General features: G+C 69.4%; 45 protein-coding genes and 5 pseudogenes (1 of these 50 running past the window's edge). 28 read left to right on the top strand and 22 right to left on the bottom strand.

Annotated features, from left to right (window positions below):
* Positions 1 to 310 carry the 3' end of an ABC transporter ATP-binding protein gene (locus ACIA8E_RS24920; protein ID WP_399301531.1) on the top strand. 455 nt of this gene lie to the left of the window's left edge, so the window shows 310 of its 765 coding nt (coding positions 456–765); its start codon lies beyond the left edge, outside the window; the stop codon is at positions 308 to 310.
* Between the two features lie 77 nt (positions 311 to 387).
* Here the strand turns inward: ACIA8E_RS24920 and ACIA8E_RS24915 are convergent, their stop codons facing one another.
* On the bottom strand, positions 388 to 1,086 hold the full coding sequence (locus tag ACIA8E_RS24915) for a response regulator (RefSeq protein ID WP_399301530.1): 699 nt from the start codon (positions 1,084 to 1,086) through the stop codon (positions 388 to 390).
* Positions 1,083 to 2,681, bottom strand: coding sequence for an ATP-binding protein (locus ACIA8E_RS24910; protein ID WP_399301529.1), 1,599 nt, complete (start codon positions 2,679 to 2,681; stop codon positions 1,083 to 1,085). Before ACIA8E_RS24910 ends, ACIA8E_RS24915 begins: the two co-directional genes overlap by 4 nt.
* A 215-nt stretch (positions 2,682 to 2,896) precedes the next feature.
* Here ACIA8E_RS24910 and ACIA8E_RS24905 point away from each other — a divergent pair, with 215 nt between their 5' ends.
* The 5 genes from ACIA8E_RS24905 to ACIA8E_RS24885 all read left to right on the top strand — a co-directional run bounded on the left by ACIA8E_RS24905 (position 2,897) and on the right by ACIA8E_RS24885 (position 6,979).
* A complete protein-coding gene (locus tag ACIA8E_RS24905; protein WP_030973163.1) occupies positions 2,897 to 3,712 on the top strand; it encodes an ABC transporter ATP-binding protein in 816 nt (271 codons plus the stop codon).
* Entirely contained in the window at positions 3,702 to 4,565 is an 864-nt protein-coding gene (locus tag ACIA8E_RS24900; RefSeq protein ID WP_399301528.1) for an ABC transporter permease, read from the top strand. The genes ACIA8E_RS24905 and ACIA8E_RS24900 overlap by 11 nt, the downstream gene beginning before the upstream one ends.
* Positions 4,566 to 4,655: 90 nt before the next feature.
* A complete protein-coding gene (locus ACIA8E_RS24895; RefSeq protein ID WP_399301527.1) occupies positions 4,656 to 5,699 on the top strand; it encodes an ABC transporter substrate-binding protein in 1,044 nt (347 codons plus the stop codon).
* Positions 5,700 to 5,883: 184 nt separating this feature from the next.
* The gene (locus ACIA8E_RS24890) at positions 5,884 to 6,348 is read left to right on the top strand and encodes a hypothetical protein (RefSeq protein ID WP_399301526.1); all 465 of its coding nucleotides are present in this window, start codon (positions 5,884 to 5,886) and stop codon (positions 6,346 to 6,348) included.
* A 121-nt stretch (positions 6,349 to 6,469) separates the two neighbouring features.
* The gene (locus ACIA8E_RS24885) at positions 6,470 to 6,979 is read left to right on the top strand and encodes a DUF664 domain-containing protein (RefSeq protein ID WP_399301525.1); all 510 of its coding nucleotides are present in this window, start codon (positions 6,470 to 6,472) and stop codon (positions 6,977 to 6,979) included.
* Between the two features lie 70 nt (positions 6,980 to 7,049).
* Here the strand turns inward: ACIA8E_RS24885 and ACIA8E_RS24880 are convergent, their stop codons facing one another.
* Complete coding sequence (locus tag ACIA8E_RS24880; protein WP_399301640.1) at positions 7,050 to 8,015, bottom strand: aldo/keto reductase; 966 nt, start codon at positions 8,013 to 8,015, stop codon at positions 7,050 to 7,052.
* Between the two features lie 172 nt (positions 8,016 to 8,187).
* The gene (locus ACIA8E_RS24875; protein WP_399301524.1) at positions 8,188 to 9,585 is read right to left on the bottom strand and encodes an amidase; all 1,398 of its coding nucleotides are present in this window, start codon (positions 9,583 to 9,585) and stop codon (positions 8,188 to 8,190) included.
* A gap of 172 nt (positions 9,586 to 9,757) precedes the next feature.
* Here ACIA8E_RS24875 and ACIA8E_RS24870 point away from each other — a divergent pair, with 172 nt between their 5' ends.
* The 9 genes and pseudogenes from ACIA8E_RS24870 to ACIA8E_RS24830 all read left to right on the top strand — a co-directional run bounded on the left by ACIA8E_RS24870 (position 9,758) and on the right by ACIA8E_RS24830 (position 21,272).
* A complete protein-coding gene (locus ACIA8E_RS24870) occupies positions 9,758 to 12,202 on the top strand; it encodes a SpoIIE family protein phosphatase (protein WP_399301523.1) in 2,445 nt (814 codons plus the stop codon).
* A 466-nt stretch (positions 12,203 to 12,668) separates the two neighbouring features.
* On the top strand, positions 12,669 to 15,413 hold the full coding sequence (locus tag ACIA8E_RS24865; protein ID WP_399301522.1) for a right-handed parallel beta-helix repeat-containing protein: 2,745 nt from the start codon (positions 12,669 to 12,671) through the stop codon (positions 15,411 to 15,413).
* Positions 15,414 to 15,712: 299 nt separating this feature from the next.
* The gene (locus ACIA8E_RS24860; RefSeq protein WP_399301521.1) at positions 15,713 to 16,024 is read left to right on the top strand and encodes a hypothetical protein; all 312 of its coding nucleotides are present in this window, start codon (positions 15,713 to 15,715) and stop codon (positions 16,022 to 16,024) included.
* A 42-nt stretch (positions 16,025 to 16,066) separates the two neighbouring features.
* Positions 16,067 to 16,216 (top strand): annotated as a pseudogene (locus tag ACIA8E_RS24855) (arginine-ornithine antiporter); the annotation flags it as partial.
* Between the two features lie 56 nt (positions 16,217 to 16,272).
* The gene (locus ACIA8E_RS24850; protein ID WP_399301520.1) at positions 16,273 to 17,532 is read left to right on the top strand and encodes an arginine deiminase; all 1,260 of its coding nucleotides are present in this window, start codon (positions 16,273 to 16,275) and stop codon (positions 17,530 to 17,532) included.
* Between the two features lie 118 nt (positions 17,533 to 17,650).
* The gene (locus ACIA8E_RS24845; protein WP_399301519.1) at positions 17,651 to 18,877 is read left to right on the top strand and encodes a PP2C family protein-serine/threonine phosphatase; all 1,227 of its coding nucleotides are present in this window, start codon (positions 17,651 to 17,653) and stop codon (positions 18,875 to 18,877) included.
* Between the two features lie 105 nt (positions 18,878 to 18,982).
* Positions 18,983 to 20,161, top strand: a complete 1,179-nt coding sequence (locus ACIA8E_RS24840) for a low temperature requirement protein A (RefSeq protein WP_399301518.1) — start codon at positions 18,983 to 18,985, stop codon at positions 20,159 to 20,161.
* Positions 20,162 to 20,223: 62 nt separating this feature from the next.
* Positions 20,224 to 20,934 (top strand): TetR/AcrR family transcriptional regulator, encoded by a 711-nt coding sequence (locus tag ACIA8E_RS24835; RefSeq protein WP_399301517.1) that lies wholly within the window; start codon positions 20,224 to 20,226, stop codon positions 20,932 to 20,934.
* 107 nt (positions 20,935 to 21,041) lie between these two features.
* Positions 21,042 to 21,272, top strand: a complete 231-nt coding sequence (locus ACIA8E_RS24830) for a DUF6296 family protein (protein ID WP_399301516.1) — start codon at positions 21,042 to 21,044, stop codon at positions 21,270 to 21,272.
* Positions 21,273 to 21,417: 145 nt separating this feature from the next.
* Here ACIA8E_RS24830 and ACIA8E_RS24825 read toward each other — a convergent pair whose 3' ends face one another.
* On the bottom strand, positions 21,418 to 21,606 hold the full coding sequence (locus tag ACIA8E_RS24825; protein WP_030973195.1) for a DUF6381 family protein: 189 nt from the start codon (positions 21,604 to 21,606) through the stop codon (positions 21,418 to 21,420).
* A gap of 142 nt (positions 21,607 to 21,748) precedes the next feature.
* On the opposite strand from ACIA8E_RS24825, the gene ACIA8E_RS24820 reads away from it, so the two are divergent.
* Positions 21,749 to 22,441, top strand: coding sequence for a ribonuclease H (locus ACIA8E_RS24820; protein WP_399301515.1), 693 nt, complete (start codon positions 21,749 to 21,751; stop codon positions 22,439 to 22,441).
* A gap of 131 nt (positions 22,442 to 22,572) precedes the next feature.
* The gene (locus ACIA8E_RS24815) at positions 22,573 to 23,304 is read left to right on the top strand and encodes a CDP-alcohol phosphatidyltransferase family protein (RefSeq protein ID WP_399301514.1); all 732 of its coding nucleotides are present in this window, start codon (positions 22,573 to 22,575) and stop codon (positions 23,302 to 23,304) included.
* Here ACIA8E_RS24815 and ACIA8E_RS24810 read toward each other — a convergent pair.
* Positions 23,270 to 23,719, bottom strand: a complete 450-nt coding sequence (locus tag ACIA8E_RS24810; protein WP_399301513.1) for an adenylyltransferase/cytidyltransferase family protein — start codon at positions 23,717 to 23,719, stop codon at positions 23,270 to 23,272. The genes ACIA8E_RS24815 and ACIA8E_RS24810 overlap by 35 nt on opposite strands.
* Before the next feature lie 269 nt (positions 23,720 to 23,988).
* Between ACIA8E_RS24810 and ACIA8E_RS24805 the strand changes: the two genes are divergently transcribed.
* Positions 23,989 to 24,972: a GDP-L-fucose synthase family protein gene (locus ACIA8E_RS24805; RefSeq protein WP_399301512.1), complete on the top strand. Its 984-nt coding sequence runs from the start codon at positions 23,989 to 23,991 to the stop codon at positions 24,970 to 24,972.
* Between the two features lie 116 nt (positions 24,973 to 25,088).
* On the opposite strand, the gene ACIA8E_RS24800 is transcribed toward ACIA8E_RS24805, so the two are convergent.
* Entirely contained in the window at positions 25,089 to 26,639 is a 1,551-nt protein-coding gene (locus ACIA8E_RS24800; RefSeq protein WP_399301639.1) for a sugar transferase, read from the bottom strand.
* A gap of 325 nt (positions 26,640 to 26,964) precedes the next feature.
* On the opposite strand from ACIA8E_RS24800, the gene ACIA8E_RS24795 reads away from it, so the two are divergent.
* Entirely contained in the window at positions 26,965 to 28,230 is a 1,266-nt protein-coding gene (locus ACIA8E_RS24795; protein WP_399301511.1) for an FAD-binding protein, read from the top strand.
* Between the two features lie 51 nt (positions 28,231 to 28,281).
* Here the strand turns inward: ACIA8E_RS24795 and ACIA8E_RS24790 are convergent, their stop codons facing one another.
* Positions 28,282 to 29,277, bottom strand: coding sequence for an MASE1 domain-containing protein (locus tag ACIA8E_RS24790; RefSeq protein ID WP_399301510.1), 996 nt, complete (start codon positions 29,275 to 29,277; stop codon positions 28,282 to 28,284).
* 66 nt (positions 29,278 to 29,343) lie between these two features.
* Positions 29,344 to 30,177 (bottom strand): PP2C family protein-serine/threonine phosphatase, encoded by an 834-nt coding sequence (locus tag ACIA8E_RS24785; protein ID WP_399301509.1) that lies wholly within the window; start codon positions 30,175 to 30,177, stop codon positions 29,344 to 29,346.
* Positions 30,178 to 30,495: 318 nt separating this feature from the next.
* Here ACIA8E_RS24785 and ACIA8E_RS24780 point away from each other — a divergent pair, with 318 nt between their 5' ends.
* Together ACIA8E_RS24780 and ACIA8E_RS24775 are read left to right on the top strand one after the other, a co-directional pair.
* Entirely contained in the window at positions 30,496 to 30,795 is a 300-nt protein-coding gene (locus tag ACIA8E_RS24780) for a DUF1876 domain-containing protein (protein WP_399301508.1), read from the top strand.
* Between the two features lie 132 nt (positions 30,796 to 30,927).
* Complete coding sequence (locus tag ACIA8E_RS24775; protein ID WP_399301507.1) at positions 30,928 to 32,040, top strand: XdhC family protein; 1,113 nt, start codon at positions 30,928 to 30,930, stop codon at positions 32,038 to 32,040.
* Between the two features lie 121 nt (positions 32,041 to 32,161).
* Here the strand turns inward: ACIA8E_RS24775 and ACIA8E_RS24770 are convergent, their stop codons facing one another.
* Positions 32,162 to 33,478, bottom strand: coding sequence for a pectate lyase (locus ACIA8E_RS24770; protein ID WP_399301506.1), 1,317 nt, complete (start codon positions 33,476 to 33,478; stop codon positions 32,162 to 32,164).
* 491 nt (positions 33,479 to 33,969) lie between these two features.
* Here ACIA8E_RS24770 and ACIA8E_RS24765 point away from each other — a divergent pair, with 491 nt between their 5' ends.
* Complete coding sequence (locus ACIA8E_RS24765; RefSeq protein ID WP_399301505.1) at positions 33,970 to 34,608, top strand: DUF6629 family protein; 639 nt, start codon at positions 33,970 to 33,972, stop codon at positions 34,606 to 34,608.
* Between the two features lie 50 nt (positions 34,609 to 34,658).
* Here ACIA8E_RS24765 and ACIA8E_RS24760 read toward each other — a convergent pair whose 3' ends face one another.
* The 4 genes from ACIA8E_RS24760 to ACIA8E_RS24745 form a co-directional block, all read right to left on the bottom strand.
* Positions 34,659 to 35,033, bottom strand: coding sequence for a DUF6343 family protein (locus tag ACIA8E_RS24760; protein ID WP_399301504.1), 375 nt, complete (start codon positions 35,031 to 35,033; stop codon positions 34,659 to 34,661).
* Between the two features lie 191 nt (positions 35,034 to 35,224).
* Positions 35,225 to 35,416 (bottom strand): hypothetical protein, encoded by a 192-nt coding sequence (locus tag ACIA8E_RS24755; RefSeq protein ID WP_399301503.1) that lies wholly within the window; start codon positions 35,414 to 35,416, stop codon positions 35,225 to 35,227.
* A gap of 383 nt (positions 35,417 to 35,799) precedes the next feature.
* Positions 35,800 to 37,500 (bottom strand): acyl-CoA dehydrogenase family protein, encoded by a 1,701-nt coding sequence (locus ACIA8E_RS24750; RefSeq protein WP_399301502.1) that lies wholly within the window; start codon positions 37,498 to 37,500, stop codon positions 35,800 to 35,802.
* A 75-nt stretch (positions 37,501 to 37,575) separates the two neighbouring features.
* Entirely contained in the window at positions 37,576 to 38,187 is a 612-nt protein-coding gene (locus tag ACIA8E_RS24745; protein ID WP_399301501.1) for a TetR/AcrR family transcriptional regulator, read from the bottom strand.
* A 468-nt stretch (positions 38,188 to 38,655) separates the two neighbouring features.
* Here ACIA8E_RS24745 and ACIA8E_RS24740 point away from each other — a divergent pair, with 468 nt between their 5' ends.
* Positions 38,656 to 39,351 (top strand): lamin tail domain-containing protein, encoded by a 696-nt coding sequence (locus ACIA8E_RS24740; RefSeq protein WP_399301500.1) that lies wholly within the window; start codon positions 38,656 to 38,658, stop codon positions 39,349 to 39,351.
* Between the two features lie 171 nt (positions 39,352 to 39,522).
* Here ACIA8E_RS24740 and ACIA8E_RS24735 read toward each other — a convergent pair whose 3' ends face one another.
* Positions 39,523 to 41,625, bottom strand: coding sequence for a SpoIIE family protein phosphatase (locus ACIA8E_RS24735; protein WP_399301499.1), 2,103 nt, complete (start codon positions 41,623 to 41,625; stop codon positions 39,523 to 39,525).
* A 238-nt stretch (positions 41,626 to 41,863) separates the two neighbouring features.
* On the opposite strand from ACIA8E_RS24735, the pseudogene ACIA8E_RS24730 reads away from it, so the two are divergent.
* A pseudogene (locus tag ACIA8E_RS24730) lies at positions 41,864 to 42,523 on the top strand (rhamnogalacturonan lyase); the annotation flags it as partial.
* Here ACIA8E_RS24730 and ACIA8E_RS24725 read toward each other — a convergent pair.
* Together ACIA8E_RS24725 and ACIA8E_RS24720 are read right to left on the bottom strand one after the other, a co-directional pair.
* Positions 42,506 to 42,856: pseudogene (locus ACIA8E_RS24725) on the bottom strand (transposase); the annotation flags it as partial. The pseudogenes ACIA8E_RS24730 and ACIA8E_RS24725 sit on opposite strands and share 18 nt — an antisense overlap.
* A gap of 137 nt (positions 42,857 to 42,993) precedes the next feature.
* On the bottom strand, positions 42,994 to 43,515 hold the full coding sequence (locus ACIA8E_RS24720; RefSeq protein ID WP_399301498.1) for an ATP-binding protein: 522 nt from the start codon (positions 43,513 to 43,515) through the stop codon (positions 42,994 to 42,996).
* A 693-nt stretch (positions 43,516 to 44,208) separates the two neighbouring features.
* On the opposite strand from ACIA8E_RS24720, the gene ACIA8E_RS24715 reads away from it, so the two are divergent.
* A complete protein-coding gene (locus tag ACIA8E_RS24715; RefSeq protein WP_399301497.1) occupies positions 44,209 to 47,553 on the top strand; it encodes a S8 family peptidase in 3,345 nt (1,114 codons plus the stop codon).
* A gap of 526 nt (positions 47,554 to 48,079) precedes the next feature.
* On the top strand, positions 48,080 to 49,357 hold the full coding sequence (locus ACIA8E_RS24710; protein ID WP_399301496.1) for a streptophobe family protein: 1,278 nt from the start codon (positions 48,080 to 48,082) through the stop codon (positions 49,355 to 49,357).
* A 35-nt stretch (positions 49,358 to 49,392) separates the two neighbouring features.
* Here the strand turns inward: ACIA8E_RS24710 and ACIA8E_RS24705 are convergent.
* The 5 genes and pseudogenes from ACIA8E_RS24705 to ACIA8E_RS24685 form a co-directional block, all read right to left on the bottom strand.
* Positions 49,393 to 50,418 (bottom strand): annotated as a pseudogene (locus ACIA8E_RS24705) (serine/threonine-protein kinase); the annotation flags it as partial.
* Positions 50,418 to 51,107, bottom strand: coding sequence for a hypothetical protein (locus tag ACIA8E_RS24700; RefSeq protein WP_399301495.1), 690 nt, complete (start codon positions 51,105 to 51,107; stop codon positions 50,418 to 50,420). The pseudogene ACIA8E_RS24705 and the gene ACIA8E_RS24700, both read right to left, overlap by 1 nt.
* 16 nt (positions 51,108 to 51,123) lie before the next feature.
* Complete coding sequence (locus ACIA8E_RS24695) at positions 51,124 to 53,478, bottom strand: FHA domain-containing protein (RefSeq protein WP_399301494.1); 2,355 nt, start codon at positions 53,476 to 53,478, stop codon at positions 51,124 to 51,126.
* A gap of 149 nt (positions 53,479 to 53,627) precedes the next feature.
* Complete coding sequence (gene pgm / locus ACIA8E_RS24690) at positions 53,628 to 55,268, bottom strand: phosphoglucomutase (alpha-D-glucose-1,6-bisphosphate-dependent) (protein WP_399301493.1); 1,641 nt, start codon at positions 55,266 to 55,268, stop codon at positions 53,628 to 53,630.
* Positions 55,269 to 55,315: 47 nt separating this feature from the next.
* Complete coding sequence (locus tag ACIA8E_RS24685) at positions 55,316 to 56,062, bottom strand: 4'-phosphopantetheinyl transferase family protein (RefSeq protein ID WP_399301492.1); 747 nt, start codon at positions 56,060 to 56,062, stop codon at positions 55,316 to 55,318.
* A 157-nt stretch (positions 56,063 to 56,219) separates the two neighbouring features.
* Here ACIA8E_RS24685 and ACIA8E_RS24680 point away from each other — a divergent pair.
* Positions 56,220 to 56,378: pseudogene (locus tag ACIA8E_RS24680) on the top strand (RNA-guided endonuclease TnpB family protein); the annotation flags it as partial.
* A 106-nt stretch (positions 56,379 to 56,484) separates the two neighbouring features.
* The gene (locus ACIA8E_RS24675; protein ID WP_399301491.1) at positions 56,485 to 57,300 is read left to right on the top strand and encodes an alpha/beta fold hydrolase; all 816 of its coding nucleotides are present in this window, start codon (positions 56,485 to 56,487) and stop codon (positions 57,298 to 57,300) included.
* Positions 57,301 to 57,671 lie beyond the last annotated feature (371 nt).

Raw genomic sequence — 57,671 nt, 5'->3', positions numbered from 1 at the left:
GCGCATCGCGATTGCCCGTGCGACCGTGTGCGACCCGCGGGTGCTGCTCGCCGACGAACCCGTCAGCGCACTCGACGTCACGACCCGGGTCAAAGTCGTCGACCTGCTCAACGAGTTGAAGCAGAAGCAGGGTCTGACTCTCGTCATGGTCTCCCACGACCTGTCGGTAGTGGCCTCGCTGTGCGAACGCACCGCCGTCCTGGAGCGCGGCCACATCGTCGAACAGGGCGAGACCGGACAGGTGCTGGGCGCTCCCGCGCACCGGTACACACGTCGCCTCGTCGAAAGTGTGCCGCGGCTGCCCGCGTGACCGGTGGGCCGATCACGCGGCCTCTCTGTCCCGACCTGGTCCGTGCCGTGCCGGATGCCTCCGGCGCCGCACAGGACTCAGCTCGCCCTGGCCCACGCGTAGCGGTGCTCGGGCCGGCCGGTGTCGCCGTATTTGAGACTGAGGCTGATACGGCCCGCGCTCTCCAGATACTTGAGGTAACGCTGGGCGGTGGAGCGGCTCAACCCGGCCCGGACAGCGACCTCGTGTGCGGACAGCGGTTCGCCCGCCGCCGACAGGACGTGGCGGATGACCTCGGCGGTCGGCGCGGAGTGCCCCTTGGGCAGACCGGCTGCGGGAACGGCCTCCGGGGTGCGGAGCGCCCCGAAGATCTGGTCGACCTGCTCCTGGCCGGCCTCGCCCCGGCCGCTGCCCACGCCTTCGAGAGTGCGGCGCAAAGCCGCGTAGCTCTCCAGCTTGGACCGCAGACCGCCGAAACTGAACGGCTTCACGAGATACTGCAGGGCGCCGTAGCGCATGGCGGTCTGCACGGTCGTGACATCGCGAGCGGCCGTCACCATGATCACGTCAGCCGTGTGGCCGAGCTGCCGCAGCCGCCGTACCAGCGTCAGTCCCGTCTCGTCCGGAAGATAGTGATCGAGAAGTACGAGGTCGACATGCTCGCGTTCCAGGACGGACAGTGCCTGTGCGGCGGTGTGTGCGCGAGCGACCACGCGGAAGCCGGACACCTTGGCCACGTACGCCGCGTTGATCTCCGCCACCCGGAAGTCGTCGTCCACCACGAGGACGTCGATCATTGCACCCCTCCCACTTCGGTCAGCTGCCGGACGGCGAGCGTCTCCGGCAGTACGACGGTGAAGACCGCGCCACCACCGGCCCTCGCACCGACGCGGGCCACCCCGCCGTAACGCTCCGCGAGACGGCGTACCAGCGCCAGGCCGAGCCCACGGCCCCGATGCGCGGGGGACTCCTTGGTGGACCAGCCCTCGGTGAAAATCTGTTCGCGCAGATCGGGAGCCACGCCCGGACCGTTGTCGCTGACCCGCAGGACCGTCGCGGTGCCCTCCGCGCGGAGCTCGACTTCGATGAGAGAAGCGACGTCCAGTGCGTTGTCGATGAGGTTGCCCAGGACGGTCACCAGATCGCGCGGGTCCACCACGACGTCGGGGAGCATGGTGTGCGGGGAGATGTGCAAGGACGCGCCCCGCTCCGCCGCGATGGCCGATTTGCCCACCAACAGCGCGGACAGCAGAGGGTCATTGACGCGTTCCGCGACCTGCTCCGCCGAGGCCCGGCGACCGTTGGCGACCTCTGCCACGAACTCCACCGCCGCTTCATGCCTCCCGAGTTCCAAGAGTCCCAGCAGGGTGTGGAGCCGGTTGGCGTGCTCGTGGTCCTGGGCGCGGAGCGCGTCGAGAAGGCCGTGCGTGGAGTCCAGTTCGCGGCCGAGCAGCTCCAGTTCGGTGCGATCGCGCAGGGTGACCACAGCTCCGCCGTCACCGGTCGGCATGCGGTTGGCGATCAGCACACGTCCCCTGCAGACGGTGAGCAGGTCCACGCCGTCGACCTGCCCTGTCAGCACCTCTGCCGCACGGCCCGGCGGCAGCACCTCGCTCAGAGCACGGCCGACGGCGTCCGGCGTCAGCTCCAGCAGACGCTGCGCCTCGTCGTTCAGCAGCCGGATCCGCCCCCGGGCGTCGAGGGCGAGAACTGCTTCGCGGATGCTGTGCAGCATGGCCTCGCGCTCGTCCAGCAGCGCGGAGATGTCGGCGAAGGCAAGGCCATGGGTGCTGCGCTGCAGACGTCGCGAGACGGCCAGGGCGGCGAGGACACCCGCGGCGAGCGCAGCCCCCGCGTAGAGCAGAAGTCCCGGAATGGTACCGAGCAGCCGCTCGCGGACGCTGTCGTAGGCGATGCCAACCGAGACGGCGCCGACGATCGTCCCGTGCGCGTCGCGGAGAGGGACCTTTGCGCGTGCCGAGCGGCCCAGGGTGCCGTTGTCGATCTGCATGATCTCCCGGCCGGCCAGGGCCGTGCTGGGATCGGTGGAGACGTGTTTGCCGATCTGAGGGGTGTCGGTGTGCGACCAGCGGACCCCGCGGGTGTCCATGACCACGATGTAGAGCGCACCGGTCGCCCGCCGGATCCGCTCGGCCTCGGCCTGGACCGGGCCGCCGGGGCTGGGCTCGGTGTTTGTCAGGTTGTGCACCAGACCGGGTTCGGCGGCGGTCGTCTGGGCGATGGACAGAGCCTGACGCATCGCCTGGTCGTCGAGCTGGTGGCTGAGCGGGGCGAGGAAGAGCCCGGTGACGAGCATGACCACCCCGGTCGTGATGGCCACCTGTGTGAGCAGGACCTGGGCGAAGACACGGCGGGGCCAGTGAATCCGCATGTGCTCGTCCTCTGCCTTCCGCCCACCTGGGGATCTGCTGATCCGTTTGCTGTGTAAACGCAACGTAAACGTCGCTGCCGTCGCTGACCAGCCCTCGTAGCACTTTCGTTCCTCCGGCGTGAGCAGAACGAGCAGAACCGCAGGTTATGGGCAGAAGCAGGAGTTGTGAGCGCAAGGGTGCCGTCGTGCCCGAGCCGCACTTAGCGTCCCGCCCCATGAACAGCGAAACGAGCCCCGCCATCGAGCTGCGGGGGGCGAGCAAAGCGTTCCGGACTCCGTCGGGGGCGCTCCACACCGCCGTACGAGATCTGGACCTCACGATCGGGCGCGGTGAGTTCGTTGCCGTGGTGGGACCTACCGGATGCGGCAAATCGACAACGCTGACGCTGGTCAGCGGCCTGGAGGAGCCCACCGAAGGGGAGGTGCTGGTCGCCGGTGAGCCGGTGCGCGGCATCGGCGACAAGGTCGGCTTCGTCTTCCAGCAGGATGCGGTCTTCCCCTGGCGCACCGTCCTGTCCAACGTGATGGCGGGCCCCCGCTTCCGGGGCGTGCCGAAGCCCGAGGCGAAGGAACGCGCCCGGGAGTGGCTCGCCCGGGTCGGCCTGTCCTCCTTCGAGGACCGCTATCCCCACCAGTTGTCCGGCGGCCAGCGCAAGCGTGTCGCACTCGCGGCCACGTTCGTCAACGATCCCGAGATCCTGCTCATGGACGAACCCTTCTCCGCACTGGATGTGCAGACCCGGGCCCTGATGTCCGACGAACTCCTGGAGTTGTGGGCCGGGACCGGCGCCTCCGTCGTCTTCGTCACCCATGACCTGGAGGAGTCCATCGCGCTGGCCGACAAGGTCGTGGTCATGACCGCGGGACCGGCCACGGTCAAGGAGGTCTTCGAGATCGATCTGCCCCGCCCGCGCAAGGTCGAACAGGTGCGTCTGGAGCCCAGGTTCCTGGAGATCTACCGGGAGATCTGGTCCTCGCTCGGCGAAGAGGTCCGCATCACCCGCGAGAGGGGTGCACTCGATGTCGCCTGATTCCATCACCGCGAGCGCCGCCGTCACCAAGACCGAGCGGACGCAGGCCAGAGCGCGAGCCACCCGCAACCGCAGGTTCCTGGTGCTCGCAAGCCGGATCGCGCTGCTCTTCGCCGTCATCGGGCTGTGGGAGTGGCTGGCCCGGACCGCGGTCATCGATCCGTTCAACTTCTCCATGCCCTCGAAGATCTGGGACCAGATCCGCACCTGGGTCGTCGACGGCACCGCGCAGGGCTCCCTGTGGGAGCAGATCTGGTACACACTCTACGAAGCACTGCTCGGCTGGGTCATCGGTGTGATCGCCGGTGTGCTGCTCGGTATCGCGCTGGGCCGGATCCGCTTCGCCGCCGATGTCCTCGGCCCGTACATCAAGGTGCTCAACGCCCTGCCGCGCATCGTGCTCGCCCCGATCTTCCTGATCTGGTTCGGCCTCGGCCCCGCCTCGAAGGTGGCCTCAGCGGTCGTCCTCGTGTTCTTCCCCGTCTTCTTCAACGCGTTCCAGGGCGCCAGGGAGGTGGACCGCAATCTCGTCGCCAATTCCCGCATCCTGGGTGCCAGTAACCGTCAGGTCACCTTCCAGGTGGTCATCCCCTCGGCCACGTCATGGATCTTCACCAGCCTGCACGTGAGCTTCGGCTTCGCGCTCATCGGCGCCATCGTCGGTGAGTACATCGGTGCCACCAAGGGGCTCGGACTGCTGGTAGCTGCTTCCCAGGGCACCTTCAACGCCGCCGGCGTCTACGCCGCGATGGTGATCCTCGCGGTCGTCGCACTGCTGGCCGAAGGCCTGTTGACCTTCCTCGAGAAACGGCTCTTCCGCTGGAAGCCGGCTGACGCCGACTCCGCGCGCTGAACATCTGCTCCGTACGGCGGCGCCCACTCCGCACGCGGCGTCGCCCGCCATTCGAACATCCGATTGTTTCTTCACGAGGACGTGAACCAGATGCGTACACTCACCCGGGTCTCGGCCGTCGCCGTCGCCGGCGCACTCGCCCTGACCACCCTGACCGCCTGTGGCTCCAACTCCCGGTCCAGCGGTGCCTCCGACGGCAAGAACGTCAAGGTCAAGATCATGGTGGGGGGCCTCGACAAGGTCATCTACCTGCCCGCCATGCTCACCGAGCGGCTGGGCTACTTCAAGGACGAAGGGGTGTCGGTCCAGCTCCTGACCGAGCCGGCGGGCGTCCAGGCCGAGACGGCCCTGGTCTCCGGTGATGTGCAGGGAACGGTCGGCTTCTACGACCACACCCTCGACCTCCAGGTGAAGGGCAAGCAGGTCGAGTCGGTCGTCCAGTTCTCACAGGCTCCGGGTGAGGTCGAGATCGTCTCCAATCAGGCGGCCGGCGACATCAAGTCACCGAAGGACTTCAAGGGCAAGAAGCTCGGTGTGACGGGCCTCGGCTCCTCGACCGACTTCCTGACGAAGTACCTGGCCGTCAACAGCGATGTGCAGACCAGCCAGTTCACACCCGTCGCGGTGGGAGCGGGTCAGACCTTCATCTCCGCCCTCCAGCAGGGCTCCATCCAGGGCGGCATGACCACCGACCCGACCGTCGCCACCATCCTGGACAAGAAGCTCGGCAAGATTCTCATCGACATGCGCACCCCCGAAGGCTCCAAGCAGGCGCTCGGCGGGCTGTACCCGTCCTCCAGCCTGTACATGCAGACCGAATGGGTCAACAGTCACAAGGAAACCGTCCAGAAGCTGGCCAACGCCTTCGTCAGGACGCTGAAGTGGATGTCCACACACAGTGCGGACGAGATCGCGGCCAAGATGCCCGCCGACTACGCGCAGGGCGGCGGCAAGGCCCTCTACGCGCAGGCCATCAAGAGCACGCTGCCCATGTTCACCACGGACGGCGTCATGCCCGCGGACGGACCCGCCACCGTCGAGCGGGTCCTGAAGGCCTTCAACCCGAACCTGAAGAACGCCAAGGTCGACCTCGACAAGACCTTCACCACAGAATTCGTCAAGAACGCGGGCTGACCTCAGGCAGTCCGATCCCCCGAACGGCGGAACACGCCGTACGAGGCGGACGCGATACGGACCGGCGCCCCGGCGAAGGCCGACGAGGCGCTTGACGGAGAGGCCGATCTCTCCGTCAAGCGCCTCGGCCACGTTCTGGCTAAGGTCGACGAGGGGCCCGAGTACCTGATCGACGGAGGCTCCCATGGAAGTGAAAGTCGAAGCACGCGACGTGGCCCCGCGCCTCGCCACCGGTGTGTTCATCCTGAACTCGGGACTGAGCAAATTGAAAGCGGACGAGGAGACGGCCGCGGGCGTGCACGGCATGGCCTGCATCGCCTATCCGTTCTTGAAGAAGTTGGACGCACAGCGCTTCACCCGGCTGCTCGCCTGGTCGGAGATCGCCGTCGGCGGGACGCTGCTCGCCCCCTTCGCACCGACCCGGCTGGCCGGAGTGGCGCTCACCGGGTTCTCCGCGGGGCTGGTCGGCCTGTATCTGAGGGTCCCCGGAATGCGGGAGCCCGGCAGTCTGCGACCTACCCAGAACGGCATCCCGCTGGCCAAGGATTTCTGGATGCTGGGCATGGGAATCGGATTCCTGGGCGCGCATTCACCAGGCGGACGCGCAAGCGCGCACCGGTGTCCGTGGCATCGGTGCGGACGTCACTGACGGGACGACCCGTGCCGGGCCGGCGGGCAGTGTCCGAAGCCCGCATGCACGTGGCGTGTGGCGGGGTGTGCGGCGCGTGTCGATGGCAGGGTCCGGGCGCGGGAGCGGCGATGGTGTTCATATGAACAGCGCAGACCTTTTGACGGACGCGTTCACACGGATCCAGGAAGCGGTGCACTCGGCGGTCGAGGGCCTGTCCGCCGACGACCTGCACGTCCGGCTCGACGACGGCGCGAACTCGATCGCCTGGCTGGTGTGGCACCTCACCCGGATTCAGGACGACCATGTCTCGGATGCGGCCGGTGTGCAGCAGGTCTGGTTCTCCCAGGACTGGGCCTCCCGTTTCGACCTGCCCTTCGACAAGGGAGCCACCGGATACGGGCAGAGCAGTAAACAGGTCGCGGCCGTCCAGGTGGGCTCGCCCGAACTGCTGCTCGGTTATTACGACGCCGTCCACGAGCAGAGCGCCGAGTTCATTCGTGGGCTCCATCCCAGGTCCCTGGAGCGCATTGTGGATGAGACCTGGTCGCCGCCGGTCACCCTCGGCGCGCGCCTGATCAGCGTCATCGCGGACGACCTGCAGCATGTCGGCCAGGCAGCATTCGTCCGGGGTTCGCTGGAACGCCGGTAGAACCGTTCACGGCCGGGCGGTGCGCGGGGGTGAATCCGCGTGCCGCCGGCCGCGGCGATGGTGCCACCGATCACGAGTAGAAGTTGCGCTCCCACCGGTGCTTGGCCAGCACGGCGAGCTGGTCGGCGGTGAGCGGACGTCCGTCGCTCAGTGCCGTGTTGCGCTCTACGTTGCGTACGGAGCGCATTCCAGGGATGACGGTGGAAACCGCGGGCGAACTCAGTACGAACCGCAACGCATGCTCGGCGATCTCATCGGGGGCGATGCCGAGGTCGGCGACGATCGCGGCCACCCGCTGCTCGACCTGTGCCGGGCGGTCGTCGCGGAAGTAGCGGTTGCGCCAGTCGCCCTCGGGAAACGTCGTACCGGCGGTGATCCGGCCGGTGAGGCCGCCCTCGTCCAGCGCCACCCGCACGATGACACCGACGCCGTGCTCCTCACAGGCCGGCAGCAGCGCGTCGGCGGGCGCCTGATCGAAGAGGTTGTAGATGACCTGCACGGTGTCCACGGCGCCGCTGCGCACGAGTGCGAGTGCGCTGTCGGGCTGGTGGTCGTTGATGGAGACGCCGAACAGGCGGATCTTGCCCTCCTGCTTCAGCTCCGCGATCGTCTCCAGCCAGTCGCCACGGCCGACCCAGTCGTCGCTCCAGACGTGGAACTGCAGTACGTCGAAATGGTCCTGGCCGCTGGTGCGCAGACTGGTCTCCAGGCTCTTGCGGATGTGCTCGCCCGGGAACGTCTCGGCCGGGTCCAGGCCGTCGGGCGCCGGCCACGTGCCGTTCTTCGGCGGCACTTTGGTCGCGACGAGCACCTCGTCGTCGGCCCGCTCGCGGACGACCCGGCCGACGATTCGCTCGCTCTCGCCGTAGCCGCGCGCGGTATCGATGAAGTTCACGCCGAGGTCGATGGCACGGTGCAGGGCGCGTACGGATTCGTCCTCCGTGGCACCCACCCAGCTGGACTCACCGATGCCCCACGCGCCGTATCCGATCTCGGACACGGACAGTCCACTGCGTCCCAGCTCGCGGTAGCGCACAATCATCCTCCACGTCATGGTCCTCGTCCTGACCGAGCCGAGGCTTCTGCCAGGAATCACGTTGACAATAAGCGACTCGGGCGCCGGGGTCAGTTGGGTTTCGCCGAGGCCGAAGTTGCCCGTACGTGGGTCGATGGTGCAGGTGTGGCGAAGTGGCCGTGGCGGAAGCCGTTCACTGCTGCCGGATCCCTGTCCCGGTGCTGCCCGTGGCGTCCACGGCATAGCGCGGCGCGTGCCGTGGCCAGGGTTTGGCGGCTTCGATCTGCGCGGCGAGTTCCAGCAGGCGCTTCTCGCCGCCGGGCCTGGCGACGAGCTGCACCGCGACGGGCATCGTGTCGGCGTCCACCCCCACGGGGACGGCGAGCGCCGGCCAGCCCGCGATGTTCCAGGAGCCGAAGAGTGAGGCCGTACGGGTGCTGACCGCCGAGGTGCGCAGCGCGCCGTGTTCGCCCCAGCGCTTCGCCTGCGCTGCCGGCCGGCTGAGCGCGGGCAGCAGCAGGACATCGATCTGTCCGAAGAAGCGTTCTGCCGCTTCGGTGCGCCAGCGGTCCCGCGCGTGGTCCCCCTTCAGGTGCACGGCCGCCAGTGTCCTGCCGATCGCGGCCAACCGCCGGGTGCTCCGGTCGAGTTCGGTGCGGTCGAGTCCTTCGGCGCTCTGGTGCGCCGAGGCGTACCAGGAGCTCAGCGACGCAGGTCCCAGCCATGCCGGGTAGCGTCGGGTGTGCCGCGTCACCGTGTGCCCGAGTCCTTCCAGCAGCCTCCCGGCTTCCAGCGCGGCACGGCGGTATTCGGCGGCGATCGCGAAGCCCGGCGAAATCGACCGGACCGACACGCCGATACGCAGCGGCCCCGGTTCGCCGAGTTGCGCGTAGTCCGGTTCACCGGCCATCACGGCCAGTCCGAGCGCGGCGTCCTGCACCGTGGTCGCGATCGGGCCGTTCTCGACCAGGTCGAACCAGGTCGGGTCGTCCGGCGCGTGCGGCACGACGCCGCGCCCGGGCTTGATTCCGATGGTTCCGCAGCAGGCGCAGGGGATACGGATCGAGCCGAACCCGTCGTTGCCGTGCGCCAGTGGGACGAGGCCGGCGGCCACTGCGGCCGCGCTGCCGCCCGAGGAGCCGCCAGGCGTGCGCTGCTCGTTCCAGGGGTTGCGGGCGATGCCGTAGACGCTGTCCGCCATCGGGACCAGGCAGAGTTCCGGCACGTTGGTCAGACCGATCACCACGGCGCCCGCCGACCGCAGTCGCTCGACGATCACGTGGTCGGCGGAGCTACGGTCCGGCGCAGTGGCAGCGGATCCGCTGCGGGCCTGCTCGCCCGCGACCGCGATGTTGTCCTTGATCGCAACCGGGACCCCGGCAAGCGGCAGGGAGGCACGGTCGGCCCGCCGGTCCACCGCCTCGGCCTCTGCCTGCGCCTGCTCCGCGCGCACGTGCCGGAAAGCGGACAGGACCGGATCGAGCCGGGCGATGCGGTCCAGATGCTGGCGGGTGACGTCGGCCGCGTCGGCCCGTCCTTCACGAACGGCGGCAGCGATGTCGACGGCGGTGCGGCAGGTCCAGTCAGTCATGGTTGATGAGTCAACCTCGCGCTGCCCGCACCGCCAATCCCTCTGCACCCGTGTTACCGAACGGTAATCTCTTGCCGCACGGTGTGGGGAGGACATGGAACAAGTTGTGAGCGGGTTGCCGTGGAGGAGACTGGGAGCACGGGGACGCAGACGCAGGACGAGGCTGGTGGACATGGGTGCACCGGACGTCGAAAACCGCACGGACCGGCTCGACGAGCACACGATACGGAACTGGGCCCGGGCCGAAGTCGGAGTGCGAGGCGTCATCACCGGATGGAGCCGGGAAGCCGAGCAGCTGCTCGGCTACCCGGCCGAGTGGGTGCTGGGCCGCCCAGCGACCGAGTTCCTGGCCACGGCCGCGGAATCGGCGGACGCAGACGGCGCCATGAGCGTGGTGCGTCATCGCAACGGCCGGCCGGTGCCCTGCAGGCTGACCATCCGCCCCGTGGAATCGACGGGGGCAGGAAGCGGTGCCGACGCGCGGTGGACGGTGACACTTGTCCCGACAGAGCCGCCCGGGTCGGATCTGGACAGGGCGCTGCTCGATGCGCTGTTCACCCGGTCCCCGGTGGGGCTCTTCGTTCTCGACCCGCAGTTGCGGCTGGTGCGGTTCAGCAGCGCTGCGGAAGGCATGCACGGCGCCCCCGCTGGGGGAGCGCTCGGCAAACGACCGACCGAGGCATGGCCCGACTTCAGCCCGGAGCTGGTGGAACGGGTGCTGAGCCGGGTGCTGGACACGGGTGAACCGGTGATGGGTTTCGAGAAACACGGCAAGCCGCCGGGGGATCCGGAGCACACGCACTTCTACTCGGTCTCCGCGTTCCGCCTCGAGGACGACGACGGTCGTGTCCTGGGCGTGGCTGACGCCGCGGTCGACGTCACCGAACGCCACCTCGCACAGGAGCGGCTCGCTCTGCTCGCCGAGGGCGGCTCACGCATCGGAACCGGACTCGATGTGATGCGCACAGCCCAGGAGTTGGCCGAAGTGGCAGTGCCCAGACTGGCCGACAGCATCGGCGTGGAGGTTCTCGAGCCGGTGCTCATGGGCGGGGAGATCTCTTCCGGCCCGGTGCAGCCCGGCGCCGTGCTGCGTCGGGCTGCGTCGCGGTCCCGGCGGCCCGACACGCTGCCGGGCGCCTACCCGGTCGGCGAGTCCAGCACCTTCCCGCCGACGTCACCGTCATCCCAGGCTCTCACCGACCTGCAACCGCGCCTGATCAGCCCGCTCACCCCCGACAGCGACTGGGTGCTGAGCGATCCCGTTCGCGGCCGTCGGATGCTGGAAGAGAAGATCCACTCACTCATGTTCGTACCGCTGGTCGCCCAGGACCGCGCCCTGGGGATCGCCACCTTCTACCGCTGGGGGGAGCAGGGCCCGTTCCAGCAGGACGATCTCACAGTGGCCACCGAGCTCGGGCGCCGCACCGCTCTCTGTCTGGACAACGCCCGCCGCTACCTGCGCGAGCACGACTCCCTGATGGCACTGCAACGCAGTCTGCTTCCGACGGGACCTCCCCGGAACAACGGGGTGGAGGTGGCCTACGAGTACGTGCACGGCGGGGCCGGCGGTGACTGGGTCGATGTCGTGCCGCTGTCGGGGGCCCGGGTGGCGCTCGTGGCAGGCAGCGTGCCCGGGCGTGGCATGGAGACCGCCGCCGGCATGGGACGGCTCCGCGCGGCCGTGCACACGCTCTCCGATCTGGACCTGGAGCCCGACGAGATGCTCGCCCGCCTCGATGACCTGGTACGGCGTCTCGCCGACGACTCCGGTCCCCGGCGCGACGGCGACGAACCGCCCTACGAATCAGGCTCCGAAGCGCCACATGCCGGCTCGGGTGCCTGGTGCACCTTCCTCTATCTGGTCTACGACCCCATCTCCCTGCACTGCAGCGCGGCCGGTGCGGGCCATCCCGGCCCCGCTGTCGTCCACCCGGACGGGACAGCGATGAGGCTGGACGTTCCGTCCGCCGCCCCACTCGGCCTCCCTGGGCCGCCGTTCGCAAAGACCGACGTGATGCTGCCGGAGGGCTCGGTGCTCGCGCTCCACACCAGCGGGCTCCTCCAGGCGCGCGGCGGCGACCCGGAAGAGGCCCGACTCGCGGACCTGCTCGCCCGACCGTCCGGCTCGATGCAGGAGACGGCCTGCATGCTCACCGAGGCGCTGGTTCCGGAGCAGGCCGGCGAGGACGCCGCCCTCCTCGTCGCCCGTACACACGCACTGGACCCCGGCCGGGTCGCATCGTGGGACCTGCCGGCGGACCCGGCCATCGTCTCCACGGCCCGGTCGCTCGTCACCCGCCAGCTCACAACATGGGACCTGGACGAGAAGGCGTTCGCGACCGAGCTCATCGCCAGCGAGCTGGTCACCAACGCCATGCGGCACGCCAAGGCCCCCATCCGACTGCGCCTGATCCACGACCTTGTCCTGACCTGCGAGGTCTTCGACGGCAGCAGCACCGCGCCACGGCTTCGACATGCCCGTACCACCGACGAGGGCGGGCGGGGGCTGTTCCTCGTCGCCCAGTGCGCCGACCGCTGGGGAACGCGTTGCACGCAGCAGGGCAAAACCATCTGGACCGAGCAGAAGCTTGTCCACGACGCCGGGGAGCCGGCCTGAACAGCCCGTGTTCGCGTCCCGGACGGGGACCGGGTGCGGCCCGGCAGCCGGTGACGCATCGGATGCTCCTGGCGAAGCAGGACACGGCCCGATCGATGGCCGTCGGTACGCAGGTGTCGTCGTGGATCTCGACGTGGATCTCGACGTGGAAACCCGTTTCGTATGCGACCTCGGCGATCCACGGGTGGGCGGCTCCCGCGACCACTCGGGAGGCGCTCGTTTTGGCGCGCGGCGTGCGAGCAGGCCACCGTGTTCGTCGGACGATCCCGTTGAATCCCTTGACGGTCATCCGATGACTCTCTACGTTTTCGGCTCAACAGCCCGGAAGAGCGCCTAGAAGTCCGCGCATACATTGGATGAATGATGCGGCAGGTGTCCGACGAAACGTCAAGGAGCCCCAGTGAGCCGGAGATCGGAACCATCACGCCCGTTCCGCCGATTGTGGGCCGTTGTGACGTCGGCGGCCGTGAGCGCGGGTATCACGCTGCTGCCGACGGCCGCCGCGCACGCCGAAGGCGTCGCGAGCGTGAGCCTGCATGTTTCCGTGGCCGGCAGCGACCGGGCCGCCGGCACGTCCGCTCGGCCGTTCCGCACGATCGAGCGGGCCCAGAAGGCGGCCCGTGCCCTGGCCCGTACGAAGCGCGTGGCGGTCCGGGTGGTCGTGCACGGCGGGACGTATCACCTGCAGCGCACGCTCACGTTCGACGCCCGCGACTCCGGCAGTGCGCACGCTCCGGTCAGTTACACCGCGGCGCCCGGTGAGAAGGTCGTCCTCAGCGGCGGCCGGACCCTCACACCCCGTTGGCACGACCACACCGAGAAGGTCAAGGTCGCGGACATCGGCGCGGGACTCGACTTCGACGAGCTCTTCCTCGACGGCCGGCGCCAGATCCTGGCCCGGTACCCCAACTTCGACCCCGACCAGGCGATCCTGGGCGGCACGGCGGCGGACGCCATATCCCCGGCCCGGATCGCGACGTGGAAGAACCCCACCACAGGGCTGGTCCGTGCCCTGCACAACGGCATGTGGGGCGGGAACTCGTACAGGATCACCGGCGTCCGTGAGGACGGCTCGGCTCAGCTCGCATGGGTCGGCGACAACAACCGCGGCAGCGGCATGCACACCACGTACCGCATGGTCGAGAACATCTTCGAGGAGCTGGACGCGCCGGGCGAGTGGTTCTACGACAAGCCCGCGGGCAAGCTTTACTTCTACGCCCCCGAGGGCGTCGACCTGCCCACCGCGCGGATCGAGACCGCCGAGCGCGACGAACTGATCCGGGTCGTCGGCGAAGGGCCGGACAGACCGGTACGCCATCTCACCTTCTCCGGGTTCACCTTCACGCAGACCCATCGCACCCTCTTCAACCACCCGTACGAGAAACTGCAGCTCGGCGACTGGGCCATCGCGCGGACCGGTGCGGTGTACCTCAAGAACACCGAGCACGTCGATGTACGCGACTCACGCTTCGACCAGGTGGGCGGCAACGCCGTCTTTCTCGACGGCTACAACAGCAGGAACGCCGTCGCGGGCAATGAGTTCAGCCACTCCGGTGCCTCGGACGTCGCGATCATCGGCAACCCCGACGCGGTACGGGAGCCGTCCACCTGGGATGCCTTCCGTACGACCATCACGGACATCACACCGGGCCCGAAGTCCGAGAACTACCCGCGCGACATCGTCGTCCGCGACAACTGGATGCACGACAACGGACAGTTCGAGAAGCAGACCTCGGGCGTGCAGATGTCGATGAGCCGCCGGATCACCGTCTCGGGAAACACCATCCACGACGGTCCACGCGCGTGCATCGACATCAACGACGGCACCTGGGGCGGGCACGTCATCGAGAACAACGACATCTTCAACTGTGTGAAGGAGACCTCCGACCACGGCCCCATCAACGCCTGGGGCCGGGACCGCTTCTGGCCGCTGGATGCCGGCGACGCCACCAAGAAGTCGTACGCGAAGCTCGACGCGATGGAGACCACTGTCATCCGGCACAACCGGATCTGGCACTCCTCGCACTGGGACGTCGACCTCGACGACGGATCGTCGAACTACCTCATCGAGAACAATCTGCTGCTCAACGGTGGGGTGAAACTGCGCGAGGGCTTCCACCGGACGGTGCGCAACAACATCTTCGTCAACGGCGGGGCACACTTCCACGTCTGGTACGCGGACAACGGCGACGTGATCGAGAAAAACATCTTCGCCACGGACGATCCGTACGACCTGATCGGTGTCGACATGGCGAAGTCCAGGCCGGTCATCGACAAGAACGTCTTCTGGAACAACGGCAAGGGTGTCGCCGACATCAACGACGCCTGGCGGGCGCAGGGCCTGGACGCGGGCTCGGTGACCGCGGATCCGCAGTTCACCGGCAGCAACCCGTTCACGGACCCGAAGAAGCTCGACTACACGGTCGCGGCCGGTTCCCCCGCACTCGGGCTCGGCTTCGAGAACATCTCGATGGGCGGGTTCGGCAAGGCGGGCGCACCCACCCCTCCGCCGCTGCAGTGGCGGGCCGCACCGGCCGATCCGTACAAGTCCCTCGCCGAGCCGCTCCTCGGCGCCACCGCGACCCAGATCTACTCGGACGAGATCAAGTCGTCGGTGGGCCTCACCGACTACGACGGCCTCGTGCTCAAGACCGTGCCGGAGGATTCGTACGCCTACCGGAGCGGTCTGCGCGTCAATGACGTCATCCGGGAGATCAACGGCCGGAAGGTCACCGACCGGACCAGCTACTGGGCGCCTTACAACAAGCTGGCGGCTGGCGGCGCGGTCGAGCTCGCGGTCTGGCGCAACCAGGCGGCCGCCGAGGTCACCTTCGCCAAACCGTCCGGCACCGAGACGCTGAACAACACCTCCGGCGCCGTCTTTGCCGGGAACTGGAGCCTCTCGGTGAACCGCGGCGCCGGCGACCTCGCGGACGACGTCCACTACACGACCGCCGACGGAGCGTCCGCCTCGCTGACCTTCCACGGCACCGGGGTCGCCGTCCTCGGCGAGAAGTTCTCCGACCAGGGCAACGTCGAGGTCTTCGTCGACGGCGCGTCGCAGGGGTTGGTGGACACCACCGCCGCCACGCGCCAGGTACAGGCCGAGATCTTCGGCATCGAAGGGCTGACCACGGGTGAGCACACCGTGCAGATCGTGAAGCGCAGCGGGCAGTACACCACGCTCGACGGTTTCAAGGTGGCTGACTGAGAAGAACGGCTGCGAGGCTGCCGGTCCCTGCGCCGTGAAGGGAGGGCGTCCTGTGTGCACGGGGCGCCGGTAAGCCCTGTGGCGCAGGACGCAGCAAGAACCGCATAAAGTTCTAAATGGCGCATAGCGCGACAAAGTTATTGAACGGTACTAGATTTCCGCCTGGGTGGAAGTGCGGTGTTGCGGTCGGCGGGCGCCCCTGTGTGAACCGGAGCTGATGTGGCGGACGATGACCAGGCGGAGCGCGAGCGCGCGTCCGGGTGCCCTCGTCGGCTGACGCGGTCGTCCCCGTTCTTCTCGTGGCGGCCGTCATTCCTGTCGTGCCGGCCGTCCCGGTGGCCGGCACGCTCGCGCTGGTCGGTCTCGACGCTCCGGACGGGCCGATCCCGATCCAGGTGCCCCCGGTCATGTGCGCGATGACAGCCGCGCTCGTCGCGAAGAAGAACGGTCACAGCCGGTCCGCCGTGCAGCGGGCCGGCCAGGGCGCGTTGTCGTACCCGCCGTACGCCGTCCTCGACCACGCGAGCCCCGCCCTGAGCGTGCTCCACGGAATCAGCCGATTCGAGATCGAGATGACGCAACTGGTCACAGCCGGTCCCGTGGCCCACTGACAGCCAATTCGTCCGTCACAGGGCGCGTCGACGAGGGAATTGATGACCGACTCCGATACCGGCACCACTCCGTCCGCGGCGGCGGAAGGGCGGCCTGCGGTCAAGCTGACGCTGTTCACGCTGACGACGATGGTCGTCGGCTCGATGGTGGGCGCCGGGGTGTTCTCCCTGCCACGGCGGTTTGCCGAGGAGCTCTGACCTGCCTCAGCCGTCCCGTCTCCCTCACCCCATACGGAAAGGCACACACCGTGACCGACACACCCACGTCCGCGCCGGCACTCGGCGTCCATTCCGAAGTCGGCAGGCTGCGCAAGGTACTGGTCTGCGCGCCGGGCCTGGCACACCGCCGGCTCACCCCGACCAACTCCGACGACCTGCTCTTCGACGATGTCATGTGGGTGGAGAACGCCCAGCGCGACCACGCCGACTTCGTCGACAAGCTGACGCAAGGCGGTGTCGAGGTCGTCGAACTGCACGATCTGCTCGCCCGGACCATGGCCATTCCCGAGGCCCGGACGTGGCTTCTGGACCGGAAGATCACCGCGAACGAGGTGGGCATCGGGCTCATCGACGACACACGGGCCTTCCTGGAATCACTCGATCCGCGCCGGCTCGCCGCATACCTGATCGGCGGTCTCGCCACCACGGACCTGCCGGACGAGTTCCGCTCCGGGTATGTCACCCTGGCCCGCGATTCGACGGGCGCGCGCGAGTACCTCATGCCACCTCTGCCGAACACGCTCTACACCCGTGACACCACCTGCTGGCTCTACGGCGGCGTCACCATGAACCCGCTCTACTGGCCGGCCCGGCACGGCGAAACCCTCCTGATGAAGGCCATCTACACTTTCCACCCGGATTTCATGGGCTCCACCGTGTGGTGGGGAGACCCGGAACTGGACTGGGGCCAGGCCACGTTCGAGGGCGGCGACATCATGCCCGTCGGCAACGGCGTCGTGCTCATGGGCATGAGCGAACGCACCTCCCGCCAGGCCATCACCCAGGTCGCGGCCTCACTCTTCAGGAACGGCGCCGCCGAGCACGTCATCGTCGCGGGAATGCCGAGGCTGCGCGCGGCGATGCACTTGGACACCGTCTTCACGTTCGCCGACCGGGACATCGCGACGGTCTACCCGACGATCATGGAAGCGGTTCACACCTTCTCCCTGCGCCCCGGCGACAAGGCTCCTGGTGTCGACGTCACCGACGAGGGATCGGCAGCGTTCGTCGATGTCGTGGCCAAGGCGCTGGGCCTGCCCGGCCTGCGGGTGATCGAGACCGGCGGCGATGTGTACGCCTCCGAGCGGCAGCAGTGGGACAGTGGAAACAATGCCGTCGCCCTGGAGCCCGGCGTCGTCTTCACCTACGACCGCAACACACAGACCAACACCCTCCTGCGCAAGGCCGGGGTCGAAGTCATCACCATCGTCGGCGCCGAGCTCGGCCGTGGGCGTGGCGGCGGCCACTGCATGACCTGCCCGCTCATCCGCGAAGCCGTCGACTTCTGACGCCGGCCAGCCCGCTGCGGGCGATGCCTCGCGCAGGCGGTCATGCTCTCCGGCCCGTGCGGCACGGGCCGGAGCGTGGAATCAACACGGTGACGGCGGACACTGAGGCAGGTGGGCCATGACGGATGACGGGATCGACTACGCGGCGGTGTTCCAGGGGCTGCCCGGCATGGTGGCGCTGTTGACCCCGGAACTGGTGTACGCGGATGCGAACGAGGAATTCCTCCGCATGTCCGGGCGCATGCGTGAACAGGTGGTCGGCCGATACCTGTTCGATGTGTTCCCCGACAATCCGAACAACCCCGCCGCGACCGGCATGCGGAATCTGGAGGCGTCGCTCAAGCGGGTGCTGGCCACCGGCGAGCGGGACGCCATGGCGCTGCAACGTTATGACGTCCAGTCCCCGCAGCGGCCCGGCGAGTGGGAGGAACGCTTTTGGAGCCCGGTCAACGCCCCGGTGTTCGGGCCCGACGGGCGGGTGGTCCTGCTGGTGCACCGGGTGGAGGAGGTGACCGAGCTCATCAAGGCCCGCGGCGGCCCCGACACCGGCCGCACCCGCGTGCTGGAGGCCGAGCTCTACACCCGGGCCCGGGAACTGCAGGAGGTCAACGAACGGCTGCGGCAGGCCCACGCCCGGGAGCGTGAGGTGGCCCTCGCCCTGCAGCAGGCGATGCTGCCCGTCCCCGGGCCGGTCGGCCGCCACCGCCCCGCCGTGCGTTACCGGCCCGCAGCCGGCTCGCTGAACGTGTGCGGCGACTGGTACGACCTGGTCGATCTGCCCGGCGACTGCGTCGGCGTCGCCGTCGGCGACGTCGTCGGCCACGGTCTTCGAGCCGCCGGCGTCATGGGCCTGCTCCGCAGCGCGCTGAGCGCCGCGTCCCGCGTCGCCCACGGCCCCGCCCAGGCCCTGGAAGTCGTCGACCTGTACGCCCGTTCGGTCGACGGCGCCGAGAACACCACTGTCGTCACGACCCGCATCGACTGGGACACTCACACCATCACCTACAGCAGCGCCGGGCACCCCCCGCCCGCCCTGCTGCACACCGACGGCACTGTGGAGTTCCTCGACCAGGCCACCGACCCTCCGCTCGGCGCCCGTCCGGACTCCGTTCCCCGGCCCCAGGGCGCCACTGTCTTCGCCGCGGGGGACACCCTCGTTCTGTACACCGACGGCCTGATCGAACGCCGCCGCGAGGACATCGACGTCGGCCTCGACCGCCTCGCCGACTCCCTCGTCCACCACCAGGGCACCGACCCCGAACCCCTTGCCGACGCCGTCCTGCTCGAACTGCTTCCGCCCGGCGGCGCCACCGACGACACCGCCCTGGTCATCGTCCGGCTCTGACCCGTCCCCGCCGGCCGATGTCCTGCCATGCCCTGGCCCGGACCATGCCCCGCGAGGCGTGGCTGCCTGCGTCCAGGAGCGGAACACCTGGCCCATGATTCCCTCATGAGTACACGTCAGCCGCCCGCCCAGCGACACGCCTCCTGGATCGAGCTCTTCTTCGACCTGGTAGTCGTCGCGGGTGTCCTCCAGCTCTCGCACCTGTTGCACGACGGCCCGACAGTTGCCGACCTCGGCCTGTACGTAGTTCTCTATCTGGCCTTCTGGATCGCGTGGGTCTGCTTCACCGTCTACGGGAACGTCGAGGGAAGCCGCGCCTGGACGCCCGGATTCCTGCTGGGGATGTTCGGGCTGGCAGTCATGGTCGCGGCCGTTCCCGGTATCCGCACCGACCACGCCATTGCGTTCGCGATCGCGTACGCCTTCCTGCGCTGGCTGTCCGGCCGGCTCTGGCGGCCCGGACAGGTCGTGGTGGACTGGCCGCTCGCCCAGGTGGGCGGCGGGACGCTGCCCTGGATCGTTTCGCTGTGGGTGGATGCGCCGGTGCGGTACTGGCTGTGGGCTCTCGGCCTCGCGTTCGACCTGCTGATCATGCTCACCGCCTCGGGCAGTCACATGCTCCGAGACGCACAGGGCCGGGTGCAGCGCGTCGTCAGGAAGCGAGGGCACTCCGATCGGCTGCCGGTCGTCGAGGCGGCCTACTCCGATGTGCCGCACATGGTGGAGCGACTGGGCCTATTCGTCATCATCGTGCTGGGTGAGGGGGTCGTCCGGATCACCACGGCAGCTGCGGACACCGTCTGGGACGTACCCATGGCCGGCGTCGCGACCGGTTCATTCGTCCTGCTCGTCGCGCTGTGGAGCATGTCACTGCTGCACGGCTCCGGCGGGGTGCCGAAGCCCGGCCCGGAGGACCTACCGGTGCGGGTCACCCTGACGCTGCACTGTGTGACATCCTGCACGATTGCTGTCCTGGCCGCGGGGCTGGGGCTGGCCATCGCGCATCCGCACGGCCCCGCACCGGACGAGGCACGCTGGCTGCTGTGCGCGGGCCTGGCCGTGTACTTCGCTGTCGGGGTGCTGGCTGCGGCGGTGGCCGATGCGCCATGGGGGCAGACCCTCGCCTGGGCGCTGCCCTGTCTGCTGCTGACGCTCGCGCTCGCCGGATCCGCCGGCCACTTCGGTGCGGTGGGGCTGGTCTGGGGACTGGTCGCAGCGGTGGTCTGGCAGATCGCATGCGTATCGGATACAGGCGCCCGGCTGCGTGTGCGGAGCCACGCCTGACCCGGGCAGGCAGATTGTCATACACGTACAGAAAGCGGGGAGGTGCGAGGGACAATGGAGACGTGTCGGGTGCAGAGAAGAAGCAGGCGGCAGGCAGGCGGTCCATGGGACGGCCGCGCAGGCTGGACCCCGACACGATGGTGGCCACCGCGCGCCGCATCCTCGAGGAAGAGGGCCTGGACGCCCTGAGCATGAGACGGGTGGCGAAGGAGCTCGGCAGCACGCCGATGGCGCTCTACCACTACGTACGGGACAAGGACGAGCTGCTGATGCTCACCCTGTCCGGGACCGCGGGCGCCTTGCCGCGCCCCGAACTGCCCGAGGACCCGCGCGCGCGGCTGCTCGCGGTCTCTGTGCACGCGCATGAGATCCTCCACCGGATCCCGTGGGTGCTCGACGTCCTGGCGCTGGGCGAGCTCACCGACAGAGATGCCCTGTGGATAGTGGAGGAGATCCTCGACTGCGCTCAGAAGTGCGGTCTCTCCCCGGCCCGGGCGGTACGGGCCTGCTGGACGATCTGGCAGTACATCTACGGCGACCTGATCTTCCGCAGGGCCGCCGCCCGCCGTGCGGAGCACCCGCCGAGCAGGCGCTACTTCCCCGAGATGGTCACCGAGGAGGACGCGGAGGAGCTGCCGAGGCTCACCGCGATCAAGGACCAGTGGCGCACCTACGCCGCCGACTACTCGGTCGCCGACGAACTCGACGCGATCATCGACGGGCTCATCCGCCGGGGAACTCGCGGACCGGACGAGCCCGTGCTACCGCCCTGAGGCTCCTGGGCCTTCAGATCCTCTTGAGGCACAGCGCGCGGGTGTGGGCGACAATGGAAGACGCAGGCAGCGGACTCGCCGCCGAAGATCGTTGGCCGGAGCCCCTTATGGATTACCCACAAAGTTACGAGCTGGTATTTCAGGCATCTGCCGTCGAGGACGACGCTGTGATTGTTCGGCGGACTGCGCGGGAGGGGGCCGGCGGCTACCCCATCTACGAGGACGAGACAGGCATCGTACGCGCGGAGATCAGCGAGAACGGCGAGGTGCGGATGATGGCCAGCGGCGGACACCAGGTGCTCGGCTCACCGCTGGTCCGGGCGGTCAGCGAGCACTGAGCAACCCTGGGCTGACGGCCGATCAGACCGGCTTCGATACGCGGGAATTCGATTCTGGGTCGTCGGTAGCAACGGCAGAGGCCGATGGTTTGCCGCCCACTCATGGACAGAGCGGCGAAGCCATCGGCCCCTGCATGGTGCGGTCCTACTTGTGCGGGCGCGTCTCGCCGCTCATGTTGCTGAGCTGCTCGCTCTGCTCCTGCAGCTTCCGAGCCTTCTCCTCGAGCCGCTGACGCTGCTCGGGATCGGTGGCGCGCTCCGCGGCCTCGGTCATGTGCTTGGCCTTCTCGCGCATCTGCTGGGCTCGGCCACTGGTTTCGCCTGCAACGCTCATCGTCACTCCTTGGACGCTAGGTGAAGAGCGGGCTCCATCAGAGAACCAGCGTCGAGGGCTCTCCGCATTCCGAAGCGTTACGCTGCGTTACCGTCGGGGCTGCGCGGCCGTAGGCAGGCCTGGCGCTGGCATGATCGGGGGCATGAACGAGCGCATGATCGCCGCGTGTGACGGGGCATCGAAGGGTAATCCGGGGCCTGCGGCCTGGGCATGGGTCGTGGCCGATGCCCAGGGGAGCCCTGAGCGTTGGGAGGCGGGGCCGCTGGGCACCGCCACCAACAACGTCGCCGAACTCACCGCACTCCAGGAGCTGCTGGAGTCCACCGACCCGGGCGCGGAGATCGAGGTCCGGATGGATTCGCAGTACGCCATGAACGCGGTCACGAAGTGGCTGCCGGGGTGGAAGCGCAACGGGTGGAAGACCTCGGCCGGCAAGCCCGTGGCGAACCGCGATCTGGTGTCCCGCATCGACGCGTTGCTCAGCGGCCGGACCGTGAACTTCGTCTACGTGCCCGCCCACCAGGTGGACGGAGACCCGCTCAACGCCCTTGCCGACCAGGCGGCCAGCGAGGCCGCCGTCGCGCAGCGGGCGGCGGGTTCCGCACATGGCTCCCCGCTGCCGACTCCCGCCCCTGCCAGGGCGTCCGGGGGCCGGAGCGGCGGTACGGCGGCGAAGGAGGCGAACGGTGCGGCACGCCCCGCGCGCACCGGGGGCACCATCCGGGCCAGGTTCGCGGGGCGCTGCCACTGCGGAAAGCCCTACGCGGCCAAGGACGTGATCGCCAAGAACCCGAACGGCTGGGGCCACCCCGAGTGCCGTACCGCGCCCGCCTGAGACGGCCGTCTGTCGGTCCGGCCTCGGGAGTAGCCCCGTAACAGAGGTTCTCCGTGCCATGATGCGGCTCCGACCGCAGCGTCCGCGGTGCTCCGCCGACGCTGCGGGAACGGCTGGACGCTGGGGGGCGTATGGGATCGACAGGTACGGTGCTGCGCGAGTTGCGCGGCGCACAGAAGACCGCCAAAGGTGTGTCGCTCTACTCGCGGTACGTGAACCGCCCGGCCGGGCGGGTGCTCGCGGCCGGCGCCTACCGATTCGGGCTGACGCCCAATCAAGTCACGCTGGTCAGTGCGGCGTTCACCTTCGCCGCCATCGCGTCGGTGGCGCTGGTCCGTCCGTCCTGGGGGCTCGCGGCCGTCGTGTACGCCGCTCTGGTGGTCGGTTTCGCCTTCGACTCGGCCGACGGGCAGCTCGCCAGGCTGACCGGGCGGGGCGGGCCCGACGGTGAGTGGCTGGACCATGTCGTGGACTGCGCCAAGATGATCCTCGTACACACCGTCGTGCTGATCTCGTTCCACCGGTTCTTCGAGCTGCCCGGCGAGGGCTGGCTGCTGTTGCCGCTGGGCTTCCTGTTCGTCGCCGTGCTGACCTTCTGTGCCGGTCTGCTGCGCGAACAGCTCGGCAAGGCGGCCGCCCGCCCCGCACCGACCGGCAGCGCCACGGCCCCGGTGTCCCGGGTGCGGGCCGTGGCACTGCTTCCCGCGGACTACGGGGTGTTCTGCCTGGTGTTCCTGCTGCTCGGGGACGAGGCCGCGTTCCGTATCGGCTATGCCGTACTCGCCGTCGTGCACGCGTTGTTCCTGGTGGCTTTCCTCGTCAAGTGGTTCAGGGAGCTGAAAGCGCTCCGGGCGGCGGGCTGACGAGCGTGTCCAGTGCCCGGCGCAGCTGGGTACTGGACGTATGCACGGTGTACGGGAAGTAGACGACCTCCACGCCGACTTCGGCGAAGTCGTGCTCGAGCCGTTTCCCCTTCTCCGTGCCCCGCCAGTCGTCCCCCTTGAAGATGACGTCGAACCTGACCTGCTGCCACGTCTCGACCTTGTCGGGCACGGTCTCGACGAACGCCGCGTCCACGTAGCGCACGCTGCGGACGATCTCGAGCCGCTCCGGCAGTGGAATCACCGGCTTGTGGCCTTTGGCGAGCGCGGCCATCTCGTCCGAGACGACCCCCGCCACAAGGTAGTCGCACTGGCTGCGGGCGTGCCGCAGGATGTTCAGGTGCCCTACATGGAACAGGTCGTAGACTCCCGGCGCGTAGCCGACCCTGTGCACCATCCGTTCTCTCCCCCCACGGTGAACGTGACGTCCGTGTCCCGGATTCAGGTGTCCGGACATGGCATCCGGTCCTGCGGGATATCGGTATCGGTGTTGATAGTGAAATGACCTTACTGTGAAGACCACTTGCGCATCACGTGAACGGATAAGCTCACTTTTGGGGTTGTTCCCTGGAGGGAACAGCAGCTGTACCGGGGCGAAATATCAGGATTTGCGTGATCTGCGGCAAAACGGCACCGCGATGTACAGCTGCTGGCACAATCCGAACCATGACGACTGATCTCCCCGGCCCTCCCCAGGAATCCGTCCGCCCCCTCCTACGGCCCGGCGCCCGCATATTTGTCGCGGGCCACCGCGGGCTCGTCGGCTCGGCAGTGGCGCGCCGCCTCACCGCCGAAGGCCACGAGGTGATCACCCGCGGTCGCGCCAGCCTCGATCTGCGCGATGCCGCACCGACCGAGGCCTTTCTGCGTGACATCCGCCCGGACGCCGTGGTGCTGGCCGCCGCCAAGGTCGGCGGGATCATGGCCAACAGCACGTATCCGGTGCAGTTCCTCGAGGACAACCTGCGCATCCAGCTGAGCGTGATCGCCGGTGCGCATGCCGCCGGGGTCGAGCGGCTGCTGTTCCTCGGCTCGTCCTGCATCTACCCCAAGCGCGCCCCGCAGCCGATTCCCGAGGACGCCCTGCTCACCGGCCCGCTGGAGCCGACCAACGAGGCGTACGCGCTGGCCAAGATCGCGGGCATCGTGCAGACCCAGTCGTACCGGCGGCAGTACGGCGCCTCGTACATCAGCGCCATGCCCACCAATCTCTACGGGCCCGGCGACAACTTCGACCTGGATTCCTCGCACGTCCTGCCCGCCCTGATCCGCCGCTTCCACGAGGCGCGACACGACGGCGCACCCGAGGTCACCCTCTGGGGCTCCGGCAGCCCCCGGCGCGAGTTCCTGCACGTCGACGACCTGGCTGCAGCGTGCCTCCTGCTCCTCGAGCGTTATGACGCTGACGAACCGGTCAACGTCGGCTGCGGCGAGGACCTGACCATCCGTGAACTCGCCACCACCGTGCGGGACGTGACGGGATATCAGGGAGGCGTCGCGTGGGACACGTCGAAGCCCGACGGCACCCCGCGCAAGCTTCTCGACATCTCCCGCCTCTCCTCTCTCGGCTTCAAACCGCAGATCCCGCTGCGCGACGGCATCGCCCGCACGTACGCCTGGTGGCTGGATCACCGGGAGACGGACCGCTGACCACTGCCGGCCGGTCCGCCGGGACCGGGCGGCCGCCGCAGCGCGACGGCCGCCCGCCGGTCCGGCCCCGCACGGCCGGCCGACGTTCACTTCTCGCATCCGGTTTCCCGCCGCTCTCAGTACGCCCCGCGGCCGTCGGTGACGGCGCGCAGCGTACGGGCCATGAGCCCCAGGTCCGTGGCCACCGACCAGTTGTCGACGTACCACAGGTCGAGCGAGACGGTCTCCTGCCAGGACAGGTCCGAACGTCCGCTGACCTGCCACAGGCCCGTCAGCCCGGGCCGGACCGCGAGCCGCCGGAGCTCATGCTCGTCGTAGCGGGACACCTCCTCCGGCAGGGGAGGCCGCGGACCCACCAGCGACATGTCGCCCCGGATGACATTGAGCAGCTGCGGCAGCTCGTCGAGCGAGGTCCGGCGCAGGATCCGTCCGATCCGGGTCACCCGTGGATCGCGGCGCATCTTGAACATCGGGCCGTCGTTCTCATTCGCCGTCGCCAGCTTCGCCTTGTGTGTTTCGGCGTCCTCCACCATCGTGCGGAACTTCCACATGGTGAACGGTCGGTTGTGTTGCCCCTGACGGATCTGGCGGTGGAACACCGGGCCGTCGGAGGTGAACCGTATTGCCGCCCCGATCAGGAGCAACAGCGGCGTCAGCAGTACGAGTCCGAGGGCCGCACCGGTGCGGTCCACCGTGGCCTTCAGTGCCATCTGCGGCCCCCGGCGCAGCGGCGGCACGATGTGCAGCAGCGTCAGCCCGGCCGCGGAGGCCGGACGCACCCGGCCTGCCGCGATGTCCGAGAGGTCCGACAGCACGGACAGTTGGAGCCCCCCGTCGTGCAGCCCCCAGGACAGGCGTCGCAGCCGTTCCCCGGAGAGCTGCGGTCCGGGCACGACGAGTGCCAGGTCCGCGTCCTGGGCGAAGGCTCCGCCCAGGACCGTCGTCACGTCGTCGTCGGCCGGGGCGGGTGCGAGCCGCCCCGGCACCGGAGCCTCACAGCTCAGTGACGCCGTCCCGACGGGTATGGCGGCCACCACGGTGTAGGCGTGATCCGTACGGGAACCGAGCAGCTGCACCGCCCGGTCCACCCCCGGCGCCTCGCCGACCACCAGCACCCGGTGCACGGCACGCTGTCGCCGTCCCGGCCACGGGAGATGACGCACCGTCGACACGGCGACGGTCACCAACAGGCCGGGCATCAGCGCCACGACCGCGGTCACCGGCTGGACCGGCTCCCTGAACACGGTCGCGAGCACGGCCAGCACGCCGATGTGCAGCAGCCAGTCCCCGGGAGCGGTCAGCGCGTCCCCGAAGCCCCCCGGCCGCCGGTCCGCGTACCGGCCACGCACCGCCCGGACACCGGTCCACACCAACGAGGCCACCCCGGCGGCGAGTTGCGCCCTCGGTTGCCCGTAGGCGCCCAGTACGAGCCAGGCCGGTATCCCCAGGCCGAGAAGATCGGCGCAGGCGATGAGCGGCAGGTATCGGCCCGGTCTCTTCTTCGGGCCGGACCGGTGGTCAGAACGGTTGCGCTGTACGGTCGGGGCGCTCCACAGCTGTTCGAGTTCCGTGCTGTGCGGCCGGTTTGAAGCAGTCCGCGGACGTGGCGCCCCTGCCAGTCCCGCAGATCCTGATATTTCGGATTCGGGTAGCTCGACATGCCCCATGAACCCCCCAGTCACAGTCGCATCTCCACAAACAGGACGCATCCGCCGATCCCGTGGACTGACGGATGCGCCCTCGCTCGGTGCACGATATCCACACACGTGCCATTTCGCTGGAGTTCTCGTGAAGTTCAGAACGCGAGCTGCCGCTTTGGCCTCGTCCCGATCCGAGCCGGATCACAGGGTCTTGTGGGTGGCTGTTGGCATTTGGGTTGTTCCGCGCTGGGATTGTGCGCGGACATGTCACCACCTCGTACGGTCACCTCCGCGTCTGGGAGACTTGGCCGCAAGGCGGCGAAGGCCGGCCACGAGTGAAAGAGGACGTGCGGTGACTCCCGCGGAGAAGAACTGGGCCGGAAACATCACCTTCGGTGCGCGGCGGCTGCGTACCCCCAGCTCGGAGGCCGAGCTGCAGGAGATCGTCGCCACCGGCACAAAGGTACGGGCGCTGGGCACCCGGCATTCCTTCAGCACCGTCGCCGACACGGCCGGAGACCTTGTGTCGGTGGCCGGATTGCCTCGCACCGTCGACATCGACCGGGAGGCGGGGACGGTCACCGTCAGCGCGGGACTGCGCTTCGGGGAATTCGCCGACGAACTCCACCAGAACGGCTTCGCCCTGCACAACCTGGGTTCGCTGCCGCACATCTCCGTGGCCGGCGCCTGCGCGACCGGAACGCACGGCTCCGGCGTGGGCAACACCTCGCTGGCCGGTGCGGTCCGGGCGCTGGACATGGTCACGGCGGACGGGACCACCGCGCGGCTGACCCGCGGCGACGCGGACTTCCCCGGAGCGGTGGTCGCCCTTGGCGCCCTCGGCGTGGTGACGCGGCTGACGCTGGACCTGGTGCCCGCCTTCGACGTCCGGCAGTGGGTCTACGAGGATCTGCCGCAGGCCCGGATCGGCGACCGGGCCCGATTCGACGAGGTGATGTCGGCCGCGTACAGCGTCAGCCTCTTCACCGACTGGCGGGGCGGCCCCGTCAACCAGGTGTGGCTCAAGCAGCGAATGGGTGCGGACGCGCCGGCGGAGGCGCCCGCCGAGTGGCTCGGCGCGAGGCTCGCGGACGGTCCGCGCCACCCGATCCAGGGCATGCCGGCCGAGAACTGCACGCGGCAGCAGGGGGTTCCCGGCGCGTGGCACAAGCGTCTGCCGCACTTCCGGCTGGAGTTCACCCCGAGCACCGGGGACGAGCTGCAGTCGGAGTACTTCGTGGCACGGAGCGACGCCGCGGCAGCCTTCGCGGCGCTCGACCGGCTTCGGGACCGGATCGCCCCGCTGCTGCAGATCGGCGAGATCCGCACCGTGGCCCGCGACGACCTGTGGCTGAGCCCCGCGAGCGGGACCGACGCGGTGGCCTTCCACTTCACCTGGGTGCAGGACATCGCCGCCGTCACGCCGGTGCTCGGGGCGATCGAGGAGGCACTGGCACCGTTCGGCGCCCGCCCGCACTGGGGCAAGGTGTTCACGACCGCACCCGAGACGCTGCGCACGCTGTACCCGCAGTACGCCGACTTCGAGAAGCTGATGGCCAGGTCCGACCCGGCGGGCAAGTTCCGCAACGACTTCCTGGACCGCCACTTTCCGCAGTGACGCCGGGCGAGCGGCGCGCGGGGGGTGAAGCGGCGGCTCGGCCGCCTGGCGTCAGAGGCCGTCGCGTCTCTCTTTGTACCGCGACGGCCACGCGGTCGCCGATCTGCCCGGCGCGAGATGGTCCACCACGTCGGCCAGCTCCACACAGGCCTGCTCGATCCGGCGCCGGATGTCCATCTTCTCGGTGACGATCGCCGCCAGCAGCAGCGCGGTCAGCGCCACGGAACCATTCAGGACCGCCAGGTTCAGCATCACCTCGAGGACGGTGTGTCCGGCGAACGGACCCACCGCCTCCCCTCCCGCGATGATTGCCAGGACGGACACCAGCAGCGCACAGGGCGCGCTGCCCGCCAGCTGGAAGCGCAGGGCGGCCCAGATGAGCAGCGGGAACACCAGATAGAGCACCGACAGTTCGCTCCGCGTGGCCACCAGGGAGACCAGGACGGAGACGACCGCCAGTGCGGTCGCCTCCAGCCATCTGTCGTCGGCGCGCGGCAGCCTCGCCCTGCGCATCACGAGCATCAGTGGGGTGACGACGAGCACCCCCATGGCGTCCCCCGACCACCACGCCGCCCAGACCGGCCAGAAATGGCTTGCGGGCAGCTTGTCGTCGAGTACGAAGAGGACGGTGCCGACGGTCGCGCTGATCAGCATTCCGGCCATCGCGCCGAGGAAGACCAGGACGACGCCGTCGCGTAACCGGTCCAGTTCCATCCGGAACCCGAATCTGCGGAGCAAGAGGTACGAGCAGACGGGCGCCGCCGTATTGCTCATCAGGATGCCGTAGTCGGAGAGCGAGACCGTGTCGGAGAGCGTGATGATGTTGAGCAGGGCACCGAGGGTGATGCCGGGCCAGACTCCGATGCCCAGGTACAACAGGCAGCCCAGGGCGATCCCCGTCGACGGCCAGAGCGGGGTGACCGTGGCGCCGTAGACGGTCACCTTTCTCAGCAGACCGATCTGTCCCGCTCCGTAATAGCCGGCGGCGACGACCAGGATGCGGAGCACAGCTGATGCCGTACGTCTGCTTTCCTCGCTGCGGATCACAGACCTCATCAGACACCGCGGCCCGGGACGCGCGGCTGCGTGACACGCTCGGCCCGGCTCCCCCGGTCACCCGGAGCCGGCGGGGAAGCCTTTGTGGCGCAGGACCAGGACGGCCGCGTCGTCCTGGTGGCCGGTGCGCTCCGCCGTCTGCATCACCTCGTCGGCCAGCGCCTCGGCCGACGCCGAGGCCCGGGCGGCCACCAGTCGCACCACAGCATCCATCCCCTCGTCGATCGGGAACGAGGGCCCTTCGACGACTCCGTCCGTGACAAGCACGAACGCCCCAGGGGCGGTCAGCCGGTGCCGGGTGACCGGATACTTCTCCACCGCGCCGACACCCAGCGGCAGTCCGCCCGCGTCCTGAGTGATCCCCGACCGCCCGTCTGTCGTGGCCCAGACGGCAGCCACGTGTCCGGCCCGAGCCGTGCGCAATTCCCCGGCGCGCGGGTCGAAACGGACGAACGTACAGGTCGCCAAAAGGGTGGAGTCGATGGAGAGGAGCAGATCGTTCGTCCGGCCCACGATCTCGCCCGGATCCGCAGTGGTGGCGGCGATCGCCCGCATGGCGATCCGGATCTGCCCCATGAACGCGGCGGCCTCCACGTCATGGCCCTGTACGTCCCCGATGGCGAATCCGAGTGTGCCGTCCGGCAGTGGAAAGCCGTCGTACCAGTCGCCACCGATGTCCAGTCCGCTGCGGGCCGGTGAGTAGCGGGCGGCGGTCTGAAGCCCCGGGAGCGAGGGCAGGCCGACGGGAAGCAACTCCTGCTGCAGCGCCTCGGCCAGCTCCACCCGAGCCTGATGCAGCTGGACCTCGTGACGTGCCCGGGTGGTGAGCTGCTGCAGCGTGGTGAGCAGCTCCTCGGCACTCGCGGAACGGCGAGGACGACGCCGGTTCATGGGCCGCTCCACACTGCATTCGTTCGCGAGCCGCAACACAGGGCTTATGTGGCGGGCGGATCCGGGACGCCTCCCGCACAGTCCCATGGGCACTGCGCGGCCGGGCACAGTCCGGCGACGGCTCCCGTGTCAGTTGCCCCCTGCATCATATTTCGGCGGGGAAACTCCCGCAGGGTGAGCCGCCGGTCACGGATCCCGCACGGTCTGAGGGCGGCACTCCGCCCGGAACGCGCGAACCGGCCCTGCTGGGTGGATGCTGAGGACAGGACCGCGTCGTGGCGGCACAGTGCGGCCGGACGCGGGTCAGGGAGGTGCGCGATGACACGCACATTGGAGTGGAATGTCCACCTCGATCTCTCCGAGGAGAACGGTACGACCAAGGCCGAAGCCGTGCTGGACACCGGTTCCGAGAAGCTCATGGGTCATGGGGTCGCCCGCTGCAACCCGCAGGACGTGGACATCCCCACCATCGGTGACGAACTCGCGGCGAGCCGTGCCATGAAGGATGTCGCGGGCCAGCTGATGAGAGCGGCCGACCGGGAAATGGAGGTGGTGGGCGCCGGACCCACGAAGGGGCCCATGGGCAAGCCGTACGCCTGGACGGATGTGGCGAGCTGAAGCGCAAGGCCTGTGGTCTCGCTGCCGACGGCACATCCATGGACGCCTTCGTCGAGGGGCACGGCCTGCAGGCTCTCCGGACACCGCCCACGGCAGGTGTCGGCAGCGAGACAGCTGTGGGCGGTGCTCGTCATGCGTGAGATCCTCCCGGCGCTGAGCCGCTGGTACGCCTCCGGAGAGCCGTTCGGGCTCGCCACCGTCGTCGCGGTCACCCGAAGCGCGCCCCGCGGCCCCGGCGCGGCGATGGCGGTGGGCCCCGGTGACGAAGTCGCGGGCAGCGTGTCCGGCGGCTGTGTCGAAGGAGCCGTCTTCGACCTGGCCACGGAGGTCGTCGAGACCGGCCGGGCACAACTGCGAACTTTCGGCTACAGCGACGAGGACGCCTTCGCCGTCGGGCTCACCTGCGGGGGTGAGATCACCCTTCTCGTACGCCCCGTGTCGGCCGCGACCGACCCCGCGTTCGGCGAGGTCGCCGCGTCGGTCGCCGAACACCGTCCGGTGGTGCTGGCCACCGTGACCGACGGCCCTGCCCGGCGCGGCGCCGCGCTCGCCGTATGGCCGGACACCGTGTCCGGTTCGCTCGGAAACAGCGGCCTCGACGCGGCTGTCACCGCCGACGCACGGGGCGAGCTGGCCCAAGGGGCAACGGGCCTGCGCCACTACGGTCCGCGCGGCGAGCGCCGCGAGGACGACGTCACCGTGTTCCTGCACTCCTTCGCCCCGCCCCCGCGCATGCTCGTCTTCGGTGCGATCGACTTCGCCGCCGCGGTCGCCCGGATCGGCGCGTTCCTCGGCTACCTGGTCACCGTCTGCGACGCACGGCCGGTCTTCGCCGACCCCCGGCGATTCCCGGACGGTGCGGAGGTGGTCGTCGACTGGCCGCACCGCTATCTCCGCTCCACGGACACCGATGAGCGGACCGTCCTGTGTGTGCTCACGCACGACCCGAAGTTCGACGTCCCCTTGTTGGAGGTGGCCCTGCGCTCCCCGGCCGCGTACATCGGCGTGATGGGCAGCCGCCGGACTCACGAGGACCGTCTGGCACGGCTGCGGGAGACCGGCCTGGGCGAGACGGAACTGGCGAGACTGCGCTCGCCCATCGGCCTCGACCTCGGCGCCCGCACCCCCGAGGAGGTGGCCGTCTCGATCGCCGCGGAGATCGTCGCACTGCGCTGGGGCGGTACCGGCGCTCCCCTCGCCGACACCGCCGGGGCGATCCACCGGCCACGGCCGAAGGCCGTGTGAGCTTCGGCCATGGAACCGCCGGCGTCCGAGCCGGTCGTGGTCACGGCCGGCGCCGCTGAAGGAAGAGGCCCGCCCCGGTTGCCGGGGCGGGCCACTTCTCGGTGTTCCGGACCTGGCTGCGTCAGTCGACGTAGGTGATGTCCGAGGGGGAGTAGATGCAGTTGGTGCCATCCGCCCCGGTACCGATCTTGGTGGGCTCGCCGCTCGTCACACCCTTGTACTTGGTGCAGATGTCGATATCGGCATCTGCGTCGTCATAGATCGTGATGCCGGAGAACCGGGCCGTGTCACCGTAGTTGGTGTTGATGCCCACGATGCTGTCACCCGGCGAGGTGACCCAGACATTCTGTACCTGGACGTGCCGGCCGTACATCGTGGAGCAGTTGCCGCACGAGCGGTACAGCTTGCCGAAGTCCTCGACCCGGAAGTTCTTGATGATCAGGGTGCCGGCGCCGTTGTGCTGGAACACCTTGTCGTCCGCCAGCCTCGCGCCGCCGCCGTCGATCGTGCGGACCAGCGAGGAGGAGCTGCCGAGGAAGGTTGCGGCGTCCTCACCCACGTCCTCCCACCACACGTTCTTGAGCGTGCAGGCGCCGAGGCAGTGGACGCCGTCGGCGGCCGGGGCGCCGAGGATGACGTTCTGCAGCGTGGCACCGTCCGCGAGCTCGAACATGGCCGGCTGGTCCTCGTCCTGGCCGCCGCTGCCCAGGTCACCGCTGCCGTAGAAGCGCTTCAGGCCGCCGTCGTAGGTACCGGACACCCCGATGGTCGCCGTCACGGCCTGACTTCCGTTGGCGGTGGGCCAGGCGGGCGGAGCCCCGGGGGTGGTGGGCGGTGTCGTGGGCGGAGTGGTCGGAGGAGTGGTCGGCGGATCGGTGGGGACGGAGCCCGCCGCCGTGAAGGTCCAGCGCTTGCTGGTCACCGAGTCGCAGGAGTTCTGCTGGACCACGGCGCCGACCGCGGTCGAACTGTCCTTGGTGTTGAGGCACTTGCCGCCGTTGCCGTTGACGACCTGGTAGGTGTTGCCGCTGACCGGAGCGAGTGTCCACACCTGACTGGAGACGCCGCTGCAGGTCTGCTGCTCGACCGCCTTGCCCGCACTGGTGGAGGCGTCGCGCACCCCGGCGCACTTGCCGCTGTGCGAGGCGGTCAGGGTGTAGCCGCTTCCGGAGGCCGTGAGCCGCCATGTCTGGTGGGCGGCGCCGGTGCAGGTGTTCTGGCTGAGCTGGACGCCGTCGGAGGTTGCGGAGGCCGGGACCTCCAGACACAGTCCGCTGCCTGCGTTCGACAGGCTGTACGAGCCCGCTCCCGGTGCAGCCGTGGCCGAGCCGGTGGCGAACAGCGCTGTGAGGGCCGCGGCGATCAGTGAGACGACCGCGATGAACGAGGCGGCTGCCCGGCCGCCCCGCCGTCTGGCATGCTGATTCTCTGTGCGCACTCGGAGTTCCTTTCACCGCCTGCGGTGTCCTCCGCAGGCACCCGTGAGGTGGTTGGTGCGGTGGTAAAGGCAGTTCCTCGGCCAGGGAACGATGTTCCGTATTCTGAACCGAGTTCTTGTACGCGAACAGCGGTGACGGTACGTCAACGGGATCCGACGGTCAATGAGTTGGCGCGAACAAGCGCGAACGGGCGTGCGAGACCGCGCCGGTGGGTGAGCACCACCGACGCCCGTACGGCCAGCCGTGGTTGACGGCTCCCGGCGTCGGAACCCCGGCAGCGCCGCGACGGTCCCCTTGTTCATCAGGAAGACCCGGTTCCCGCCCCCGGCGGCCCAGCGGCCCGGGCCTGAACCCACCGGCGGCAGGCGGACCACCACCCGTCATGTCCCGTGAGTGACGCCGCGCGCTGATCCACCAGGGATCGCGGGACAGCCCTTAGCGTTGCCCCGTCAGAGATCGACTCGCACAACTTCGGGGCCGGGGTGACTTCATGTGCTGGAGTGCGACTGCCGATCTGGTGGCCGGTGCCGGCATCACCGCGATCGGAGTGGTCTGCGTCGCGCGCACCCGCCGGTCCCGCGATCTGCCGCTCGCGGCACTACCGCTGCTTCTCGGCGCCCATCAGATCATCGAGTCGTTCATCTGGCGCTCCGGCGGCGGCACCGGCCCCGCCACGGTGGCCTGGGCCGTCATCGCCCTTCCGCTGCTGGCACTCTGGGTGCCGTCAGCCGTGCTGAGCGCCGCACCGCCGCGGGCCCGGTGCCGGCTGCTGCTCCCCGTCGTGGCCGGCGCCGCGACCGCCGCCTCCCTCGCGTACCGTCTGGCCACCCGCCCTGTGACCGCAGAGATCCGCGGCCACACCCTCGGCTACGTCCTCGACCTTCCGCACTCCGAACTGCTCGTCGCGGGCTACTTCGTGGCCACCGTCGGCTCCCTGCTGCTCGCCGGTGAGCGTCTGCTGCGGCTGCTCGGCTTCCTCGTCGGCGTCGGGGCCGCGATCTGCGCGACGCTGTGGCGTCTGGAGTTCATCTCCACCTGGTGCGCGTTCGCTGCGGTGTGCTCGGTGGTCCTCCTCGGCTGGACGCACCGTCGGCCGGTGACCGCGCGGACGTCGATGCCGCATCGCTGAAAGGCAGGACTGGTGCCCGGCCGATCGGCCGGGACGACACACCTGGGCCCCTACGGCCTCTCGTCTGGATCATGCTGGGCTCGAGGGGACGAAAGACCCTGGCTGCGTTGCGCCGATCGCCGTCGGCGGATGACCGCCAGGTCGAGCACCGCCACGAGGAGGAGCAGCCCGCAGACTGCCGCGAGCACGCTGAGGACGGTCGAGCTGGGGGAAGAATCCCTGCTTGAGCAGGTCGCCCACCACGCGAACCCCGCAGTCGCCAGGGCGAAGACGACGAGTGCGGTTGTGGACAGGACCGTACGCAGGGCCAGGTCGCTGCGTGCGGTGAGGGGTTCGGTGCCCGCGCGACGGTGGCGTTTGGGGGTTCGGGCCGGGCTGCGGGACTGCCTGTCGTCCCTCGGTTCGTGCGGGGGCGTCTGGGACATCGAGCTCACCTCTGACCTGCTGATGACTGGACCGGGGCCAGTGCGGTACCCGGCTGGGCTGTCGGGCCGCCGAGGTGCGGCCGACAGGTTCGAAGAAGCTGCGGTACGTCGTCTTGGGGATCACCCCTGCACGGCATGGAGGGCCGAGGCGGTGTCCGGGAACGGGCGAGCGCAGATCTGACTTGATGCGATCACCCATTCATGCGGTCGACGCCCCACTCCTGGGCAAAGTTGGGATCATCGAGCAGCTGCTGGGCATCATCGACACCAGCGCGCCGCAGGAACTTGACGGCGTACAGATTGCTGTGGACGACCTCCGATCCGGACAGAGACGCGACGGCCGCCGTCGGTACAGGGCTGTAGACAGCGCCGGGCGCACTCATACCTACACCGTGGCACCCACACATCAGAGGTGCCACCGCCCGCTGCACGCTGACGGCATCCGGCACCTTGCAATCAGTTCGGATGAGTTCTGCGCGGCTGAACAGCAGGGCGTAGCAGGAAAGGAGCTGGGCGAGGACACGGTCGAGGAGGCCGGGGGCCGACGAGGTGGGCCCGGGGACGTCACCAACGAGGCCATCTACGTCACGAACCGGGGGCGGGCACTCTCGTGGCGATCGAGCCGGGCTTGCGTGGGGCGTCCAAGCGGCTGGACGAGGCGACCGGCGAGGTCTCCGACAACCCGTACCCTTCGAGCACGACACAGCCGAACGCGGCTCGAAGGCGCGCAGCACCCGGACCGGAATGGCCGCGCCACTGGAGACGGCTAGCGTCCGCCGAAGTGCCGCTCCACGATCGCGGCGGCGTCCGTGCCCCGCGGCAGGATGCCGTACTGGTGGCCACGGTCCTCGCCCAGGCGGGCGGCGACGAACGCCTCGGCCATGGGCGCCGGAGCGTGCCGCAGCATCAGCGAGGACTGCAGGGCCAGCGCCATGGCCTCGACCGTCGCCCGGGCGCGCGTCTGTGCGGCAAGGGGATCGCGCAGGTCCTCGTCCAGTTCGCGACGCACCCGGCGCACATGCGCGTCGAGCACGGCACTGGCACCGGCGGTGGCCTCCAGTTCGGCCCAGAAGGCGTCCAGTGACTGCGGGGTCCTGGCGATGCCGCGCAGTACATCGAGGGCGATGACGTTGCCGGAGCCTTCCCACACGGCCATCACCGGCTGTTCGCGGTAGCGGCGGGCCAGCGGCCAGTCCTCGGTGTAGCCGTTGCCGCCCAGGCACTCCAGCGCCTCGTAGGCGTGGTGCGGGCCGCGCTTGCAGATCCAGTACTTGGCCACCGCCGTGGCCAGCCGGCGGAACATCGCCTCGGACTCGCCGCTGCCCGTGTCGTACGCCTGGGCGAGCCGCAGCGAGGTCCAGGTCGCGGCCTCCGTCTCCAGGGCCAGATCGGCGAGGACCGCCGTCATGGCCGGCTGCTCGACCAGCCGGGCACCGAAGGCGCTGCGGTGCTCCGCATGCCAGATCGCCTCGGAGACCGACTGGCGCATGCCCGCCGTGGTGCCCAGTACACAGTCCAGACGCGTGTGGTTGACCATCTCGATGATGGTGGGAACACCACGCCCCGGCTCGCCGACCCGTACTGCCCACGTGGAGTCGAACTCCACCTCGGAAGAGGCGTTCGACTTGTTGCCGAGCTTGTTCTTCAGCCGCTGGATACGGACCGTGTTACGGGTGCCGTCGGCCAGCACACGCGGTACGAGGAAGCAGGTCAGCCCGGCTGCCGCCTGGGCCAGAACCAGGAAGGCATCCGACTGCGGGGCCGAGAAGAACCACTTGTGACCGGTCAGCAGATGCGCCCGGCCGTCGGGGTCGGAGGCGACCGGGACCGCGCGCGTGGTGTTGGCGCGGACGTCGGAGCCGCCCTGCTTCTCCGTCATCCCCATACCGAACGTCAGCCCCGACTTGCTGCCCGGGGCGATCAGCCGCGGGTCGTAGGAGCGGCTGAGCAGACCCGGCAACCAGTCCTGGCCCACTTCGGGATCGCGCTGCAGGACCGGAACCACGGCGTGCGACATGGACATCGGGCAGGCGTGGCCCGGCTCGACCTGGGCGAACAGCATGAACGATGCTGCCCGGGCCACCGCGGCACCCGGCTTGGGGTCGGCCCACGCCGCGGTGTGCGCGCCATGACGCACGGCCGCGCCGATGATCTCGTGGTACGCCGGGTGGAAGTCGACCTCGTCGACCCGGTTGCCGTACCGGTCGTGGGTGCGCAGCACGGGCGGGGACGTGTGGGCGAGTTCCGCATCGGTCTGGAACTTCGTGGAGCCGACCAGGCTGCCGATCTCGTGGAGTTCCGGCTCGTGCCACGCCGCGCCGAACGTCCGGACGGCCTCGGTGAGCGGCAGATTGGTGCCGTACTCGTCGAGGCCGGTCCGGGGCGACGCCTGGTTGGTGACCTCATGGGTGGGGTGCGGTGCGGGAGCTTCCGGCCGGAGGCCGGTCGGGGATGCGGTGACGGTCATCTCGGGGATCCTGTCTGACGTCGGCTGTCTGGTCGGCCGGTACTGGGGAGTGAGAGTGGGGTGCGGGGGAGCCGGTCAGGTGCCGACCGTTCCCACGGCTCTGAGGCAGAGGGTGGCGATACCTGCCACGACCGGCTCCGGGTCGGTCCGCTCGCCCACCGGGGACAGCGGGCCGAGCAGCGCCTCACTGATCGCTCCGATCACCGCGGCGGCAGACAGTCGGGCGTTCTGCGCGGGCAGCTCACCTGCCTCGATGCCGGCCGTGATGACCGTTTCGGCGAGGGCGTGATAGCCGCGCCGGTAGGTCAGTCGCTCCGCCTCGACCAGCGGATCGACGGGCTCGGCGAGCAGCGCCCAGGCCGTACGAGGCGTGCGCAGTGCCCGGAACGCGAACACCTCGACCAGGGCGCGCAATTGCTCGGCCGCTCCGCTCTTCGCGCCCACGGCTTCCTGTACCGCGGTGAGCTCATGGCCGGCGACATGCCGGAAGACCGCGGCCAGCAACTCCTGCTTGGAAGCGAAGTGGTTGTAGACGCTGCCGGTGGCGACCTGGGCGCGCTCGGCGAGCGCGGAGATGCTGGCTGCGGCGTATCCGCCCTCGGCCAGCAGCTGCCGTGCGGCGTCCAGCAGCCGCTGGCGATGCGCGAGCCGGGTCGCCTCGGTGCGGGCGGTGGGGCGGTAGACCATGATGATCTGAACCTCGATTCATAAGTTCAGCTCCCACTGAACCACCGTTGTGCTCCCCGCGCAATGATCGGGAACGGCCTGCTGTGAACGGCAGGGAGTAGAACGCTTCTTCTAATTCCTGCGGGTAACCGAAAATCTGTTCGGGATGAGCCGCGCGGTGGCTGTTACAGGATTTGGTGCCTGTTGCGCAGGGTGAGTCGTGGCGCACACCGAGTGCCGCGAGTGGGCGCGAAGTCGGGCGCGCCGATACCGAACGGGTGGATGCAGCGGTCAGTGATTGACGGATATCCAGGGAGCGGATGCGTGCCGAATGCAGGCGTGTGTGACAGAAATGTCTGCATTTCGTAACACGTATCGGGGCGTCTGTCGCGAATCGGATGGTCAGGCCAAAGTGTGCGTTCTCGGCACCACGCCGGGACCGAACAACGCTCGGACCTTGCGGTCCGGGCCAGCATCTGAGAGGTCTTCATGTCCCGTTCCGCACGGCGGTTCACCGCTTCCGTTCTCGCGGCCGGCGCCCTGGTGGCGGCCGCAGCACTCCCGGCTGCCGCCGACGACCACGGTCACGACCGCGGTCGGTACACCTCGTATTCGCCCATCGTCCTGGGGCAGATCCAGTACGACAGCCCCGGACGCGATGACGGCTCCAACCGCAGCCTCAACGACGAGTGGGTCACCGTCACCAACACCAGCCGTCAGGCGGTCAACCTCCGTGGCTGGACGCTCAGTGACGAGAGCCGCCGCACCTACCGGTTCGACCTGCGTCTGGCCGGTCGCTCCTCGGTACGGGTCCACACCGGGATCGGCCGTGACAACGGCTATGACCTCTATCAGGACCTCCGTCGGTACGTCTGGGACAACAGTGACACCGCGACCCTGCGTGACAGCCGCGGCTACGAGGTCGACTCCAAGTCCTGGGGCCGCCAGCACGTCGGCCACGACCTCGGCTACGGCCTTGGCTACGGCCTCGGCCTCGGTCTCGGCCACGATCGCGACCGCGGGCGTGACAACGGGCGTGACCACGGGCGTGACCACGGGCGCGACAACGGTCGTGACAACGGGCGTGACCACGGGCGCGACAACGGGCGTGACCACGGGCGCGACCACGGTCGTGACAACGGGCGCGACAACGGGCATGACCACGATCGTGGCGGTCGTCGCTGACACTCTGACGGCCGTTCCCTGACCCGGGAGCGGCCCCCGCCTCTCGCTCACGGCGCACCGCGGCCGACCCGGCCGCGGTGCGCCGCACTCGTCATGGGCGGCCGACGGCCGCTTCGGCCGGGTGCGAGCGGAGGCGCCCGCGGCGCCCACCCTGCGCTGGGCCCGGCTTCGTCACTCGGGGCCGGGGACCTCCTGCTCGGTCCAGAGCGCCTTGCCGTGCCGGCCGTACCGGGTGCCCCAGTGGGTGGCGAGTTGGGAGACGATGAACAGCCCGCGCCCGCCTTCGTCGACGGTCCGGGCATGGCGCAGATGCGGTGCCACCGGGCTGCTGTCGTGGACCTCGCAGGTCAGGAACCGGTCCAGGATGAGCCGCAGCTGCAGGGGTGGGGTGCCGTACCGGACGGCGTTGGTCACCAGTTCGCTCACGATCAGTTCGGTCGCCTGGACCGTCTCGTCGTCGAGCTCCCAGCCGTCGAGCCGGTCGCGCACGAGGGTACGCGCGATGGCGGGGGTCGTCCGGTCGTGGGCCAGTTCCCAGGTGGCGACGTGGTCGGGCGGCACGGTGCCGGTGCGCGCGAGGAGGATGGCCGCACCGTCGGGGACGCTGTCACCCGGCAGGGTGTAGACGACGCCGTCGCACAGCTCCTGCGGAGTGCGGTCGGGGCGCGCGAGCGCGTTCCGTATCCGGGTGGCGGACGCGTCGTCCGGCAGCAGGCCGCCGGTGGCGAACGCCAGGATGCTGCCCTCGTCGAGTTCGAGGGTGGCGGTGGCGAACGGGGCGCTGTCGGCGGCGAAGAGCGCAGGCCCCTCGGGTACGTCGACGGCGGGCGCGCTGCCGTCGGGTGCGATGACGATCGGCGCGGGATGCCCCGCACGGGCGACCGTACAGGTGCGGGTGAACGGGTCGTAGACCCCGTAGATGCAGGACGCCTTGAGCGACTCCCGGTGCAGCGAGTCGCCCGGCGGCAGTGCGGCGCGCTCGTCGGCGAGGCGGTCCGCCGCGTCGTTCAGCCTGGCCAGGACCTCGTCCGGCTCGAGATCGAGACCGGCCAGAGACTGGATGACCGTACGCAACTGCCCCATGATGATGGCCGTTTGGAGCCCGTGGCCCGCGACGTCGCCGACGACCAGAGCGGTGCGGGCGCCGGACAGGCCGATGGTGTCGAACCAGCATCCGCTGTTGCGCCCGGGCAGCAGGACATGCGCGGTGTCGATGGCGACCCTGGCACAGTCGCCCTGCGGAAGCAGCCTGCGCTGGACCGTCGACGCGATCACATGGTCGCGCTCGTACCGGCGCGCGTTGTCGATGCTCAGCGCGACATGGACGGCTGCCGACTGTGCAAGCGTTATGTCGTTCTCGTCGTACGGATCCGATCCCGGGCACCGGTACAGGCTCACCAGCCCGAGGACCGCGCCGTGCAGCTTCAGCGGGACCACTATCAGCGAATGGGCCTCGAGGGCCCGGATCACCAGGGCGGTCTGCGGATCCGCGGCGAGCCACGGGGTATCCGCGTCGAGCGCGACGATCCGGGGCTGCAGGTCCGACACCGCCAGGGCGAACGGGGTGTGGGCGGGCAGCCGGCGCGTGTCACCGACGAGCCCGTCCTGGTCGCCGATGCCCTTGACACCGCGAAGGGCAGCCCGGCTGACACCGCGGAGGGCGGCCCGGCGCAGCGGGACATCCGGTCTCAGCGAGCCCATCGGAGGATCCGCACCGCGCAGCACATCGTCCACCACCTCGACCACGGCGAAGTCGGCGAACCCCGGCACAGCGGCCTCGACGAGCGCCTGGCAGGTGGTCGCCACATCGAGGGACCGGCCCACGCTCTTGAGCAGCCTGGCCCGGTACATCGCACGGGTGCGTGCCTTTTCGCGTTCGGTGACATCGACGACTGCGGCGAGCAGCCCGAGGATCTGCCCCTGTTTGTCGTTCAGCCGGAAGACAGTGACCGTATAGCTGCGATTCGGACCCGGCGCGCTCTTGATACGGCCGTGGACCAGTCGATCGTGCACCGGCACGCCTGTGTCCAGCACGCGTTGCAGAAGCTTCCCGGCGGAGTCCGGCCGGTCGAGGTGGTACGCATCGGTGAAGTGACGCCCGATCACCTGCTCGGCGAGGTCGGCACCGGCCAGAGAGCTGATCCGTATCACCCGCAGCTGTGGATCCAGCACATGAAGGCCCACCAGGGACTGGGTGAACAGTCTGTCGAGGAGCGCCGCGTCCAGACCGTGGTCCTTCATGGACGCGGGGACCGGTGCACCTGCGTCCGGCACGGTGTCACCCCCATCGGGCTCTGCCCACCCCTGCGATTCGTCACGTATGCGCTCAGCGTCCGGGCTCCCGGTTCGCCCCGCCACCGAGGAACGGCAGACGAGTGAATCCCGTCCGTAGCCCCGGACGGAGGACCGGTCCGAACCTCCGTCACACGATCCGGCGCGGACACGGCAACCTTTTGGCGTCCGGCGGTGACTGCATCTGTGTAACCCGCCCCCGGACGGAAGGCGGGAGACCGTGGCTCACCCGCATCTCCGATCCTCCCGCAGACGCCGCACCGGGCGGCTGCACCCGCTGGTCACCGCGCTGGCGGCCGGTGTGCTGGCTGTCACCGGCACGGTCGCGGGGGGCCAGACCTCACGGGCGGCGACGGCCCGGCAGGCCGAGGCGCTGGACCGCGGCGTCGTCAGCGTGCACACCGACACCGGCAATCTCATCAGCTGGCGCTGGCTCGCCACCGACCCCGACGACGTGGCGTTCAACGTGTACCGGGCCGGTACCAAGGTCAACACCTCGCCGGTCACCGGCTCGACCAACTACTTCCACGGCGGAGCGCCGAACTCCGCCGACTACACGGTGCGCGCCGTCGTCGACGGCGTCGAGCAGAGCGACTCGGTGCACGCCATCCAGTTCCGCACCGGGTACAAGGACGTGCCCCTCAGCCCGCCCGCGGGCTCCACCACGCCCGACGGAGTCGCCTACACCTACGAGGCCGACGACGCGTCCGTCGGAGACCTCGACGGGGACGGTGCCCTCGACTTCGTACTCAAATGGCAGCCCACCAACGCCAAGGACAACTCGCAGTCGGGCTACACGGGCAACACGATCATCGACGGCATCAGACTCGACGGCACCCGGCTGTGCCGGGTGGACCTGGGCCGGTCGTCGGAGATCGGCTGCCGGCGGGCGGCCGAGACGGAGCTGGGTGTAGGCGGCGAGGATGAGCCAGGTCCATCGGTCGGCCGCTTCCGGGGTGCGGATCTTCGGGCAGGTCCAGCCGAGGGTCTGCTTGAACGGGCGGAAGGTGTGCTCGATGTCGAAGCGCCGCAGGTATGCCTACCAGAGACGGTCGACATCGGCGGTGCGGGCGTCGGTGCCTGACCACCACAGCCGGACCGGCTTCGGGGTTGCTCCGCTGGGCAAGTGGTCGATGGCCAGGCGGATCACGGTCCCTTCCACGATGGGGAGGGTTCCGTCTGCGGCTGTCCAGGAGGAGCGGTGGGTGAGCTGACCTGCGACTTCTCGGGGTGGATGACACCGTGGTGCCGGGCTGAGCTCGGCTCCTGGTCGAGTGCATTCGCGCTGCTTGACACCGGAAGATCGTTCTTCGTTGCCACCTGCGCCTGTTCTCGCGTGGCGGGCGGACCTCAGCTCTTGACGGCCTCTGCGATCTGCAGGGCGGCCTGGGCGGGCGTGAGGTGCGTGGTGTCGACGACCTCGGCCTCGCCGTGCAGCCACGTGCGGGCCGCCTCGGCGTAGGGCTCGAGGTATTTGAGACGGAAGGGGGAGGGGCCAAGAACAGTGTCCCCCTCGATGCGCCCGCGGAGGGTGTCCTGGTCAGCGTGGAGGACGAAGTGCCGTACCGGAATGGCATGTTGGGCGAGGCCCGTGCTGATCTCGCGCCAGTACTGCTCGACCAGGACAGTCATGGGCATCACCAGTGTGCCGCCGGTGTAGTCGAGTACGTGGCGGGCGGTCTCGACTACGAGCGGCCGCCACGGCGGCCAGTGCTGGAAGTTGTCCGTCCCGGGCAGCCCTGGCGTGATGTCCATGAGTGTCTCGCCGACCTTCTCTGCGTCGAACACCCGTGAATCCGGGATCAGCTGCTGCACAAGTGCACTGGTCGTCGTCTTGCCTGCGCCGTGGGTGCCGTTGAGCCATACGATCATGGGACCCGACGCTACCGCTGTGCGGGCCGCGGGAACGGGCACAGCAGAAATCCGGTATGGCTTCGGCGTTTCCCGGGGTGGTATCAACCACAAGATCAGGTGTCACCTATTTCGAAAAGTCGCATGGCCTCTGGCCCGGGCCGGTTGTCATACCGGCCCGCTACCGTGGACTCATCACATTCGCGCCTATGGCTGGGCGCAGCTACCGAACCGCCCCGCCCCCGGAACAGCGCCCGGGAGCGGGGCGGACGCGCGTCAGTCCTCGACCGACATCTGGGGATGCGGGACCGCCTTCTTCGAGGTCGTCTCCTATGCATACCGGCCCTGTTCGGTCGCCTCGGCTCCGGCGATCACGGCAGCCTGGGACGTTTCTGCCGCCTTACGCCACGGCGCCCGGCGCTCCTCGGAGAAGACAGAACACCGCGTGCAACCGGCCGCCGCACCCGAGCTTCTTCATCAGCAGCGGGATGGCGACACCGCCACGGCCGACCGTTTCCGTACCATGAGTGCTTTTCCATACCCATAGGTGTATTTCCGTCAACTCCGCACGCGTGTCGCCGAAATGTTCATGCGTTCGGGTGCCGCTCGGTCATAATGCGTCGACCGGGGGGTGCGGAGACTTGTGCGTGACCCCGCGGAACTGGCGGTTCGTGAGGAACCACTTGATCTCCAGGGGGAGACTTGCACAGACATGTGAAGAGTGCGTGCGTATCCACCCTTGCCGCGGCAGCCGCCGTGGCGCTCGCGGCGGGCATGACCACCCCGGCCGTGGCGACAGCGGATCGCACGCAGGCGAGGGCCACGGGCACACAGTTCGTGGCCCCGCACCAGATCACGCTCATCACCGGTGACCGCGTCTCCGTGGGCGCCAAGGGCCGTGTCGTGGCGTTCGAGCCCGCCAAGGGGCGCGAACACATACCCGTGGCCACGCGCATACGCGACGGGCACACGCTCCTCGTTCCGATCGACGCCCGGCGCCTGATCGCCGACGGCAAGCTCGATGAGCGGCTCTTCGACGTCACCGAGCTGAACCGCGCGGTGAACCGCAAGGCCCAGAAGGCGGGCCTGAAACTGATCGTCGGGTATCGGGGCGGGCAGGCCGCCGCAGCCAAGGCCGAGGTCCGCGAAGCGGGTGGTACGAAGGTCCGCCGGACCTTGAAATCGCTGAACGCCGACGCGCTGACCACCCCGAAGAACGATGCCAAGGACATCTGGCAGGCGCTCACCAGCAAGCGCTCGGGCAGCGCCGACCGCGCCACGGCCTCCGGTGTCGACCGGGTCTGGCTGGACGGGGTGCGTCGGGCGAGCCTCGACAAGAGCGTGCCCCAGATCGGTGCGCCGGCCGCGTGGCAGGCCGGTTACACCGGCAAGGGCGTCAAGATCGCTGTCCTGGACACCGGTGTGGACGCCACCCACCCCGACCTCCAGGGCCAGATCCTCGCCGAGAAGAACTTCTCCGCGTCGGCCGACGCGGTCGACCGCTTCGGGCACGGCACCCATGTGGCGTCCATCGCGGCCGGCACGGGCGCCAAGTCGGACGGGAAGTTCAAGGGCGTAGCCCCGGATGCCAAGCTGCTGAACGGCAAGGTGCTCGACGACAGCGGCTACGGTGAGGACTCCGGCATCCTGGCCGGCATGGAGTGGGCGGCCGAGCAGGGCGCCGACATCGTCAACCTGAGTCTGGGCGGCGCCGACAGCCCCGAGATCGACCCGCTCGAAGCCGAAGTGAACAAGCTGTCGGCGGAGAAGGGCGTCCTGTTCGCCATCGCGGCGGGCAACGAGGGGGAGGGCGGGGCCGGCACGGTCGGCTCGCCGGGCAGTGCGGACGCCGCGCTGACCGTCGGCGCGGTCGACGACAACGACAAGCTGGCCGAATTCTCCAGCCGCGGTCCGCGTATCGGCGACGGTGCGATCAAGCCCGATGTGACCGCACCCGGTGTGGACATCACGGCCGCCGCCGCACCCGGTTCCGTCATCGACCAGGAGGTCGGGCAGAACCCGCCGGGCTATCTGACGATCTCCGGTACGTCGATGGCGACCCCGCACGTGGCGGGCGCCGCGGCGCTGCTCAAGCAGGAGCACCCGGAGTGGAAGTACGCCGAGCTGAAGGGCGCGCTGACGGCGTCCACGAAGCCGGGCGCGTACACGCCGTTCGAGCAGGGCTCGGGCCGGATCGCTGTCGACCGGGCCATCGGCCAGAGTGTCGTGGCCGATCCGGTTTCGGTCGGCTTCGGGGTGCAGCAGTGGCCGCACACCGATGACACCCCGGTCGCCAAGAAGGTGACGTATCGCAACCTCGGTACGACGGACGTCACCCTCGACCTGGCGGTGACGGCCACCGGCCCGAAGGGCAAGCCCGCGCCGGCCGGCTTCTTCACCCTCGGCGCAGACAAGGTCACCGTCCCCGCGGGCGGTACCGCCGAGGTACCGCTGACCGTCGACACCAGGCTCGGTGGCACGGCGGACGGCAGCTACTCCGCCTATGTCGCCGGCAGCGGCGGCGGCCAGACCGTCCGCACCGCGGCCGCGGTCGAGCGCGAGGCCGAGTCGTACACCGTGACGCTCAAGCATCTCGACCGGCAGGGGAAGTCCGCCGCGCTCTACGACACGAGCCTCGTCGGTATCAGCGGGGACGTGGCGGACGTGTGGCTGGACCCGACGGGACCGACCGGAACGGTGAAGGTGCGTGTCCCCAAGGGGAGTTACGCGGTCAACGCCGGCATCTTCGTGGACCCGACAGACCTCGCCAAGGGCACCGACTGGATCTTCCAGCCGAAGCTGAGCGTCACCAAGGACGTCACCGTGACGCTCGACGCGCGGAAGACGAAGCCGGTGGACATCACGGTGCCCGACACGGCCGCGAAGTCGCAGTTCGCTTCGGCTGACATCCAGATCGAGACCGAGCAGAGCGGCTACGACTTCGGCTGGTGGCTCGACTCGTTCAAGGGGTTCCGCACCGCCCATCTGGGCGCGCAGGTGACCGACGGCTCGCTGTCCCAGTTCTGGTCCGGTATCTGGACCAAGGGCTCATCGACCGGCTACAACGTGGTGCTCGGCGGGCCGGTGAAGCAGGTCGCGACCGGCTACACCAAGAAGTTCACCACTGCTCAGCTGGCCAAGGTGAAGATCGGGCTCGGCGCGTCCGCCGCCGGGAAGACCGGTGGGATCGCCCCGTGGGGCTACGTGCCCGGATCGTTCTCCAACGTCTCTGTCTCGTCGGAGCAGAAGCTCCCCGCCACCCGCACGCTCTATCTCTCGACTGCGAACAAGGTGAAGTGGAGCTTCGACTTCGAGCAGTACAGCGGGGTCGACTCCGACGGCTTCCCGGTGACCGACGCGTTCTACACGCTGGGTGCACCGCAGACCTTCGCAGCGGGCAAGAGCTACGGGAAGACCTTCAACACGGCTGTGTTCGGCCCGAGGATGGACAAGTCGTACGGGCTGTTCCGCGAGGGGAACGACCTCGTCGGTGCGCTGCCGCTCTTTGCCGACGGCAAGACCCACGCCGGCTCGTCCGCCTACACCTCGGTGAAGACGTCGCTGTACCGCAACGGCACCAAGGTCGCCGAGAACGCGGACGCACTGGACGGGCAGAGCTTCTTCAAGGTCTCTTCCGGTGATGCCGAGTACCGGCTCACGACCTCCGTGAGGCGGTCGGCGAAGGTGGCGTCGGCGTCCTCCCGGATCGACGCCAGCTGGACCTTCCGGTCGAAGAAGACCTCTTCGGTCGCACAGCTGCCGGCCTCCACGGTGCGCTTCTCGCCCACGGTGACCCTGGACAGCAAGGTCACCGCGGGCAGGACCGCGTCCGTTCCGGTGACGGTGCTGGGTGCCGCCGCCGGTGCGAACCTCAAGTCGCTGACGGTGTACGTCAGTTACGACGCCGGTAAGACCTGGAAGAAGGTCACCGTCAAGTCGGGCAAGATCTCGGTGAAGAACCCGGCCAAGGGGAAGTCGATCTCCTACAGGGCCAATGTCACGGACAAGAAGGGCAACAAGTCGTCCGTGTCGATCTACAACGCGTACTACGGGAAGTGACGGGCGCTCAGCCGGAGAACTCCGTGTGAGTGGCGTGTGATCCAAGGCGGCCTGCCGGGACGGTCCTCCGTTCCGGCAGGCCGTTCGCGTGCGCGGAGGGATCGGTGCCGTGGTGCGGCCGCCGCGCCGGGTGCCCGGCACGGCACATCCACAAGTCACCGGCGCCGCTCAGGCGGACGAGTAACCGGCCGGGGACTCGTTCCCGGAGACCGAGACCATCGCAGAGGACTCCGGTGACACGGTCCCGGGAGGCGGTGCCCGCCGACGGAGCCGGACGGAGTACCGGGCGGTGGCGGCACGGACGCCGGTTGCGTGGGGCCCGACAGTGGGCCGGAAGGGGGGCCTGTCGGGCGGTCGGGCGACGGCGGTTGGCTGCTCACGGCCTCTTCCTCCCCACGTAAGGATCTCAGTCCCCCTTTGTTCCCGTGTGCGCTCATTGTGTGCGCGCGAACGGCACGCCTCGCAAGCTGACGCTGTCGGCCCCTCCCAAGGGGCGGTCCGCCCCGCGCCTGCCTAGCGTGGCAGCGTGAGCCAACAGGCATCCAGCGACCGCAGCCGTGCGCCGAGCCCCGCGCACGGCTGGGGTCACGCCCTCCTGACGGTGCTCGCCGGGCTGGTGGTCATGGTCGCCACGGCCGCCCTCGGCCTCTGGGCGGCGGGCGCGGCCGGCCTGCCCGGCAGCGCCTTCCCGCGCGTCGTCGCGGCCGTCGTCGTGATGGCGGCAGGCGGATCCGTGGAGCTCTCGGGCAACGCGGGGGACCTCGCCACGACCCATGCGGAGTTCTCGGTGCTTCCGCTGTCGGTGACCCTGGCCGGCGCCCTGGTGATCGCCGCGGGATTTCTGCGGCCGCTGCGCCACCGGGCCGTCGCGGGCACGCGCGAACTCGCCGGCTGGGCCGCCCGGGTGGCGGTGCTGTGGGCACTGGTCCTCATCGGCCTGTCGGTCCTGGCCAGAGCGAGCTTCGACATTCCCGTGCGCGACGCGACGGAGGCGGCCGTCGCGGACCTGCTGGGCGTCTCCCCGAAGGTCGGGTTCCGGACCGACATCCCCCTCACCCTCGTACTCGGCCTGATCTGGCTGGCCGGCATCCTCGTCCTGGCCCTGCTCGTATCGCGCAGTGCCCCGCTCCCGGGCCGCTTCTTGCGCTTCCAGGAGTCGGTGCGCCCGGCCGCGTACGCGATGGTCGCGCTGCTGCTGGGGTGCGTCGTCGTGGGTCTGGTGGTCGCACTCGTCGTCCTGGCGGTCCGGGGGCACCCGGCCGACACGTTCGCCGTGATCCTCCTGGGGCTGCCGAACCTGGTCTGGCTCGCCTACACGCTGGGGCTCGGCGCGTCATGGGAGGGGAAGGTGGACGGCCCGTTCGGGCTGCCGATGCCCCAGATGCTCGATTCCGTACTGCGTACGCCGGACATCTCCACGGTCAATGTCTCCACGCTCGCCGAACAGGACGGACGGGCGTGGTGGCTGGTCGTCGTCGCCGCCGTGCTGACCGTGGCTGCCGCGTTCCTCATGGCGGTCCGCTCACCGGCCCGGATACGGCCCTGGCAGCATGCCGTACACATGGCGGTGGCGCTCGTCCTGACCGTGCTGACCATCTGTCTCGTCGCGAGGGTCTCCGCGCACTACGGCGTGTCGCTGCTCGGCATCGGAGACCTCGGCGGCGGCCTCGGCGGTGAGCTGACGGTGCGACCACGGTGGTCCGCACTCGCTGTCGCCGCCCTCTGGGGCCTGGTCACCGGTTTCCTCGGCGGTCTGTTCGCCTCCAGGGTCGACCGGCGCGGAGAGGTGCCGACGGAAGGCTGAGGCGGCGCGAGCACCGTCGGGCGTACGAACTCCGGGAATACGGGAAGCGCCCAGTGCGGCGGCGCGGGCGGTGGTTCGGGCCCGGTGGCCCATGCACCGATTCGCTGGTCGACCTGCGTCGGCGGACGGGCCTTCCGCACCGTGCTCCGCGCTGCCGAGCGCAGCGCGGCGACGAACTGCAGACAGGAGTCGTACCGGTCGTCAGGTCTCTTGGCCAGGGCCTTCGCCAGGACGTCGTCGACGGCGGACGGGAGATCGGGGCGTCGGCCGGTCAGCGGCGGCGGCGGGTCGAACTGATGGGCCCACAACAGCGCCATGTCGTCGTCCCGCTGAAACGGCGGTACGGCGGCCATCGTCTCGAAGACCACACAGGCCAGGCTGTAGACATCGCACCGGCCGTCCACCGGACGGCCGGAGATCTGCTCGGGTGCCACGTAGTCGAGCGTGCCGACGAAGTGGCCCACCGAGGTGAACCCGGTCAGCGACAGTGACTTCTTCGTCAGCCCGAAGTCCGTGAGGTACACATGCTCCGGGTGGTCGCTGTCCGTGCCCGCAGTGACCAGGATGTTGCCGGGTTTGACGTCCCGGTGCACCAGGTCGTGGTCGTGTGCGGCGTCGAGCGCGGACGCCACCTGCGCGGCGATCCGGATCGCCGCCGCGATCTGCAGCGGTCCCTGACGGTCGATGAGGGCGCGCAGGTCCTGGCCGGCGACGTAACGCATCGCGATGTAGAGGATGCCCTCGGTCTCCCCGGCCTCGAAGACCGGCACGATATGCGGATGGTCGATCGCGGCGGCCACCCTCGACTCATGGGTGAACCGCTTCCTGAAGGTGTCGTTGCGGGCGAGTTCGGGGGCGAGCAGCTTGAGCGCGACCGTCCGGTCCAGCCGCAGATCCCTGGCGCGGTACACGACCGCCATGCCGCCGCGGCCGATCTCGCTCTCCACCCGGTAACCCGCGATCTGCCTGCCGAGCAGATCGGACGGTCGGCCCACGGGCGGCACCGTGTCCTGATGCGGGTCCGGCGAGTACGGGTGGCCCGGCGCGGAGGCGGGGGACATCATGCATCACCCGTCCGGATGGGTGGATACGCGGTGTCCGACCCGGGCTCGTCGGCGGACCCCAGGAGCTGCGTCGGCTCGGCATCGGCGGTATCCGCCGGGCGGTGGGCGGCCAGCCGCTGGGGGTCGACGATCTGCGTCGGCTCAGGTTCCGGTGTGTGCACCTCGTCGGTCCCGGAGTGCAAAGGGGCCTCGATCGGGCGGCCCGGACCGGCCGAGGCCGCGTACGTAGTCAGCTGCGTCCCCTCGCAGTACACCCAGCGCTCGTGCTCGGTGTCGTACAGCCACACCGCCTCGCCGTCGACAACCATGCCCACCCGCAGCCCCTGGGTACGACGGCGGAAGGCCTCCCCGTCGATCCGGCCCTCGGCCAGCTCCTCCGCGGCGCCCCGGTACCGGGCCAGCGACTCCTGGACCTGCGCCATCAGCGGCCGGGGGTCCGCGGTGCGCGCGAGCGGCTGTCCGGGCTCCGGCGGGCCGTGCGGTACGGCGACGAGCAGCCGGCCGTCGACCCATGCCGACCAGCCGTTCGCGCAGAGGATCCGCCCCCAGTCGCCGCGCCGGCCGACCAGCTGGACGGGGAGCAGTGGGTCGAGCGGCTCGGTCGGCCGGGACATGTCGGGTGCCTCCCAGGCGGACATCCCGTCCGGGGGGACCACGTGTGTGGGGCGGAACTCCGGTGTCGCCATGGGCTCCCCGCCTCCGCTACTTCCGCATGATGACGGGCTCGTGCCGGCGGAGCAGCCGCGCCACCACCAGTCCGAAGACGACCGACAGCACCACCAGCATCCCCATGTTCAGCAGCCACGCTGCCGCGGAGTGGTCGAACAGCGGATCCGAGCTCACCTTTCCCGGCACGATCCTGCCGAGCCCGATGGTCCCGCCCATCGCCGCGAGTGCCCACCGGGACGGCACCAGCCACGCCAACTGCTCGAGCCCGGGCACGCCGTGCAGTTTCAGCAGCGCACCGCAGAAGACGACCTGGATGATCGCGAGGAGCACCAGCAGCGGCATGGTGACCTCCTCCTTGCGCACCAGTGCGGAGACGAGCAGACCGAGCATCATCGCCGTGAACGACAACAGGGCCACGGCCAGTGTCATTTCGACCAGCGGTGGCAGGAGCACGCCCTTGCCGTCCGGGGCGTTCAGATCGACGCCCGCCAGGCCGACGAGGGTCAGGACCACGGCCTGCAGCACCGTAATGGTGCCCAGGACAACCACTTTGGACATCAGATACGCCGATCTGGACAGCCCGACGGCCCGCTCCCGCTGATAGATCGCCCGCTCCTTGACCAGCTCCCGTACGGCATTGGCGGCGCCGGTCAGCACAGCGCCCACGCAGAGGATCAGCAGCGCGTTGATCGCCGTGTCCTGGGTCAGCCGGCTGCCGGCCAGGGCCCGGGTCATCGCGCCCATCACGAAAGGCAGAGCGATCATGATGGCCAGGAAGGTCCGGTCGGCGCTCAGCGCGGCGGCGTACCGGCGGACCAGCGTCCGCAGCTGAGCGCCCCCGCTCCGGGTCTTCGGCGGCGGGGCGACCGGCGCGACCGCGGCATGCGGCAGCCGGGGCTGCGCGGTGGAGTTCGCGATGTACTGCCGGTGGAACGGGGACGCGCGGTACTCCGCCGACCAGTCCCGGTCCCGGTCGTTCTCGAACGCCTCGAACGCCTCGGGCCACTGCTCGAACCCGAGGAAGGGGAGCGCATCGTCCGGCGGCCCGTAGTAGGCGGTCTTCCCGCCGGGGGCGAGCACCAGCAGCCGGTCGCAGACATCGAGGCTGAGGACGCTGTGCGTGACGACGATGACCGTACGCCCGTCGTCGGCGAGCCCCCGGAGCATATGCATGACCGAGCGGTCCATGCCGGGGTCGAGCCCCGAGGTCGGCTCGTCGAGGAAGAGCAGCGACGGCTTCGTCAGCAGCTCCAGCGCGACGCTGACGCGCTTGCGCTGGCCGCCGGAGAGGCTGTGGATCGGCTGCTCCGTCCGCTTTTCCAGAGCCAGCTCACCTATCACTTCGGTGACCCGGGCCCGGCGTTCGGACGGGTGGGTGTCGTGCGGGAAGCGGAGTTCGGCGGCGTACCCGAGGGCGCGGTGCACGGTCAGCTGGGAGTGCAGGATGTCGTCCTGCGGGACGAGCCCGATGCGATGGCGCAGCTCGGCGTAGTCGTGGTAGAGGTCTCGGCCGTCGTAGAGGACGCTGCCCTCGTCGGCCGGCCGGAGGCCGGTCAGTGCGTTGAGCAGGGTGGATTTGCCGGAGCCGCTCGGACCCACCACGCCGAGCAGACACTTCTCGCCCACCGGGAAGGAGACATCGTCGAGCAGGGTCTTGCGGCCCCCGTCCACGGTGACCGCCAGGTCCTGCACATCGAGCGAGACCTCACCGGTGTCGACGAACTCCTGCAGCACGTCGCCGACCAGAGAGAACTCGGAGTGACCGATGCCGACGATGTCACCGGCGGCGACCGGGGCGCGGCCGACCAGCTGGCCGTTGAGATACGTGCCGTTGTGCGAGCCGAGGTCGACGATCTCGTACGTGCCGTCCGGATGGGCCCGCAGTTCGGCGTGCCGGTGCGAGACGGTCAGGTCGTCGACGACGAGGTCGTTTTCGGCGCTGCGGCCGATGCGTACGGTATGGACGGGCCGCGGCCGCACGGTGGTCGGCTGCCGGAACGTGCCGGTGGCCGCGGGCATGGAGACGGCGGATGGGCGGTCGGCCGGGTGCAGTGCGGGGGACGGGGGTTCTTGGCCGACCAGAACGGCGCACGGCCCGTCCGCGGGGTGACCGAACCGGATGACGCTGCCGGGGCCCACGCCCGACTCATGGATGCGCTTGCCCCCGGTGTACGTACCGTTCGTGCTGTTCTCGTCCTCCAGGGACCAGTGGTCGGCCACCGGCCGGAGCACCGCATGGTGCCACGACACCCGGACGTCGTCGATGACGATGTCGCTCAGGGGGTCGCGGCCGACGTGGTAATCCCGGCTCGGACTCATCACCGTGGGTCCTGCATCGGTTTCGAGCACGAGTTCGGGCGCGGTCGACGTGACAGGCCGGTCTACCATGCTCGAATTCTATCTATTGGCCCCTTTATGTGCTTGTGGGTCACCGCCGACATTTCCCGACGCAGCGGCACGTACACCCTTCACCACAGAGCCGCCTCCCGCGACGGCCGAGGTCACGGGAGGCGGCTCTTTCTGCCTTCGCGACCGGCTCAGGCGCCCAGGGCCGCCGAGACGACCGCCTTGGCCTCGTCCTGCACCCGGCCGAGGTGATCGGAGCCCAGGAACGACTCCGCGTAGATCTTGTAGACGTCCTCGGTGCCCGAGGGGCGGGCGGCGAACCAGGCGTTTTCCGTGGTCACCTTGATGCCGCCGATCGGCGCGCCGTTGCCCGGAGCCGAGGTGAGCACCGCCGTGACCGGTTCGCCGGCCAGTGTGTCGGCTGTGATCTGCTCCGGCGAGAGCTTGGCGAGTACCGCCTTCTGTTCGCGATCGGCGGGGGCGTCGATGCGGGCGTACGCGGGCTCACCGAAGCGCGCGGTGAGTGCCGCGTACTGCTCCGACGGAGACTTCTCCGTCACTGCGAGGATCTCCGACGCCAACAGCGCCAGGATGATGCCGTCCTTGTCGGTCGTCCAGACCGAACCGTCACGGCGCAGGAACGAGGCACCGGCCGACTCCTCGCCGCCGAACCCGAACGACCCGTCGACCAGCCCGTCCACGAACCACTTGAAACCGACCGGCACCTCGACCAGCTGCCGTCCGAGATCGGCGGCGACCCGGTCGATCATTCCCGACGACACCAGCGTCTTGCCGACGCCCGCCGCGGCCGGCCACTGTGCGCGGTGTGCGAACAGGTAGTTGATGGCTACCGAGAGGTAGTGGTTCGGGTTCATCAGCCCGGCGTCCGGGGTGACGATGCCGTGCCGGTCGGCATCCGCGTCGTTGCCGGTGGAGATCTGGTAGCGGTCGCGCTGCTCGATCAGCGACGCCATCGCGTACGGCGAGGAGCAGTCCATCCGGATCCTGCCGTCCCAGTCCAGCGACATGAACCGCCAGGTGGGGTCGGTCAGCGGATTGACGACCGTCAGATCGAGCCGGTGCTGTTCGGCGATGCGCCCCCAGTACGCGACCGATGCGCCACCCAGCGGGTCCGCGCCGATCCGTACCCCGGCGGCACGGACCGCGTCGAGGTCGAGCACGGACGGCAGATCCGTCACGTAGCTGCCGAGGAAGTCGTACGTCGAGGTGGTCGGCGCCGCCAGCGCGCGGACGTACGGCAGCCGCCGTACGTCCTTCATGCCGGCCGCGATGATTTCGTTGGCCCGATCCTGGATCCAGCCGGTCGCCTCGGACCCGGCCGGGCCGCCGTTCGGCGGGTTGTACTTGAACCCGCCGTCGCCGGGCGGATTGTGGGACGGCGTCACCACCACACCGTCGGCGAGACCCGACGTACGGCCCCGGTTGTGGGTGAGGATCGCGTGCGACACCGCCGGGGTCGGGGTGTAGCCGTCGGCGGAGTCGATCAGCACCGTCACGTCGTTGGCGGCGAACACCTCGATGGCGGTGACCCGAGCGGGCTCCGACAGCGCATGGGTGTCCGCCCCGAGGAACAGCGGCCCGTCCGTGCCCTGCGAGGCCCGGTACTCGCTGATGGCCTGGCTGGTCGCGGCGATGTGGTCCTCGTTGAACGCGGTGGCCGTCGACGAACCGCGGTGGCCGGAGGTGCCGAACGCGACCCGCTGGTCCACCTCGGCCGGATCGGGTTGCAGCGTGTAATACGCCGTCACCAGCCGGGCCACATCGGTGAGGTCCTCCGGCCGCGCCTGCTGTCCAGCTCGTTCGTGCGGCATCTGCCCACTCCTCCGTATCGGTCGGTCGTCCTGCTCTGCCCGCCGGATCATTTTCGCCGGTGGCCGTCCGCGACGGGTGGCTGCCCCGCCGCACGGACGGCCACCGCGGCCGCATAGCCGGCCGGAACCAGCACATCGGCGACCGTCCAGCCCGCGGGCCCGGGCCGCGGCACGGGCCCGGTGCCCAGATGGTCGAGGGAGAGATCGCGGGCCAGCCCGATGCCCTCGCCCTTGAGATATGCCTCCTTGCGCGTCCAGGCCCGGGCGAAGGCGACGGGCCGGTCCGACGCAGGGAGCGCCGCCAGCTCCCGGGACTCCGCCGGATGCAGCATCGCACCGACCTCCGCCGCGGCCTCACTGCCCGGTACGGCCTCCACATCGACGCCCAGCGGGACGGCGGCGAACGCGAGCAGCGACAGGTCCCGGCTGTGCGAGAGCGAGAAGTGCACCCCGCCGTCGGTCGCGGGCCGGCCGTGCGGACCACCGCAGGACGGGCACGGCTCGCGGACCACCCGTACGTCGCGGGGTTCGACGCCCAGCCGGGCACCGAGCAGTATCCGCAGCGCCACATGGGCCGCGACATAGCAGCGGCGGTCGGCCGATGCGGCAAAGCTCTCGGCGCGCCGCTGTTCCCCGGCGTCGAGGATGCCGGGGGCGAGCTGCTCGGCACGATCACCGTGCCGCACGGCGTCCACGATCCACAGGGCGGGTATCCGGGCAGGCCACGACGGCAGCGCACCCCTGCTGCCGTCCTCCGGGTCGAACTCGTTGGGCCGATGCACAGGTCGAGTCATCCATCCCTGTTCTTGCGTGGGTATCCCCGGTTTCAGCCGGGGAGGAGAACGCATTCTAAGCCCCGAGGCGCGAAGCGCCGGAGTTCGCTCCGCCTCTGTCGTTACGCTCAGATAGGCCGCTTCTGGCCTTCGATGTACTGGCGGATCACGGTCAGCGATCGCACTGGGCGAGATGCTGCGCGATCACTGCTCCCTCTACAACGGTGCCTTGCAGAAACGCCGTGACGCCTACCGGCACGTGTCGAAGACGAGCATCAAGTACGCAGTGCAGTCCGCGCAGCTCAAGGAGATCCGGGTGCACGACCCGGAGCGTCAGGTCGAATATTTACCGCTCGCGCCGCGTTATGTGTAGGTAAGCGCATCTTGGACGGGTGCCCGGAGACTTGGGCACAGGCGTTTGTGACGACGTGCCATGGAGAGCCGTGGAGAAGTGTCTGGATGTTGGTGACGCGCAGATCGCATTCACTGACGAAGGCGAGGGTGACGCCGTGCTGCTGCTGCACGGGTCGTTCTCTGCGGGGTGGTTGGTCCCGGCGGGACGTCGCCTCGTCGAGGACGGGCACCGCGTGCTGAACGTGCACCGGGCCGGTTACGGGCAGAGCAAGGACCTGACGAGAGGTGTCAGCGTGGCTGCCCACGCCCAGCACGCCGTACGAGTAACGGAGGCAGCGGACCTTCGGCACGCTCACGTGGTCGGCCACTCCTCCGGCGCCTCCGTCGCCCTGCAACTCGCCCACGCCCGGCCCGACCTGGTGCGTTCGCTCGTCCTGCTGGAGGCTGCGTTCCCCTATGCGCCGGACGAGCCGAAGAACCCGGCGATGGCTCGCGCTGTTGAGGCGGCGCGCGAGGGGGACTACGAGCACGCCTTCGACCTGTTCCTCGGAGGTGTAAGCGGGCCGGATTTCCGAAAGGTGTTCGTACGCGAACTCGGCGAGGACGATCTGCAAGAGGCTGTTGCGAGCAGCCAATACTTCTTCACCGCCGAGGGCGCCGCCTTCGCCGCATGGTCCTTTGGCTCAGCGGAAGCGGCCACCGTCACCGCTCCCGTACTGCTGGTCGTCGGCGGGGAGGGAGAGCGGCTCAGCACGCCACACCGAGCGCGAAGTGCTCAACTCGCGTCCTGGCTGCCGCACTCCGAGACCCGCGTGCTGCCGGGAGTCAGTCACGCCATGCCGCTGGAAGATCCTGCGTTGATTGCCGGGACGGTCGAGGAGTTCGTGGCCCGCCACAACGGCTGAGCGCGGAAGGGGGAGTGGGAGAGGTCCGCGAGGGTACGCGTGATCTGCGCGGCGCGCACTTACTCAGGCTGCCCCCGCCGACGCCGAGCCGCGCCCGCAAGCGCACCCCCGCCAAGGCCGCCACCCCTCTGACTCCACACCCACACCGGGCCCGCCCATCCCGCCAGGTGGGCGGCCAGAGCCATACCGTTAGGACACTCACGACCACCGAACGATTCGCTCGGTACTTCAACTGGCCGCTGCGCTGCCTGAACGAAGCTTCGAACACCACGCCCGCTAAGGGCTGTCCCGTAATCCCTGGTGGATCAGCGCGCGGCGTCAGATGCGGTGCATCGCAAGGCGGAGGGGCGTCCTCATACTGGGCGTATTCG

Origin of the sequence: Streptomyces sp. NPDC051664, from assembly GCF_044453545.1 — a bacterium.
GTDB lineage: Bacteria > Actinomycetota > Actinomycetes > Streptomycetales > Streptomycetaceae > Streptomyces.
The sequence above is the reverse complement of the archived record's forward strand: the minus strand, read 5'-3'. Positions and strand labels throughout refer to the sequence as shown.

Bases quoted from the DNA above. Each gene is read 5' to 3' on its own strand.
- ACIA8E_RS24915 (WP_399301530.1), bottom strand. From the start codon at position 1,086: ATGATCGACGTCCTCGTGGTGGACGACGACTTCCGGGTGGCGGAGATC.
- ACIA8E_RS24910 (WP_399301529.1), bottom strand. From the start codon at position 2,681: ATGCGGATTCACTGGCCCCGCCGTGTCTTCGCCCAGGTCCTGCTCACA.
- ACIA8E_RS24905 (WP_030973163.1), top strand. From the start codon at position 2,897: ATGAACAGCGAAACGAGCCCCGCCATCGAGCTGCGGGGGGCGAGCAAA.
- ACIA8E_RS24900 (WP_399301528.1), top strand. From the start codon at position 3,702: ATGTCGCCTGATTCCATCACCGCGAGCGCCGCCGTCACCAAGACCGAG.
- ACIA8E_RS24895 (WP_399301527.1), top strand. From the start codon at position 4,656: ATGCGTACACTCACCCGGGTCTCGGCCGTCGCCGTCGCCGGCGCACTC.
- ACIA8E_RS24890 (WP_399301526.1), top strand. From the start codon at position 5,884: ATGGAAGTGAAAGTCGAAGCACGCGACGTGGCCCCGCGCCTCGCCACC.
- ACIA8E_RS24885 (WP_399301525.1), top strand. From the start codon at position 6,470: ATGAACAGCGCAGACCTTTTGACGGACGCGTTCACACGGATCCAGGAA.
- ACIA8E_RS24875 (WP_399301524.1), bottom strand. From the start codon at position 9,585: ATGACTGACTGGACCTGCCGCACCGCCGTCGACATCGCTGCCGCCGTT.
- ACIA8E_RS24870 (WP_399301523.1), top strand. From the start codon at position 9,758: ATGGGTGCACCGGACGTCGAAAACCGCACGGACCGGCTCGACGAGCAC.
- ACIA8E_RS24845 (WP_399301519.1), top strand. From the start codon at position 17,651: ATGACGGATGACGGGATCGACTACGCGGCGGTGTTCCAGGGGCTGCCC.
- ACIA8E_RS24840 (WP_399301518.1), top strand. From the start codon at position 18,983: ATGAGTACACGTCAGCCGCCCGCCCAGCGACACGCCTCCTGGATCGAG.
- ACIA8E_RS24830 (WP_399301516.1), top strand. From the start codon at position 21,042: ATGGATTACCCACAAAGTTACGAGCTGGTATTTCAGGCATCTGCCGTC.
- ACIA8E_RS24825 (WP_030973195.1), bottom strand. From the start codon at position 21,606: ATGAGCGTTGCAGGCGAAACCAGTGGCCGAGCCCAGCAGATGCGCGAG.
- ACIA8E_RS24820 (WP_399301515.1), top strand. From the start codon at position 21,749: ATGAACGAGCGCATGATCGCCGCGTGTGACGGGGCATCGAAGGGTAAT.
- ACIA8E_RS24815 (WP_399301514.1), top strand. From the start codon at position 22,573: ATGGGATCGACAGGTACGGTGCTGCGCGAGTTGCGCGGCGCACAGAAG.
- ACIA8E_RS24810 (WP_399301513.1), bottom strand. From the start codon at position 23,719: ATGGTGCACAGGGTCGGCTACGCGCCGGGAGTCTACGACCTGTTCCAT.
- ACIA8E_RS24805 (WP_399301512.1), top strand. From the start codon at position 23,989: ATGACGACTGATCTCCCCGGCCCTCCCCAGGAATCCGTCCGCCCCCTC.
- ACIA8E_RS24800 (WP_399301639.1), bottom strand. From the start codon at position 26,639: ATGGGGCATGTCGAGCTACCCGAATCCGAAATATCAGGATCTGCGGGA.
- ACIA8E_RS24785 (WP_399301509.1), bottom strand. From the start codon at position 30,177: ATGAACCGGCGTCGTCCTCGCCGTTCCGCGAGTGCCGAGGAGCTGCTC.
- ACIA8E_RS24780 (WP_399301508.1), top strand. From the start codon at position 30,496: ATGACACGCACATTGGAGTGGAATGTCCACCTCGATCTCTCCGAGGAG.
- ACIA8E_RS24775 (WP_399301507.1), top strand. From the start codon at position 30,928: ATGCGTGAGATCCTCCCGGCGCTGAGCCGCTGGTACGCCTCCGGAGAG.
- ACIA8E_RS24765 (WP_399301505.1), top strand. From the start codon at position 33,970: ATGTGCTGGAGTGCGACTGCCGATCTGGTGGCCGGTGCCGGCATCACC.
- ACIA8E_RS24760 (WP_399301504.1), bottom strand. From the start codon at position 35,033: ATGTCCCAGACGCCCCCGCACGAACCGAGGGACGACAGGCAGTCCCGC.
- ACIA8E_RS24755 (WP_399301503.1), bottom strand. From the start codon at position 35,416: ATGAGTGCGCCCGGCGCTGTCTACAGCCCTGTACCGACGGCGGCCGTC.
- ACIA8E_RS24750 (WP_399301502.1), bottom strand. From the start codon at position 37,500: ATGACCGTCACCGCATCCCCGACCGGCCTCCGGCCGGAAGCTCCCGCA.
- ACIA8E_RS24745 (WP_399301501.1), bottom strand. From the start codon at position 38,187: ATGGTCTACCGCCCCACCGCCCGCACCGAGGCGACCCGGCTCGCGCAT.
- ACIA8E_RS24740 (WP_399301500.1), top strand. From the start codon at position 38,656: ATGTCCCGTTCCGCACGGCGGTTCACCGCTTCCGTTCTCGCGGCCGGC.
- ACIA8E_RS24720 (WP_399301498.1), bottom strand. From the start codon at position 43,515: ATGATCGTATGGCTCAACGGCACCCACGGCGCAGGCAAGACGACGACC.
- ACIA8E_RS24700 (WP_399301495.1), bottom strand. From the start codon at position 51,107: ATGGCGACACCGGAGTTCCGCCCCACACACGTGGTCCCCCCGGACGGG.
- ACIA8E_RS24695 (WP_399301494.1), bottom strand. From the start codon at position 53,478: ATGGTAGACCGGCCTGTCACGTCGACCGCGCCCGAACTCGTGCTCGAA.
- pgm (WP_399301493.1), bottom strand. From the start codon at position 55,268: ATGCCGCACGAACGAGCTGGACAGCAGGCGCGGCCGGAGGACCTCACC.
- ACIA8E_RS24685 (WP_399301492.1), bottom strand. From the start codon at position 56,062: ATGACTCGACCTGTGCATCGGCCCAACGAGTTCGACCCGGAGGACGGC.